Annotated in this window: 53 protein-coding genes and 2 pseudogenes (2 of these 55 running past the window's edge); 28 read left to right on the top strand and 27 right to left on the bottom strand. The window is 73.9% G+C overall.

What is annotated here, in order from left to right:
* The 5 genes from FHS22_RS26795 to FHS22_RS26775 all read right to left on the bottom strand — a co-directional run.
* Positions 1 to 870 carry the 5' portion of a saccharopine dehydrogenase family protein gene (locus FHS22_RS26795; RefSeq protein ID WP_184946014.1) on the bottom strand. It extends 312 nt beyond the left edge of the window, so the window shows 870 of its 1,182 coding nt (coding positions 1-870); it begins with the start codon at positions 868 to 870; the stop codon falls past the left edge of the window.
* A gap of 255 nt (positions 871 to 1,125) precedes the next feature.
* Positions 1,126 to 1,746: a dihydrofolate reductase family protein gene (locus FHS22_RS26790; protein WP_184946012.1), complete on the bottom strand. Its 621-nt coding sequence runs from the start codon at positions 1,744 to 1,746 to the stop codon at positions 1,126 to 1,128.
* On the bottom strand, positions 1,746 to 2,252 hold the full coding sequence (locus tag FHS22_RS26785) for an SRPBCC family protein (RefSeq protein ID WP_184946010.1): 507 nt from the start codon (positions 2,250 to 2,252) through the stop codon (positions 1,746 to 1,748). Before FHS22_RS26785 ends, FHS22_RS26790 begins: the two co-directional genes overlap by 1 nt.
* Positions 2,253 to 2,255: 3 nt before the next feature.
* A complete protein-coding gene (locus FHS22_RS26780; RefSeq protein ID WP_184946008.1) occupies positions 2,256 to 2,597 on the bottom strand; it encodes an ArsR/SmtB family transcription factor in 342 nt (113 codons plus the stop codon).
* 31 nt (positions 2,598 to 2,628) lie between these two features.
* Positions 2,629 to 3,009 carry a hypothetical protein gene (locus FHS22_RS26775; protein ID WP_260408309.1) on the bottom strand — a complete coding sequence of 127 codons (381 nt, stop codon included), beginning with the start codon at positions 3,007 to 3,009 and terminating at the stop codon, positions 2,629 to 2,631.
* 34 nt (positions 3,010 to 3,043) lie between these two features.
* On the opposite strand from FHS22_RS26775, the gene FHS22_RS26770 reads away from it, so the two are divergent.
* The 6 genes from FHS22_RS26770 to FHS22_RS26745 all read left to right on the top strand — a co-directional run bounded on the left by FHS22_RS26770 (position 3,044) and on the right by FHS22_RS26745 (position 8,773).
* Complete coding sequence (locus tag FHS22_RS26770; protein ID WP_184946006.1) at positions 3,044 to 3,652, top strand: hypothetical protein; 609 nt, start codon at positions 3,044 to 3,046, stop codon at positions 3,650 to 3,652.
* A 121-nt stretch (positions 3,653 to 3,773) separates the two neighbouring features.
* A complete protein-coding gene (locus FHS22_RS26765; RefSeq protein WP_221474149.1) occupies positions 3,774 to 4,283 on the top strand; it encodes a cation:proton antiporter regulatory subunit in 510 nt (169 codons plus the stop codon).
* A gap of 8 nt (positions 4,284 to 4,291) precedes the next feature.
* On the top strand, positions 4,292 to 5,452 hold the full coding sequence (locus tag FHS22_RS26760) for a cation:proton antiporter (RefSeq protein WP_184946004.1): 1,161 nt from the start codon (positions 4,292 to 4,294) through the stop codon (positions 5,450 to 5,452).
* A gap of 225 nt (positions 5,453 to 5,677) precedes the next feature.
* Entirely contained in the window at positions 5,678 to 7,279 is a 1,602-nt protein-coding gene (locus FHS22_RS26755) for a histidine kinase N-terminal 7TM domain-containing diguanylate cyclase (protein ID WP_184946003.1), read from the top strand.
* Positions 7,280 to 7,323: 44 nt separating this feature from the next.
* The gene (locus tag FHS22_RS26750; RefSeq protein ID WP_260408326.1) at positions 7,324 to 8,235 is read left to right on the top strand and encodes a serine hydrolase; all 912 of its coding nucleotides are present in this window, start codon (positions 7,324 to 7,326) and stop codon (positions 8,233 to 8,235) included.
* Positions 8,236 to 8,428: 193 nt separating this feature from the next.
* Complete coding sequence (locus FHS22_RS26745) at positions 8,429 to 8,773, top strand: anti-sigma factor antagonist (RefSeq protein ID WP_184946001.1); 345 nt, start codon at positions 8,429 to 8,431, stop codon at positions 8,771 to 8,773.
* A gap of 36 nt (positions 8,774 to 8,809) precedes the next feature.
* Here the strand turns inward: FHS22_RS26745 and FHS22_RS26740 are convergent, their stop codons facing one another.
* Positions 8,810 to 9,046 carry an HGxxPAAW family protein gene (locus FHS22_RS26740; RefSeq protein ID WP_184946000.1) on the bottom strand — a complete coding sequence of 79 codons (237 nt, stop codon included), beginning with the start codon at positions 9,044 to 9,046 and terminating at the stop codon, positions 8,810 to 8,812.
* Positions 9,047 to 9,428: 382 nt separating this feature from the next.
* On the opposite strand from FHS22_RS26740, the gene FHS22_RS26735 reads away from it, so the two are divergent.
* Together FHS22_RS26735 and FHS22_RS26730 are read left to right on the top strand one after the other, a co-directional pair.
* The gene (locus tag FHS22_RS26735) at positions 9,429 to 9,611 is read left to right on the top strand and encodes a hypothetical protein (RefSeq protein ID WP_184945999.1); all 183 of its coding nucleotides are present in this window, start codon (positions 9,429 to 9,431) and stop codon (positions 9,609 to 9,611) included.
* Between the two features lie 96 nt (positions 9,612 to 9,707).
* On the top strand, positions 9,708 to 9,911 hold the full coding sequence (locus FHS22_RS26730; RefSeq protein WP_184945998.1) for a DUF5302 domain-containing protein: 204 nt from the start codon (positions 9,708 to 9,710) through the stop codon (positions 9,909 to 9,911).
* Positions 9,912 to 9,967: 56 nt separating this feature from the next.
* Here the strand turns inward: FHS22_RS26730 and FHS22_RS26725 are convergent, their stop codons facing one another.
* Positions 9,968 to 10,894, bottom strand: coding sequence for an NAD(P)/FAD-dependent oxidoreductase (locus FHS22_RS26725; RefSeq protein WP_184945997.1), 927 nt, complete (start codon positions 10,892 to 10,894; stop codon positions 9,968 to 9,970).
* A gap of 124 nt (positions 10,895 to 11,018) precedes the next feature.
* Here FHS22_RS26725 and FHS22_RS26720 point away from each other — a divergent pair, with 124 nt between their 5' ends.
* From FHS22_RS26720 to FHS22_RS26665, 13 genes and pseudogenes are all read left to right on the top strand, one after another.
* Positions 11,019 to 12,647 carry an amidohydrolase family protein gene (locus FHS22_RS26720; protein ID WP_184945995.1) on the top strand — a complete coding sequence of 543 codons (1,629 nt, stop codon included), beginning with the start codon at positions 11,019 to 11,021 and terminating at the stop codon, positions 12,645 to 12,647.
* Between the two features lie 192 nt (positions 12,648 to 12,839).
* Positions 12,840 to 14,087: pseudogene (gene thrS / locus FHS22_RS26715) on the top strand (threonine--tRNA ligase); the annotation flags it as partial.
* Between the two features lie 81 nt (positions 14,088 to 14,168).
* Positions 14,169 to 14,930, top strand: a complete 762-nt coding sequence (locus FHS22_RS26710; RefSeq protein ID WP_184945991.1) for a DeoR/GlpR family DNA-binding transcription regulator — start codon at positions 14,169 to 14,171, stop codon at positions 14,928 to 14,930.
* Positions 14,927 to 15,877 (top strand): 1-phosphofructokinase, encoded by a 951-nt coding sequence (gene pfkB / locus FHS22_RS26705; RefSeq protein WP_184945989.1) that lies wholly within the window; start codon positions 14,927 to 14,929, stop codon positions 15,875 to 15,877. Before FHS22_RS26710 ends, pfkB begins: the two co-directional genes overlap by 4 nt.
* Positions 15,878 to 15,954: 77 nt before the next feature.
* Positions 15,955 to 17,100, top strand: coding sequence for a mannitol-specific PTS transporter subunit IIC (gene mtlA / locus FHS22_RS26700; RefSeq protein WP_221474148.1), 1,146 nt, complete (start codon positions 15,955 to 15,957; stop codon positions 17,098 to 17,100).
* Positions 17,101 to 17,103: 3 nt separating this feature from the next.
* Positions 17,104 to 17,424 (top strand): PTS sugar transporter subunit IIBC family protein, encoded by a 321-nt coding sequence (locus FHS22_RS37450; RefSeq protein ID WP_338047964.1) that lies wholly within the window; start codon positions 17,104 to 17,106, stop codon positions 17,422 to 17,424.
* A complete protein-coding gene (locus FHS22_RS26695; RefSeq protein ID WP_184945987.1) occupies positions 17,417 to 17,869 on the top strand; it encodes a PTS mannitol transporter subunit IIA in 453 nt (150 codons plus the stop codon). The genes FHS22_RS37450 and FHS22_RS26695 overlap by 8 nt, the downstream gene beginning before the upstream one ends.
* The gene (locus tag FHS22_RS26690; protein ID WP_184945985.1) at positions 17,866 to 18,900 is read left to right on the top strand and encodes a zinc-dependent dehydrogenase; all 1,035 of its coding nucleotides are present in this window, start codon (positions 17,866 to 17,868) and stop codon (positions 18,898 to 18,900) included. Before FHS22_RS26695 ends, FHS22_RS26690 begins: the two co-directional genes overlap by 4 nt.
* A gap of 69 nt (positions 18,901 to 18,969) precedes the next feature.
* Positions 18,970 to 19,254, top strand: coding sequence for an HPr family phosphocarrier protein (locus tag FHS22_RS26685; protein WP_184945983.1), 285 nt, complete (start codon positions 18,970 to 18,972; stop codon positions 19,252 to 19,254).
* Between the two features lie 103 nt (positions 19,255 to 19,357).
* A complete protein-coding gene (gene ptsP, locus FHS22_RS26680; protein ID WP_184946121.1) occupies positions 19,358 to 21,022 on the top strand; it encodes a phosphoenolpyruvate--protein phosphotransferase in 1,665 nt (554 codons plus the stop codon).
* Positions 21,023 to 21,191: 169 nt separating this feature from the next.
* Positions 21,192 to 22,073 (top strand): hypothetical protein, encoded by an 882-nt coding sequence (locus tag FHS22_RS26675; protein WP_184945981.1) that lies wholly within the window; start codon positions 21,192 to 21,194, stop codon positions 22,071 to 22,073.
* A complete protein-coding gene (locus tag FHS22_RS26670) occupies positions 22,070 to 23,251 on the top strand; it encodes a sensor histidine kinase (RefSeq protein WP_184945979.1) in 1,182 nt (393 codons plus the stop codon). Before FHS22_RS26675 ends, FHS22_RS26670 begins: the two co-directional genes overlap by 4 nt.
* Positions 23,248 to 23,922, top strand: a complete 675-nt coding sequence (locus tag FHS22_RS26665; RefSeq protein WP_184945977.1) for a response regulator — start codon at positions 23,248 to 23,250, stop codon at positions 23,920 to 23,922. Before FHS22_RS26670 ends, FHS22_RS26665 begins: the two co-directional genes overlap by 4 nt.
* A 272-nt stretch (positions 23,923 to 24,194) precedes the next feature.
* Here FHS22_RS26665 and FHS22_RS26660 read toward each other — a convergent pair whose 3' ends face one another.
* The 5 genes from FHS22_RS26660 to FHS22_RS26640 all read right to left on the bottom strand — a co-directional run bounded on the left by FHS22_RS26660 (position 24,195) and on the right by FHS22_RS26640 (position 29,047).
* A complete protein-coding gene (locus FHS22_RS26660) occupies positions 24,195 to 25,502 on the bottom strand; it encodes an ABC transporter substrate-binding protein (protein WP_338047962.1) in 1,308 nt (435 codons plus the stop codon).
* A gap of 2 nt (positions 25,503 to 25,504) precedes the next feature.
* A complete protein-coding gene (locus tag FHS22_RS26655) occupies positions 25,505 to 26,527 on the bottom strand; it encodes a branched-chain amino acid ABC transporter permease (protein ID WP_338047961.1) in 1,023 nt (340 codons plus the stop codon).
* 55 nt (positions 26,528 to 26,582) lie between these two features.
* On the bottom strand, positions 26,583 to 27,452 hold the full coding sequence (locus FHS22_RS26650) for a branched-chain amino acid ABC transporter permease (RefSeq protein WP_184945975.1): 870 nt from the start codon (positions 27,450 to 27,452) through the stop codon (positions 26,583 to 26,585).
* 6 nt (positions 27,453 to 27,458) lie between these two features.
* Positions 27,459 to 28,157 (bottom strand): ABC transporter ATP-binding protein, encoded by a 699-nt coding sequence (locus FHS22_RS26645; protein ID WP_184945973.1) that lies wholly within the window; start codon positions 28,155 to 28,157, stop codon positions 27,459 to 27,461.
* A 128-nt stretch (positions 28,158 to 28,285) separates the two neighbouring features.
* Entirely contained in the window at positions 28,286 to 29,047 is a 762-nt protein-coding gene (locus tag FHS22_RS26640) for an ABC transporter ATP-binding protein (protein ID WP_338047960.1), read from the bottom strand.
* Positions 29,048 to 29,250: 203 nt separating this feature from the next.
* Between FHS22_RS26640 and FHS22_RS26635 the strand changes: the two genes are divergently transcribed.
* Together FHS22_RS26635 and FHS22_RS26630 are read left to right on the top strand one after the other, a co-directional pair.
* Complete coding sequence (locus FHS22_RS26635; protein ID WP_184945969.1) at positions 29,251 to 32,196, top strand: helix-turn-helix transcriptional regulator; 2,946 nt, start codon at positions 29,251 to 29,253, stop codon at positions 32,194 to 32,196.
* A 195-nt stretch (positions 32,197 to 32,391) separates the two neighbouring features.
* Positions 32,392 to 33,309, top strand: coding sequence for an alpha/beta hydrolase family protein (locus FHS22_RS26630; RefSeq protein WP_377297064.1), 918 nt, complete (start codon positions 32,392 to 32,394; stop codon positions 33,307 to 33,309).
* Positions 33,310 to 33,368: 59 nt separating this feature from the next.
* Here the strand turns inward: FHS22_RS26630 and FHS22_RS26625 are convergent, their stop codons facing one another.
* The 3 genes from FHS22_RS26625 to FHS22_RS26615 all read right to left on the bottom strand — a co-directional run bounded on the left by FHS22_RS26625 (position 33,369) and on the right by FHS22_RS26615 (position 35,454).
* A complete protein-coding gene (locus tag FHS22_RS26625) occupies positions 33,369 to 34,433 on the bottom strand; it encodes a class I SAM-dependent methyltransferase (RefSeq protein WP_184945967.1) in 1,065 nt (354 codons plus the stop codon).
* Between the two features lie 52 nt (positions 34,434 to 34,485).
* Entirely contained in the window at positions 34,486 to 35,022 is a 537-nt protein-coding gene (locus FHS22_RS26620; RefSeq protein WP_184945965.1) for a GNAT family N-acetyltransferase, read from the bottom strand.
* Between the two features lie 189 nt (positions 35,023 to 35,211).
* The gene (locus FHS22_RS26615; RefSeq protein ID WP_184945963.1) at positions 35,212 to 35,454 is read right to left on the bottom strand and encodes a hypothetical protein; all 243 of its coding nucleotides are present in this window, start codon (positions 35,452 to 35,454) and stop codon (positions 35,212 to 35,214) included.
* A 64-nt stretch (positions 35,455 to 35,518) separates the two neighbouring features.
* Between FHS22_RS26615 and FHS22_RS26610 the strand changes: the two genes are divergently transcribed.
* A complete protein-coding gene (locus tag FHS22_RS26610) occupies positions 35,519 to 36,133 on the top strand; it encodes a DUF3152 domain-containing protein (RefSeq protein ID WP_260408308.1) in 615 nt (204 codons plus the stop codon).
* Positions 36,134 to 36,183: 50 nt separating this feature from the next.
* Here the strand turns inward: FHS22_RS26610 and FHS22_RS26605 are convergent, their stop codons facing one another.
* Positions 36,184 to 37,401, bottom strand: coding sequence for an AI-2E family transporter (locus FHS22_RS26605; protein WP_184945960.1), 1,218 nt, complete (start codon positions 37,399 to 37,401; stop codon positions 36,184 to 36,186).
* 266 nt (positions 37,402 to 37,667) lie between these two features.
* Between FHS22_RS26605 and FHS22_RS26600 the strand changes: the two are divergent.
* Positions 37,668 to 38,645: pseudogene (locus FHS22_RS26600) on the top strand (RNA polymerase sigma factor); the annotation flags it as partial.
* A gap of 59 nt (positions 38,646 to 38,704) precedes the next feature.
* On the opposite strand, the gene FHS22_RS26595 reads toward FHS22_RS26600, so the two are convergent.
* Positions 38,705 to 39,136, bottom strand: coding sequence for a GNAT family N-acetyltransferase (locus FHS22_RS26595; RefSeq protein WP_184945958.1), 432 nt, complete (start codon positions 39,134 to 39,136; stop codon positions 38,705 to 38,707).
* A 144-nt stretch (positions 39,137 to 39,280) separates the two neighbouring features.
* Between FHS22_RS26595 and FHS22_RS26590 the strand changes: the two genes are divergently transcribed.
* A complete protein-coding gene (locus FHS22_RS26590) occupies positions 39,281 to 39,724 on the top strand; it encodes a nitroreductase family deazaflavin-dependent oxidoreductase (RefSeq protein ID WP_221474147.1) in 444 nt (147 codons plus the stop codon).
* Between the two features lie 3 nt (positions 39,725 to 39,727).
* Here FHS22_RS26590 and FHS22_RS26585 read toward each other — a convergent pair whose 3' ends face one another.
* The 7 genes from FHS22_RS26585 to FHS22_RS26555 all read right to left on the bottom strand — a co-directional run bounded on the left by FHS22_RS26585 (position 39,728) and on the right by FHS22_RS26555 (position 49,796).
* Complete coding sequence (locus tag FHS22_RS26585; RefSeq protein WP_184945954.1) at positions 39,728 to 41,740, bottom strand: N-6 DNA methylase; 2,013 nt, start codon at positions 41,738 to 41,740, stop codon at positions 39,728 to 39,730.
* Positions 41,741 to 41,803: 63 nt separating this feature from the next.
* The gene (locus tag FHS22_RS26580) at positions 41,804 to 42,829 is read right to left on the bottom strand and encodes a hypothetical protein (protein ID WP_184945952.1); all 1,026 of its coding nucleotides are present in this window, start codon (positions 42,827 to 42,829) and stop codon (positions 41,804 to 41,806) included.
* Between the two features lie 52 nt (positions 42,830 to 42,881).
* Entirely contained in the window at positions 42,882 to 43,763 is an 882-nt protein-coding gene (locus FHS22_RS26575; protein ID WP_184945950.1) for a carbohydrate ABC transporter permease, read from the bottom strand.
* Positions 43,760 to 44,665, bottom strand: coding sequence for a carbohydrate ABC transporter permease (locus FHS22_RS26570; RefSeq protein WP_184945949.1), 906 nt, complete (start codon positions 44,663 to 44,665; stop codon positions 43,760 to 43,762). The genes FHS22_RS26575 and FHS22_RS26570 overlap by 4 nt, the downstream gene beginning before the upstream one ends.
* Before the next feature lie 86 nt (positions 44,666 to 44,751).
* A complete protein-coding gene (locus FHS22_RS26565) occupies positions 44,752 to 46,011 on the bottom strand; it encodes an extracellular solute-binding protein (RefSeq protein ID WP_338047958.1) in 1,260 nt (419 codons plus the stop codon).
* Positions 46,012 to 46,341: 330 nt separating this feature from the next.
* Entirely contained in the window at positions 46,342 to 48,078 is a 1,737-nt protein-coding gene (locus FHS22_RS26560; RefSeq protein ID WP_184945945.1) for an ATP-binding cassette domain-containing protein, read from the bottom strand.
* Positions 48,075 to 49,796: an ABC transporter ATP-binding protein gene (locus FHS22_RS26555; protein WP_184945943.1), complete on the bottom strand. Its 1,722-nt coding sequence runs from the start codon at positions 49,794 to 49,796 to the stop codon at positions 48,075 to 48,077. Before FHS22_RS26555 ends, FHS22_RS26560 begins: the two co-directional genes overlap by 4 nt.
* 243 nt (positions 49,797 to 50,039) lie before the next feature.
* Here FHS22_RS26555 and FHS22_RS26550 point away from each other — a divergent pair, with 243 nt between their 5' ends.
* A complete protein-coding gene (locus tag FHS22_RS26550; protein WP_184945941.1) occupies positions 50,040 to 51,578 on the top strand; it encodes an FAD-dependent oxidoreductase in 1,539 nt (512 codons plus the stop codon).
* Here the strand turns inward: FHS22_RS26550 and FHS22_RS26545 are convergent.
* A complete protein-coding gene (locus FHS22_RS26545; protein ID WP_184945939.1) occupies positions 51,474 to 52,877 on the bottom strand; it encodes a cytochrome P450 in 1,404 nt (467 codons plus the stop codon). The genes FHS22_RS26550 and FHS22_RS26545 overlap by 105 nt on opposite strands.
* Positions 52,878 to 52,993: 116 nt before the next feature.
* On the opposite strand from FHS22_RS26545, the gene FHS22_RS26540 reads away from it, so the two are divergent.
* A complete protein-coding gene (locus FHS22_RS26540) occupies positions 52,994 to 53,860 on the top strand; it encodes an alpha/beta fold hydrolase (protein ID WP_184945937.1) in 867 nt (288 codons plus the stop codon).
* 24 nt (positions 53,861 to 53,884) lie between these two features.
* On the opposite strand, the gene FHS22_RS26535 is transcribed toward FHS22_RS26540, so the two are convergent.
* Positions 53,885 to 54,334 carry a hypothetical protein gene (locus tag FHS22_RS26535; RefSeq protein ID WP_184945935.1) on the bottom strand — a complete coding sequence of 150 codons (450 nt, stop codon included), beginning with the start codon at positions 54,332 to 54,334 and terminating at the stop codon, positions 53,885 to 53,887.
* A 38-nt stretch (positions 54,335 to 54,372) separates the two neighbouring features.
* Positions 54,373 to 54,930 carry the final stretch of an NADH:flavin oxidoreductase gene (locus FHS22_RS26530; RefSeq protein WP_184945933.1) on the bottom strand. Its footprint extends 615 nt past the window's final position, so only the last 558 of its 1,173 coding nucleotides appear in the window; the start codon falls outside the window, past its right edge — the gene reads right to left on this strand; the stop codon is at positions 54,373 to 54,375.

Raw genomic sequence — 54,930 nt, 5'->3', positions numbered from 1 at the left:
GCGGTCCAGCAGCCACGACCTGGCCGGCGGCAGCTGGGCCAGGGCCGCCAGCGCCCCGGCTCCGGCGGCCAGGCCGAGGGCGGCGGGCAGCCGCCGGACCGCCACGTGGTGCCGGTAGGCGAAGTCCGGGCCGTAGCGCTCCAGCGCGCGGGCCGAGCGGCCCACGATCTGCGGATCGATCGTGGGCAGCGGCAGCGCCCACCCGCCCACGTGGCGGAACGTCCCGGGCATGCCCCGCGCCCTGCGCCCCGCCGGGCGCTCCTCGGCCCTGCGCCGGGCGAGCCCGGCCTGCGCGCTCTGCCGGGCGCGGGCCAGGACCGTGACGGCCGAGTGCACGGTCCCGCCCGACGGCCTGCCGCCCGCCCGGACGTACCCGTCGACGCGGATCGGCACGCCCTCGGGGAGCCGGGTGACGGTGAAGTAGACGCCCAGGTCGTGCGGGATCGAGTCGAACCCGCAGGCGTGCACGAGCTTGGCGCCGCTCTCCCGCGCCCGCGCGTGGTGCCGGGTGAACATGAGGTCGACGAACTCGGGCTCGCCGGTGATGTCGGCGTAGTGGGTGCCCGCCCGGGCGCAGGCGGCGACGAGCGGCTCGCCGTACGAGATATAGGGGCCCACGGTGGTGGCGGCCACCCGGGTCTGCCGGGCGAGGCCGGCCAGGGAGTCCGGATCGGTCACGTCGGCGTGCAGCAGGGGCAGGCCGGGCAGGCCGATCCGCTCCCTGACGGCCTCGAGCCCGCCCCGGTTCCGGCCGGCCAGCGCCCAGCGGGTGCCGGGGCCCGCGTTGCGGGCGAGGTACTCGGCGGTGAGCGCGCCGGTGAACCCGGTGGCGCCGAACAGCACGATGTCGTACGGACGGTCGTCAGGCATGGATGAGCGTCTCCCTCCTCGGAGGATCCTTGGTACACGCTCACCCGAATATAGTTCGGTAAACCACCGCCTCTCAGGCCGCCGCGGCGATGACGTGCGGCAGGTCGAGAGGTACTCCCAGCACCCTGCTATCCGAAGGGCGGCACCGGATCCTCCCGGCTCGCCATTCAGTAGGTGGGCTGGCCACCCCAGCGGGGGAGCCGTCTGCGTGCCGACCGCGCGGGCGTTCCTTCGCGTCCGCCGTCGATCGTGCGCCTACCGCTCCCGGACGGCGTAGGTCAGGTGCGTCACCCTCGGGGAGGACTCCGCGCGGACCGGCTCCAGCGCCACGCGGCCCGCGGCCACACCCTCGAACAGGCGGATTCCTGAGCCGAACAGCACGGGCGACAGCGCGATCGAGAACTCGTCGACCAGGCCGGCGTTCACGTACTCCAGGATCGTCGCGCCGCCGCCCGCGATGCGGACGTCCCGGTCGCCGGCGGCCTCGCGGGCCTGCTCTAGCGCGGACTCGATGCCGTCGTTGATGAAGTGGAAGACGGTCCCGCCCGGCCGCTCCCAGGGGTCACGCTTCTCGTGCGTCACGACGAACACCGGCGTGTGGAACGGCGCCTCCTCCGGCCACATCTGCTCGCCGGCGTCGAACATGCGCTTGCCCATCACGCTCGCGCCGGTGCGCTCGAACGTCTCCCGCACGATGTCGTTGTCGCGCCCCTCCTCACCGCCCCCGCCGAGCTTCAGGTTCTCCCGGAAGAACCGCTGCGGGAAGATCCACCGCTGCAGTTCCATCCACTGCCGCCCCATCAAATCCTCGGAGGACTCGGGTGCGATGAACCCGTCCAACGACATCGACACGCTGAAGAACACCTTCCCGGCCATCAGCCCTCCGCTCCCTTCCGAACGATTCCGGTGACATAGGCGGCCAGGTTGCTCAGGGTCTGCCGGCCGCCCTCGATCGCGTGGTACTTCTCGGCCGCCTCGTCGCGCAGTTCCCTGGTGGGAAACACCGTGCGCATCTCGATCCGGGTCGCCGTACCATCGGGCTCGAACGTCAGGACCGACTCGAAGGCGTTCGGGTCACCGCGGGACTCACCGTGGAGCAGCGCGATCCGCTCCGGCGGGGCGATCTCGGTCCAGAAGATCCACTCGGCGTAGTCCGTCCCGTCCGGTCCATGCATCACGAAGTCCCACTCCCCGCCGACACGGAACTCGAACGACTGCGTGGTGGTGGTGAACCCCTCTGGTCCCCACCATCGAGACAGATGCCGAACCTCGGTGAACGCCTCGAACACCAGCTCTCGTGGGGCGTCGATGACCCGGGAGATGACGATCTCGCGGTCGGCCGTCGCGGACTGCGCCGGCGCTTCCCGTCCCATTGCGCTCATCAACTACTCCTCCCGCCTTGCCTGCTTCAGGTCCTGCACGTATGCGTCCAACTGGTCGAAGCTCTCGTTCCAGAACCGCTCGAACCCGCCGGTCCACTCGTGGACCGGCCGCAGCCCGCGGGCGTCAAGGCTGTACAGGCGCTGCTTGCCCGCCCTCCGGTCCTGCACCAGCCCGACCTCCCGGAGCACCCGCAGGTGTTTGGACACCCCCGGCTGAGTCATCCCCAGCTCCCCGGCCAACTCGGTGACCGGCCGCTCACCCGCCCGCAGCAGCACCAGGATCTCCCGGCGCTGCGGCTCGGCGATCGCGTTGAAGACGTCGGACGTCGTCGCTGCTCGTGCCATGATCACCATCATATGCCCATATGGGTATGCGTCAAGCCGGAGGAATCAGGCGGGTCTTGTCGGGCGGCGATCGCGACCCTTTGCCGGCCTGACGGCGGGATGGTCGGCGGCCGGCTCGGATGCCGGGTGAAGAACCGGTCCGCGTCCTCCCTGCGAATTGCGGGACGCCGGTGTGCCCGCCCATGTTGGCGTGCAGCGCCCTCTCCGTGGAACCGAAGGCGCCGAACAGGTCCAGGGCAGCCTGCCGGTCGTCGCCTTCGTCGTCCCACTGCAGCAGGACGTGCAGCGGAACGGTGACCTGCCGGGCCTCCTCGAACATGGCGCGAGGCACGAAACTCCCGGCGGAGAAGCCGGCGGCCACAATGCGCGGCGCCCGCCGGGCCGTGAACCGTTCCGGGCTCCGGTACGTCATGGTCGTTGGCGGTCCCGGCAATCCAGGAGGTCTCATGCGCCGCGTTCTCGGTCTCGCCACAGGTCTGGCCCTCACCTCCACGGCCCTCGTCCCGGCCGCTCCGGCCGCGGCGGCCCCGCCCGGAGCCGCGTACTCCGCGGCCGCCTGCCGTACCGCCGCCGTGGAATGCGAGCGCGACCCGCTCATCGCCGTCGCCGTGAAGGTCCGGGCCACGCCCGCGGCCCGTCCCGGTGGCAAGGTCACCTACGTCGTCGACTACTCCCAGACCTGGACCCCGTCCTTCGCCCCCTACTGGGGCGCGTTCTGGGTCGGGGGCAGGTTCCCCGCGGGCGCGCGCGGCCCGGCCAGGGCGGTGCTCTACGACACGGCGGGCAAGCGCCTGGCCGTCCTGCCGTGCCACCGGTACGCCGACGGCACCTGGTGCGACGCCCACGGCCGGATGCCGCACCAGGGGCGGATCGCCATGGCCGCCCGCCTGCCCTCCGATGCGAAGGGGAAGGCCACGGCCAGGCTGGGCTTCAACAGTTTCGAGACGCTGAACGAGGCGGAGTACGCCCGGCACCACGGCAGGAAGAAGCTGCGGGAGAAGTTCTGCGAGTTCCGCTTCACCAGGACCGCCGTCACGCGGGTGAGCACCGGCTGACACCCCCGTGGGCCCTCGGGCCGGGGCGCCCGCGGCGGGTCCCGGCCCCGGCCGGAGCCGGTACGGCGCCGGGGCGAACGGGCAGGCACTCCGCTTGGTAGGTTCTGGGAGGAACACCCCCATGAACCATGAGCGGAGGATCGGCGCGGTGGAAGTCGAGCAGACGGTGCTGCCCGGGATAGGGCTGCGGCACGAGTTCACCACGCGGGCCGGGCGGCGGATCGGGATCGTCTCCCATCGCACCGGACGCCGCGACCTGGTCATCTACGATCTCCACGATCCCGACCAGGCCTGCGAGACGGTGAAGCTGAACGACGAGGAGGCCGACGCGCTGGTCGAGCTGCTCGGCGCCCCGCGCATCGTGCAGCGCCTCAACGCCCTGCACCGCGACGTGGAGGGGCTGGTCAGCCTGCAGCTGCCGATCCCGTCCGGCTCGCACTACGCCGGGCGCCCGATGGGCGACGCGCGGGTGCGCACCCGCACCGGCGCTTCCATCGTGGCCGTGGTCCGCTCCGGCCAGGTCGTCGCCAGCCCGGGGCCGGAGTTCACGCTCGCCGGCGACGACGTCGTGGTCGTGGTGGGCAGCCCGGAGAGCACCGCCGCCGTCGCCGACATCTTCTCCCACGGTTAGGCCCGCGGGTGCACCACACGGCAATTCTGTTCCTGGAGTTCGGCGCGGTCCTGCTCGGGCTCGGCATCCTCGGGGCGCTGGCGCTGCGCGCCGGCATCTCGCCCATCCCCCTCTACCTGATCGCCGGACTGGCCTTCGGCACCGGCGGCATCGTGCCCCTGGCCACCAGTGAGGAGTTCATCGCCACCGGCGCCGAGCTCGGCGTCATCCTGCTGCTGCTCACCCTCGGCCTGGAGTACAACGCCGACGAGCTGGTGACCAGCCTGAAGAGCAACGCCGCCGCCGGCCTGGTGGACCTGGTGCTCAACGCCGCGCCCGGCGCGATCTGCGCGCTGCTGCTCGGCTGGGGGCCGGTCGCCGCCGTCGCCATGGCCGGCGTCACCTACGCCACCTCCTCCGGCATCACCGCCAAGGTCCTGTCCGACCTGGGCTGGATCGGTAACCGCGAGACGCCGGTGGTGCTGTCGCTGCTGGTGTTCGAGGACCTGACCATGGCGGTCTACCTGCCGGTGCTGACCGCGATGCTGGCGGGGCTGAGCTTCGCCGGCGGGGCGCTCACCGTGGGCATCGCGCTGGCCACCGTCAGCGTGGTGCTGCTGGTGGCGCTGCGCTTCGGGCGGTTCATCGAGGCGTTCGTGTCCAGCCCCAACTCCGAGGTGCTGCTGCTGAAGGTGGTCGGACTGGCGCTGCTGGTCGCCGGGATCGCCCAGCATCTGCAGGTCTCGGCCGCGGTGGGCGCGTTCCTGGTCGGCATCGCCCTGTCGGGGGAGCTGGCCCACGAGGCGCAGGCGCTGCTGGCCCCGCTGCGCGACCTGTTCGCCGCGGTCTTCTTCGTCTTCTTCGGCCTGCAGACCGATCCGGCGAAGATCCTGCCCGTGGCCGGGCTGGCCGCGGCGCTCGCCCTGATCAGCATGGTCACCAAGCTGCTGACCGGTGTGTACGCGGCCCGGCGGGCGGGCATCGGCCGCGCGGGCCGGGCCCGCGCCGGCATCGCGCTCATCCCCCGCGGCGAGTTCAACATCGTGATCGCCGGACTGGCGGTGGCCGCCGGGGCCCACCCGGACCTGGGCCCGCTGGCCGCCGCCTACGTGCTGATCCTGGCCGCGTTCGGCCCGCTGGCGGCCCGCCTGGTCCAACCCTGGATCACGGCCATCGCCAAACGCGCCTGAGGGTCTCCGCCGTCGCCGGTCCGCCGCCCGCGGCGGCGCCTCGGTGCGGGTGCGGGGCCGCCGGAGGCCACCGCGGGACCGCGGACCGGCATCACGATGAGTGCCGGATCGCGCACATTCCGTCTCCTCGGGGCCGCGGATCCCTCAGGCGGGCCGTGATCGTGCCGATGCTGGTGCCACGACCCGGTTCACGCGACGGCACAGGAGAGAGGCGATGAAGAGGCGATGGAGAGCACGCTCTTGATCCTGCTCTTCCTCATGTCCACGGTCACGGCCTCCGCCGTGGCGGTGGTCGGGTGGCGGCGGCGGGGGGCGGCCCCGGCGGTCGGCGCGCTGGCGGCCGTCGCGGCGGCCATCGCCGCCTGGGCCGCCGTCGACGCGTTCCTGATCGCGGCCGGCGTCCCCGAGGGCTCCCGGCCGGCGCTGCTGGCCAAGCTCCTGCCGGTGTGCGCCGTCACGGCGGGCTTCTTCTGCCTCTCGCAGGCCGTACTCGACCGCACCTGGCGGCTGTCGCGCCGCACGGCCCGGTGGCTGGCGGTCGAGCCGGCGCTCATCGTGGCCGCGGTGGCGAGCGATCCCTGGCACCACCGGTTCTTCCCGCCCGCGGACCCGGCCGGTCCGCAGGCGGGCGCCGGCCCGCTGTTCTGGGCGCACACCGCCTACAGCTACACGCTGCTCGCCGTCGGCCTGGCGGCGCTGCTGCGGGCGTGGCTGCGGGGCCCGCGCTCCCAGCGCGAGCTGTACGGCCTCATCCTGCTCGGCACCGTCCCCCCGCTCCTGATCAGCGTCCTGAGCACGGTGGGGTTCACCCGGCCGCACCTGACCCCGCTCGGGTTCTGCGTCACCGTGATCGTGGGGTACCGGGCCCTGGTCCACCGCTCGCTGCCCGAGCTGGTCCCGGTGGAGCGCGCCCATCTCTTCGACATGATCAGCGACATGGTGCTGGCGATCGACTGCTCCGGCCGGATCCTGGACCTCAATCCGGCGGCCGAGCGCATGCTCAGGACGCTCGCGCCGGACCTGCCCGCCCGGTCGGCGGGGCTGCCGATCACCGGCATCCTGGGCGAGCTTCCGCTCGACGACGGCGTGGAGACCGATACCGCCGTGACCGACGCCCACGGGCACCCGGTGGAACTGAACGTGCGGGTCAGCGCGCTGCGCAACGACCGGGGCGAGCACGTGGGCTGGGCCCTGGTCACCCGGGACGTGACCACGCTCAACGCGCAGCGCCGGGAGCTGCAGGAGAGCAACGCGCAGCTGCGCGAGCAGGTGCGCACCATCGAGGCGCTCCGGGCGGACCTGGCCGAGCAGGCGGTGCGCGACACGCTGACCGGGCTGCACAACCGCCGTTTCCTGATGGAGTCGCTGGGGCGCGAGGTGAAGCTGGCGGCGGCGGAGGGGACGCCGCTGAGCGTCGCGCTGCTGGACATCGACCACTTCAAGCAGATCAACGACCGCTACGGGCACAGCGCGGGCGACCAGGTGCTGATGCGCTTCGCCAAGCTGCTGAGCGGCCGGGTGCGGCAGAACGACGTGCTGGCCCGCTACGGCGGCGAGGAATTCGTGGTCGTCCTCCCCGGCGCGACCGGGGAGCAGGCCCTGGCCCGGGTGGACGAGATGCGGCGGTGGGTGACGGCCGGGCGGGTACCGGCGGGAGGCCACACGCTGTCGGTGACGTTCAGCGCGGGGGTGGCGGCCCTGGCCGCCGGGCAGAATCCGGGGGAGCTGCTGCACGCGGCCGACGAGGCGCTGTACGAGGCCAAACGGTCCGGGCGCAACCGGGTGGAGCTGGCGCCGGAGCCCGATCCGTCCGCCGCGGCCGCCTGACGCCCTGCCCCCGGTGCGGCGGATCTGGTAGGCATGGGCGGGTGATGCGATTCCTCGCCGTCCCGGCCGCCGCCGTCCTCGCCCTGACCGCCGCCCCGGTGCCCGCCGCCGCGGCCGCCCCCGGCAAGCCGCGGGTCCCGCCCGGGACGGCCGCCGGATACGTGGTCTTCGACCGGCAGACGGGCAGGATCGTCGCGCACCGCTCCGCGCACCGGAGGTTCCGGTCCGCCTCCGTGGTGAAGATCCTGATCGCGATCGACTACCTGGAGTCGCACCCGGCCCCGTCCGAGCGCGACCGCGCCCTACTCAAGATCATGCTGCGGGTCAGCGACGACGACGCCGCGAGCACGTTCTGGAACCGGGGCGGCCAGGGGAGGATCATCACCCGGACGGCGCGGAGGCTGGGCCTGACCGACACGGCTCCCCCGCCCGCCGACAAGCCCGGCTTCTGGGGTTACACCTCGTTCAGCGCGCTGGACGTCACGCGGGCCTACCGCTACCTGGTCGACCGCGCGGACCCGGGGGTGAGCGGGCTCATCCTCGGCCACCTGCGCCGGGCCGGGCGGTGCGGCTCGGACGGCTTCGACCAGTTCTTCGGGATCCCGCGCGCGGTCCCCGGCCCGTGGGCGGTCAAACAGGGCTGGTCCGGGTACGGCTCCACACCCCCGGTCCGCTGCGTCCGTACGGCCTCCGCCCGGCCGGTCCCCGCCGCCTCCGCCCCGGGCCCGGCGGTGGACCCGGCGGTCGTCCCCGCGGCGGGTCCCGCGGCCTCCGCGGCGGGCGGGCCCGTCCCCGACCTGGGCCGCCCGGTGCTGCACACCACCGGCCTGGTCGGCCCCCGGGAGCGGTGGATCCTGGTCCTGCTCACCGCCCATCCCGCGGGGACCGGCTGGCAGCGCTCCACCGAGCGGACGACCCGGCTCGCCGGGGAGCTCTACCGCAGCGTGGCCTCCTGAGAAGGCTCCCGGCCCCGGTCCCGGTCCCGGGAAGGTGTCCGAACCGGCGCATGCCGTACGGGCGGGACGGGCATGCCGTAGGGGCGGGACGGCCGCCGTGCGCGATCGCTTCGGCCCCGGGGCGTCGACCGCCCGGCAGACCTGGTAGGACAGAGGCAGCCCGCCCTGCCACCCGCGGGCGGAGGAGTATGGGATGCCCTTTTTCACCGTCTCATCCGACGTGTACGGCACGACGCTCGTCGTCCACGCCAGCGGCGAGCTCGACTACGGCCATGCCCCCGTCTTCCGCAGCGAGATGACCAGGGTCTGGGAGGCCGGGACGCCGGCGACGGTCGTCATCGACCTCGCCGCGCTCACCTTCTGCGACTCCGCCGGGGTCGCGGAGCTGATCTGGAGTCTCCAGCGGAGCCGTGCCCTGGGCACGCGGCTGGTCCTCACCGGCGTGCACGGCACCCTGGAGCGGATTCTGGCCATCACCGGCCTCCGCCCCTCCTTCGAGGTCTCCCCCACGGTGGAGGAGGCCCTGGGGGAGGCCTGACCCCGGCGTCCCCGGCTTCCGGCCCGGGGGCGGCGCTCAGCCCTTGCGCTGGACCTTCTCGGCCCCCAGCACGCGCGGCGCGTCCACGATCACATCGGAGAAGATGTCGACCAGCAGGGCGATCACCCCTCCGACCGCGACGATGCCCGCGCCAGCCCAGACCAGCGGCCAGTTGGGGCCGAGGCACAGCGCCACGCCGCCCACCGTGAACCCCGCCAGGATGACGATCACCGCGAGCCAGGACTTGGGGCTTCCTGCGTGACTTCCAGCCATGACGTCTCCCTGTTCCTCTCAATATGGGTCAGCTGTCCGCGCCGTTCGCGGCGGCTCCCGGCGAGGACTCTGCGGTTCGGCGGGGTCCGCGCGCGGACGCACCACGATCGTAGGCGGTGGATGCCCCGCCCCGCGCCGCAGGTCCCCTCCTCGCGGACGCCGGCCGCGGCCGGGGGCGTCCGCGCCTCCGCTCCGTGCCGCCGGGTGCGGGCGGCGTCTCCGTGAAACGCGGGAGAACGTACCCGGATCGGGCACGGGCAATCCGCGGGCTCCGTGCGGCCGGGGCCTGGACGCCGCGAGGCTTCCAGGCGGGTGGGGAGATATGATAATAGGGCGCAGAACCACCCGTGTCCCCACACGCCTGACCGGCTCGAGGAGCTCCATGTTTCACGGCAAGTCCATCGAGGAGCGGATCGCCGAACGGCAGGCCCAGCGCCCTCCGCTGAAGGAGGGCAAGCACTTCGAGCACGGACCCGCGAAGTTCGTCTTCGTCTTCATCATCGTGTTCGTCGTCATCGGCCACATCGCGGGGCTGCTCTTCCTGATGTCCCTCGGCCTCCACTGATCCGCCCTCCCGCCGTCCGGAACCTGATTTCGGACATGAGAGGATGATGATCCGGTTGGCCGGAGTCGCACCACCCGTCCAGATCAGGAGGTCCGCATGTCTGACGTCACGCCGGAGCCCGAGAGCCCCGAGAGCTCTTCCGAGGACGAGTTGAAGCGCAAGTTCCGCGAGGCCCTGGAGCGCAAGAAGCTCGCCCAGACGGAGGCGAACGCCGGCGGCCGGGGGAAGGGCGCCTCGAAGATCCACGGCGCCCACGGCCCCGTCGGCGGCAAGCGCTCCTTCCGGCGCAAGAGCGGCTGAGGGACCGCCGCCCGCCGCACCGCCAGGAGCAGCGGGCGGCGGAGCCCGCGGCGCGGTCACCCTCCCGGAGGCGAGTCCCCGATGCCGCCCGCCGGCGCGGTCGGCCGCGCCGTGTCCTCGATGATCTGGAACGCGGCGGTGGACCCGGAGGCGGCCGCCTCGGCCGCGCTCTGCTCCTCCATGACGAGGTCGCCCGCGGCGTAGAGGCCCGGCACGCTGGTGCGGCAGCACCCGTCGACCTTGACGTAGCAGTCCTCGCGCACGGTCAGGCCCAGCCTCTCCACGAGGCCGGCGACCAGGGGGACGGGCCGCTGGCCGGGCTGCCAGAGCAGGGTCTGCCGGACGACGGCCCTGCCGTCCTCCAGCTCGACCGCGCGCAGGTCCCCGTCGGCATGGTGCAGCCTGCGGATCCTCCCCTCGACCACCTCCATGCCGTGCTCCCCCGCCGGCATCGGCCCGTCGGCGAAGACGACCACGTTGTCGCTCCAGGCGGCGAACCCGGCGGCGGCCGTCCGGGCGAACTCCAGGTCGGAGGTGACCACCCCCCAGGCCCGGTCGCGGTTCTCCCAGCCCATGCAGAACGGGCAGTGGATGACCGTCCTGCCCCAGCACTCGGCGAACCCCTCCACCTCCGGGTGGACGTCGATCATGCCGGGGGCGAGCAGCACCCGGCGGGCCCAGACCCGGGCCCCGTCCCCGGCGACCACGTCGAACCCGCCCGCCGCGGGAACCACATCGGCGACCTCGGTCTCGCGCAGCTCGGCCATGCCGTACCCTGCCAGGTCGGCCCAGGCGCGGCGGCGGTACTCGGCGGGGCTCACGCCGTCCAGGCCGACGATGCCGTGCATCCCGTGGGAGGCGTCGTTGCGCGGCGGTCCCGGCGCCTCCAGCACCACCACGCGGCGCAGGGATCGGCTGAGCGTCATCGCCGCCGTCAGCCCGGCCGGGCCGCCGCCGACGATCGCGACGTCATAGTGCTGCATGCCGGTCTCCCTGCCCGCCCGCGGACGACCGTCACCTTTTGAGCCAAGCTCACATTTCTCTTGACTCGTCATTTGACAGGGCGGATCATGAGGCACCTGTCCCCCCGTGCGCCCAGAGGTGCCCATGGCCGTCATCACCAGGCTCACCAGGTCCCTTGCCGTCCCGCTCGCCCTCATCGCGGCCCTGACCCTGGCGGGGACCGCCGCCACGGCCGCCCCCGCGCCTCCCGAGTCGGAGGTCGGCACCACCGGGGAGCCGCCGGGAAGCGCGGACCCGGTCCGCGGGTTCGTCGACGGGCACACCCACCTCATGTCCTACGAGGCGTTCGGCGGCATGCTGCTGTGCGGCAAGCCGTTCGACCCCGACGGCATCGAGCACGCCCTGACCGACTGCCCCGACCACTTCCCCAACGGCGAGGCCGCCTGGTTCGAGAACTTCACCCGGACCGGCTCCCCCGCCGGCACCCACGACCCGGTCGGCTGGCCGACCTTCCGCAGCTGGCCGGCGAACGACTCGCTCACCCACCAGCAGACCTACCACCGCTGGGTCGAGCGGGCCTGGCGCGGCGGCCTGCGCGTCCTGGTCAACCACCTGGTCGCCAACCGGCAGCTCTGCGCGATCTACCCGCTCCGGCGCAACGCCTGCGACGAGATGGACTCGCTCCGTCTCCAGGCGCGGCGCACCTTCGAGATGCAGGACTTCGTCGACGCCCGCTCCGGCGGCCCCGGCAAGGGATGGTTCCGGGTGGTACGGTCCCCGGCCGAGGCCCGGCAGGTGATCGCGGCGGGCAAGCTGGCGGTGGTCCTCGGCGTGGAGACCTCCGAGCCGTTCGGCTGCCGGCAGACCCTCGGCGTCCCGCACTGCACGCGGGCCCAGATCGACCGGGGACTGGACGAGATGCACGCGCTCGGCGTGCGCAGCATGTTCGTCTGCCACAAGTACGACAACGCGCTGTGCGGCGTGCGCTTCGACTCCGGCACCCAGGGCGTCATCGTCAACCTGGGCAACCTCCTGTCCACCGGCAGGTTCTGGAGCGCCAGGACCTGCACCGGGCCGGAACACGACAACACGATCGAGAAGGCCGGGGCGCTCCCGCCCGAGCTCGCCCGGCTGCTCCCTCCCGGCGGGCTGCCGCTGTATCCTCCCGCCCCGCACTGCAACACCCGGGGGCTGACGAGCCTGGGCGAGCACATGGTCCGGGGCATGATGCGGCGCGGGATGATCATCGAGATCGACCACATGAGCGTCAGGGCCGCCGACCGGACCCTGGACCTGCTGGAGGCCGAGGGGTACGCCGGGGTGGTCTCCTCGCACAGCTGGACCGACCCGGGCCACCTCCGCCGGATCTACGGGCTGGGCGGGATGGTCACCGCCTACGGCCACCAGGCCGAGCGGTTCGCCGCGACCTGGCGGGAGAGCCTTCCGCTGCGCCGCGAGCTCGGGCGGCCCGGGTACGGCTACGGCCTGGACGCCAACGGGCTGGGCTCGCTGCCCTCGGTCCGCTCCGGCGGCGGGGCGGGCCCGGTGACCTACCCGTTCACCTCCTTCGACGGCGCGGTCACACTCGACCGGCAGCGCACCGGCGAGCGGGTGTGGGACGTCAACGTCGACGGGGTCGCCCACTACGGCCTGGTCCCCGACTGGATCGAGGACATGCGGCTGGTCGCGGGCGACGAACTCGTCCAGGACATGGCCGCCGGGGCCGAGGCCTACCTGCGCACCTGGGAGGCCGCGGCGTCGCGCGCCCCCTGAGACGGCGCGGCCGGGGAAAGCGCTGGCGCCGCCCCCGGCCGGTCGGCTACCGTTTCGGCCATGAAGCGCGCCCATCTGACGACGACGCCGGAGACCGTCCCGGCGCGCTGACACCTGTCATGAAACGAAGCCCCGGGCGAGCGCCCGGGGCTTCGCCGTCGGTCGCCCGCCTCCGCCCGAAGCGAGGAGACCGCCATGCACGACCACCAGAGCCGGCACGAGCAGCACGACCGGCAGAGCCGGCACGACCACCGCCGCCTGGGCCGCGAGCTCGACCTGTTCGACACCGACCCGCTCATCGGCAAGGGCCTGCCGTTCTGGCTGCCCGCGGGCGCCGCCGTACGGCACGCCGTGGAGGAGTACGTCCACCGCGCCGAGCGGCGCGCCGGGTACCGGCACGTGCACTCCCCCGTCATGGGCAAACGCGAGCTGTACGAGCTCTCCGGGCACTGGGAGCACTACCGCGACGACATGTTCCCGCCGATGACCGTCGGCGGCGAGGAGTTCGTGCTCCGGCCGAGCCTGTGCCCGCACCACGCGATGATCTTCCGCTCCCGGCCGCGCAGCCACCGGGACCTGCCGCTGCGCCTGGCCGAGCTGGGAGGCATGCACCGCGCCGAGCTGTCGGGGGTGCTGGGCGGGCTGTCGCGGGTCCGCGCCGTCCATCTCAACGACGGCCACGTGTTCTGCGCCGCCGAGGACGCCGGCCGGGAGGTGGCGGCGGCGCTGGCGATGATCGAGGGGGCCCACCGGGCGCTGGGCGTCGCCGCCTCCGGGTACCGGCTCTCGCTGCGGGGCGACGGGGACAAGTACATCGACGACCCGGTCATGTGGGAGCGCGCCGAGGCGATCCTGCGCGACGCCCTGCAGGAGCGCGGCCTGCCGTACGAGGAGGCGGCCGGGGAGGGCGCCTTCTACGGGCCGAAGATCGACGTGCAGGTCACCGACCCGGCCGGGCGCGAGTCGACCCTCTCGACCGTGCAGGTGGACCTGTTCCAGCCGGGCCGGTTCGGGCTGGAGTACACCGGCCCGGACCAGCGCGCACACCGGCCGGTGATGGTGCACCGCAGCATGGTCGGGAGTCTGGAGCGGCTGGCGGCCCACCTGGTCGAGGTGTACGGCGGGGCGTTCCCGGCCTGGCTCGCCCCCGTCCAGGTGGTGGTGCTGCCGGTCTCCGAGGCCGAGCTCCCCGCGGCCGGTGACCTTTTGCGCTCGTGCGAGGAGGCCGGGCTGCGGGCGGAGCCGTCCGGGCCGGAGCGCGGCACCCTGGGGGCCCGGATCCGCGGCAACCGGCTGGTGCCGTACCAGGCGGTGATCGGGCCGAGGGAGGCGGCGGCCGGGCAGGTCTCGCTCCGCCTGCGCGACGGCTCCCGCCATGCGCCGCGCGCCGCCGCAGAGGTGGTCGCCCAGCTCAGGAGGGAGGCCGCCGTTCCGAACTGACCGTCCTGGACATCTTGTTTTCCCACACATACGGGTGTAAACAAAGGGGAAACAACATGGAAATGGCGGTGAATCACAATCATGTACGCCGAGGAGCGGCAGCAGGAGATCCTGCGGCGCGCGCGGGAGGCCGGGCGGGTCGACGTGGTGACGCTGGCGGAGGAGTTCGCCGTCACCACCGAGACCGTCCGCCGCGACCTCACCGCGCTCGAACGCGCGGGGGTGCTGCGGCGCGTGCACGGCGGCGCCATCCCGGTGGAGCGGCTGGGCTTCGAGCCCGCCCTGGCCGCCAGGGACGAGGTGATGACCCAGGAGAAGGAGCGCATCGCCAAGGCCGCCCTCGGCGAACTGCCGGACGACGGGGCGATCATCATCGACGCCGGGACGACGACCGCCCGGCTGGTCCAGGCGCTGCCCGCCGACCGGGAGCTGACGGTCATCGTCAACTCGCCGCCGCTGGCCACCGTGCTGGCGGTCCGGCCCAACCTGAGCGTGATCATGCTGGGCGGCCGGGTCCGCGGGCGGACGCTGGCCACCGTCGACGACTGGGCCCTGCGCCCGCTGGCCGGCCTGCACGTGGACGTGGCGTTCATGGCGGCCAACGGCTGCTCGGCCGTCAAGGGGCTCACCACGCCCGACCCGGCCGAGGCCGCGATCAAGCGGGCGATGATCGGCGCGGCCCAGCGCAGCGTGCTGCTCGCCGACCACACCAAGTTCGCCAACACCTACCTGGCCCGGTTCGCGGACCTGTCCGAGATCGACGTCGTGATCACCGACACCGGCCTGGACGCGGCGATCGCGGCCGACATCGCGGCGGCCGGGCCCGAGGTGGTGCGGGCATGATCGTCACCCTCACCCTCAACCCCAGCCTGGACCGGACGATCGAGGTCGGCTCCCTGACCCGCGGCGCGGTCATCCGCGCCGCCGCGGCCCACCTCGACCCCGGCGGCAAGGGGGTGAACGTCTCCCGCGCGCTGCTGGCCAACCAGGTGCCGTCCTGCGCGGTCGTGCCCTTCGGCGGCGACGAGGGCAGGCGGCTCATCGCCCTGCTGTCGGCCGAGGGCATCGACATGGTCACCGTCCCGGTGACCGGGCCGACCCGGTCCAACGTGGCGCTGGCCGAGTCCGACGGCACGGTGACGAAGGTCAACGAGCCGGGCACGGCCCTGTCCGCGGCCGAGCTGGACGCGGTGGCCGAGGCGGTGCTCGGCGCCGCGAGCTCGGCGGACTGGGTGGTCGCCTCGGGCAGCCTGCCCCCGCGGGTCCCGGCCGACCTCTACGCCCGGCTCTGCCGCCGCTTCGCCCGTGCCGGGATCCTCGTCGCCGTCGACACCAGCGGACCCGCCCTGACCGCGGCGCTGCCCGCCGGGCCCGCGCTGGTCAAACCGAACCGCGAGGAACTCGCCGAGGCGACCGGCATGGCGATCACCACACTCGGCGACGCGGTCGAGGCGGCGCGCAGGCTCCGGGCGATGGGCGCGCGCACGGTCCTGGCCAGCCTCGGCGCCGACGGCGCGGTCCTGGTCCAGGACGACGGGGTCTGGTACGGCGAGGGCCCGGTCGCCGAACCGCGCAGCACCGTCGGGGCCGGCGACGCCATGCTGGCCGGCTTCCTGGCCGCCGGGGCCTGCGGCCAGGAAGCCCTGGCCGAGGCACTGGCCTGGGCGAGCGCCGCGGTGGCGCTGCCCGGCAGCCGGATGCCCGGCCCCGCGGACATCGCCGCCGTCCGCCGCGACCGCATCCGCACCTCCACGGCCGATCCCGCCCTGCCGCTGCGGCCCGGGGGCTGACAGCGGCGCACCACCACCTCCCCGCACCCCCCTGACCGGCTTCACCCGGCCGGTCACCCCGGAAGGAGCACCATCGCATGACCACCGACTACACCCCGGCCGTCCAGGGAACCGGGGTGAGAGCCTCCATCCAGCGCTTCGGCGGGCACCTCGCCGGGATGATCATGCCGAACATCGGCGCCTTCATCGCCTGGGGCCTGATCACCGCGCTCTTCATCCCCACGGGCTGGCTGCCCAACGAGAGCTTCGCCGCCCTCGTCGGCCCGATGGTCACGGTCCTCCTCCCCGTGCTGATCGGCTACACCGGCGGGCGGATGGTCCACGGCCAGCGCGGCGCCGTGGTGGGAGCGGTCGCCACCATGGGCGTGGTCGTCGGCTCCGAGGTCCCGATGTTCCTCGGCGCCATGATCGTCGGTCCGCTCGCCGCCTACCTGCTCAAGCTGGTGGACGGCTTCACCGAGCAGCGCACCAGGGCCGGCTTCGAGATGCTGGTCGACAACTTCACCGCGGGCATCGTCGGCGGCGCCATGGCGCTGCTGGGCGTGTGGGGCATCGGCCCGGTGGTCCGGACGGTCACCGAGGCGGCGGGCGACGCGGTCGGCTGGCTGGTGGGCAACAACCTGCTCCCGCTCGCCTCGATCCTGATCGAACCGGCCAAGGTGCTGTTCCTCAACAACGCCATCAACCACGGCGTGCTCAGCCCGCTGGGCGTCGCCGAGGCCGCCGAGCAGGGCAAGTCCATCCTGTTCATGCTGGAGACCAACCCGGGCCCCGGCCTCGGGCTGCTGCTGGCCTTCATGTTCTTCGGCCCCCGGGCGCTGCGGCCCAGCACCCCGGCCGCGATGATCATCCACTTCCTCGGCGGCATCCACGAGATCTACTTCCCGTACGTCCTCATGAAGCCGCGCCTCATCCTCGCCGTCATCGCCGGCGGCGCGGCGGGGATCCTCACCTTCCTCCTCACCGGCGGGGGCCTGGTGGCCCCGCCCTCCCCCGGCAGCGTCTTCGCCTACCTGGCGGTGACGCCCAAGGGCGGCTGGTTCGCCTCCATCGCCGGAATCCTCATCGCCACCGCCGTCTCCTTCGCGGTCGCCGCGGTGCTCATGGGCTTCGGCCGGGGTGAGCGCGAGGCCACCGGGCAGGACGCCGGTGAGGACGCCGGGGAAGACACAGCCCAGGGGGCGGCCGAGCCCGCGACCCCGTCCACCAGCAAGGAGGCATGACCCGTGAGCGGCATCGAGAGCAAGGACATCCGCAAGATCGTCATAGCCTGCGACGCGGGCATGGGCAGCAGCGTCATGCTCGCCACCCAGGTCCGCAGGCAGCTCAAGGGCGAGGGGATCGAGGTGGTGCACACCCCGGTCAACTCCATCCCCGGCGACGCCGACGTGGTGCTCTGCCACGCCGGTCTGGCCGCCCGCGCCAGGGCCTCCATCTCCGCCAAGGCCCCGGACACCGTGCTGATCCCCTTCCAGGTCTTCATCGGCGACCCCGCGGTGACCCGGCTGATCGACACGATCAAGAAGGGCGGGACCGTCGATGCCTGAGACGGTCCCGCTCCCCCTCGACCCGCGAGCCGTACGGCTGGACGCCACGGCCGCCGGCCGCGACGACGCCATCCTGCAGTGCGGCCGGGCCCTGCTGGAGGTCGGCGCGGTCGAGGCCCCCTACCTCGACGCCATGCTGGAGCGGGAGCGCTCGATCTCGACCTACGTGGGCGAGGGGGTGGCGATCCCGCACGGCACGCTCGCCGCCAAGGACGTCGTCCGCCACGACGCGATCTGCGTGCTCCGCTTCCCGGAGGGCGTCGACTGGGACGGCGAGCGGGTGGCGGTCTGCGTCGGCATCGCCGCCCGCGGCGACGGCCACGTGCGGCTGCTGTCCGAGCTCGCCCAGATCCTGATGGACCCCGGCCGCGCCCGGGCCCTCCGCGAGGCCGCGGAGGTCGCCGAGGTGGTCCGGCTGCTGCAACCGATCGAGGAGGACCAGTGAAGGTCGCCCGTTTCCACGCCCCCGGCGACATCCGCGTCGAGGAGGCGCCCGAACCCGTGGCGGGCCCCGGCGAACTGCGGATCCGCGTGCGGAACTGCTCGACCTGCGGCACCGACGCCAAGATCCTCAAGCACGGCCACCACCACATCAGGCCGCCGCGCGTCATGGGGCACGAGATCGCCGGCGAGGTGGTCGACGGGACCGGGGCGTGGGCGCCGGGCGACCGGGTGCAGGTGATCGCCGCGATCCCCTGCGGGACGTGCGGAGAGTGCCGCCGGGGCCGGATGACGGTCTGCCCGAACCAGGAGTCGATGGGCTACCACTACGACGGCGGCTTCGCCGAGTACATGGTGGTGCCCGCGAAGGTCCTGGCCGTGGACGGCGTCAACCGCATCCCGGACGGGGTCGGCTTCGCCGAGGCCTCGGTGGCCGAGCCGCTCGCCTGCGTGCTCAACGGCCAGGAACTGGCCCGCGTCGGCGAGGGCGACGACGTCGTCATCATGGGCTCGGGCCCCATCGGCTGCCTGCACGTACGGCTGGCGCGCTCGCGCGGGGCGGGACGGGTGTTCCTCCTGGACGTCAACGCCGAGCGGCTGGAGACGGCCGCGGCGCTGGTCCGGCCGGACGCGGCCGTGCACGCCGAGGGCGGCGACTCCGCCGTGGAGCAGGTCCTCAAGCTGACCGAGGGCCGGGGCGCCGACGTGGTCGTCACCGCCGCGGCCTCCGGGGCGGCCCAGGAGCAGGCGCTGCTGATGGCCGCCCGGCAGGGGCGGATCAGTTTCTTCGGCGGCCTGCCCAAGGACGACCCGATCATCCGGTGCGACTCCAACCTGGTGCACTACCGGGAGCTGACCATCGTCGGGGCCAACGGGTCCAGCCCGGCGCACAACGCCCAGGCGCTGCGGCTGATCGCGGGCGGCGCGGTCCCGGTCGCCGACCTGATCACCCACCGGCTGCCGCTGCCCGAGGTCCTGGACGGGATCGGCATCGTCAGCCGCGGCGAGGCCATCAAGGTCACCGTCGAACCCTGACCCCCGGCCGGCGGCCCCGCCCCCGGCCTCCGAACCCCCTGACCCGCTCCCGGAGAGGAGACCCCGCAGATGCCGGAGAGGACAGTCGTCATCGCATCGCGCACGGGCCTGCACGCCCGTCCCGCCAAGCTCTTCGTGCAGGCCGCCGCGGCCCAGGAGGTGCCGGTGCGCATCCGCGTCGGCGACGGCAGGCCCGTCCCCGCCAACAGCATGCTCGCCGTACTGGCGCTCGGCGCCGTCCACGGGACGGAGGTCACCCTCGACGCGGAGGGGCCGGGCGCGGAGGCCGCGCTCGACTCCCTGGCCGGGCTCCTGGCCCGCGACCTCGACGCCGAGGAGGCCTCCGGTGGCTGAGACGGGCGGATCCCCGGCGAGCACGACCGGGCGTCCCGCGCCGGCATCGGCGCCGGAGCAGGGCACCGGCGCCGGAACGGGGCCGGGCACGGGAGCCGGGACGCTGCGCGGGCTGGGCGTCAGCCCGGGGCGGGCGGCCGGGCGGGTCTGCCGGATGGCGGGCCCGCCGCGCCTGCCGGACCCGCTCCCGGTCGCCGACCCGGCCCGGGAGGCCGGCCTGGCGCTGCGCGCGCTGGAGGCCGTCGCCGCCGAGCTGGCCGCACGCGCCGCGCGGGCGGAGCAGGCCTCGGACCCCGAGGCGGGCGCGATCCTGGACGCGCAGTCGTTCATGGCCGCCGATCCGGGGCTGCACCAGACGGTCGAGGAGAACATCGCGGCGGGGATGGACGCCGGGCACGCCGTCGACGCCGCGTGCACCCACCACAGGGAGGCGCTGCTGGCCGCGGGCGGCTACTTCGCCGAGCGCGCCGCCGACCTCGACGACATCCGCAACCGGGCCGTCGCCGCGGTGCTGGGACTGCCGGTGCCCGGTATCCCCGACCCGGGCCATCCGTTCGTCCTGGTCGCCGAGGACCTCGCCCCCGCCGACACGGTGAACCTGGACCCCGCGACCGTGCTCGCCCTCGTCACCGAGAAGGGCGGGCCGACCAGCCACACCGCCATCCTCGCCCGTTCCCGCGGCCTGCCCGCCGTGGTCGCCTGCCGGGGCGCCATGGAGATCGGCGACGGGACGTGGGTCTCGGCCGACGGCACGACCGGGAGGGTCGAGACCGGCATCGGCGAGGAGACCGCGGCGCGCGTCCAGCGGGAGGCCGCCGCCGAGCGCCGCCGCCTGGCGGCGGGCTCCGGTCCCGGCCGGACCTCCGACGGCCACCCGGTCGAGCTGCTGCTCAACATCGGTTCGGCCGCCGACCTGGGCGGCGGAGTGGAGGCCGAGGGGGTCGGGCTCTTCCGGACCGAGTTCCTCTTCCTCGGCCGCCGGGACGCCCCCGGGTTCGAGGAGCAGGTCGCCGCCTACGAGGCGGTGCTGCGGGCCTTCCCCGGCGGGAAGGTCGTGATCCGCACACTCGACGCCGGGACGGACAAACCGCTGCCCTTCCTCGATCTGCCCCAGGAGCCCAACCCCGCGCTGGGCGTGCGGGGGCTGCGGGTCGGCCGGGTACGGCCGGGCGTGCTCGACGTCCAGCTCGACGCGATCGCCGAGGCCGCCCGGGCGAGCGGCACGCGGCCGTGGGTGATGGCGCCGATGGTGACCACGGTGGCCGAGGCGGAGGCCTTCGCCGTACGGGCCCGCGAGCGGGGGATCACCCGCGTCGGGGCGATGATCGAGGTCCCGGCCGCCGCGCTCCGCGCGGACCGCCTGCTGCGGGGGCTCGACTTCCTCAGCATCGGCACCAACGACCTCAGCCAGTACGCCTTCGCCGCCGACCGCCAGCACGGCGAGCTCGCCGATCTGCTCGACCCGTGGCAGCCGGGCCTGCTCCGGCTGGTCGGCGAGTGCGCGCGGGCGGGCCGGGCGGCGGGCAAGCCCGTCGGGGTGTGCGGGGAGGCCGCGGCCGACCCCCTCCTGGCCGCGGTCCTGGCCGGCCTCGGCGTCACCAGCCTGTCCATGTCGGCGCCGGGCGTCGCCGCGGTGCGCGAGGAGCTCGCCCGGCGCTCCCTCGCCCGGTGCGAGGCGGACGCCCGCGCCGCCCTGGACGCCGACGACCCGGCGGTGGCACGGGACACGGTGGCACGGGAGACGGTGGCACGGGAGACGGTGGCATGAGGAGGACCGCGGTTCCGCGGATCGGTGCCCGGTTCCCGGCGCCCGGCGGGATACCGCCCTGACGGTATCGTCATCCCGTGACGGTAGACGCCTACCACGGGGACGGGAGCGCCACATCACCTCACCGGACCGATGCGGCGGGCCCCGCCCAGGAGCGACAGTCGTCTCCATGAAACGACGTCTGCGGATCTCAGCGTTCATGGCGATCCTCTCCGCATCCACGATCGCCGGCCCGGCGCGCGCCGAAGCCGCGCCGGCAGGCGCGGTCGACATCACGGTGACGCCCTCGGGGTTCACCGCACCGGCGAGCGTCCGCGCCGGCGCCCTCACCCTCAACGTGCGCTCGCAGGACCCGCAGGGCGCGTGGATCGGGCTGGTACGGCTGCGGCCGGGGGTCCCGCTCGACCTGTACCTGCGGCATCTCGCGCAGGCGATGGACGACGACCCGCGCACCTCGGTCGCCGGCGGCCGGGCGGTCGCCGAGGACGTCGTCATGCTGGGCGGAGCGGCCGCCGGGCACATCCCCGCGGCGGTGACCACGGTCGTCACGCCCGGCCGCTACCATCTGGTCGACTTCCGCGACGTCCGGGAGCCGGACTTCGCCCAGCGCGTCCGGCCGCTGCGGGTCGTCGGCTCCGCCGCCGGGTCGCGGACGCCGTCCCCGCCCGCGGTGATCACGGCGCCCGCGGTGATCACGGCGACGGACTCCGGCTTCGTGGCGCCCCGCCGGCTCACCTCGGGGGCACCGGTACTGGTGGTGAACCGGTCGAGCCAGTTCAACGAAGCCATGCTGATGCCGGTGCGTCCCGGCACGACGCCGGCCGATCTGGACGCGTTCTTCTCCGGGACCGGCGGCTACCCGTTCACCGCGGGACCGACCGGGGTGGTGCCGATGTCGCCGTCGCGTGCCGCGCTCCTGACCACCGCGCTGCCTCCAGGCGAGTACGCGCTGGTCACCTGGGTCCGGAACCTGCGCACCGGCCGGATGCTGGCGCAGGAGGGCATGCGCGAACCGGTGACCATCGCTCCCGCCGACACCCCGATCCCATGATGGAGGCCCGGTCGTCCCGAAGCGCGCCGGCACCCGTCCTGCGCGTTCCCGCCGCCGACGTCGCGATCGGCGTGGGCGTGGCCGTGCTCGTGCTGGCCGCCGGGGTGACCGGGCTCGGCCCGCTCGGCCCCGCCGGCTCGATGGACGCCGGCGCGGTCGTGCTGGCCGGTGCGATCGCGCCCGTGCTGAGCGTACGGCGCAGCGCACCGCTGCCGGTGCTGCTGGCCGCCAACGCGATCACCATGGCGTGGTACTTCCTCGGCTACCCCGGTCGCCTCGCCACGCTCGCGGCGTTGATCGGCTGCTACACGCTGGCGGCCGAGCGCGGGCGGTGGTGGGGCGCGGCGGGCTGGGCGATCACCGCCGCGGTGTCGGCGGTCGTGGTGCACACGGCCTTCGACGTCCGGTGGTTCGACGACCGGGCCGTCAACGCCCTGTCCCTGGAACTGGCCGCCGTCGCCCTCGGCGCGTCCGTGCACTATCACCGGGCGGCGACGGCCGGCGCCCGCGAGCGGGCCGAGCAGGCCGCCGAGACCCGCGCCGAGCAGGCCCGCGCACGCGCGGCCGAGCAGCGACTCGAGATCGCCCGCGAACTGCACGATGTCCTGGGCCACACCATGGCCGCGATCAGCGTGCAGGCCGGGGTGGCGGTACACGTGATGGACCGCCGTCCCGCCCAGGTGGCGCACACGCTGACCACCATCAAGACGATCAGCGACGAGGGCCTGGCCGAGGTGCAGATCCTGCTCGGGGCGCTGCGCGCCGACGAAGGGACGCCGTCGCACGGAGGTCTGACCCACATCGGCAGGCTGCTGGACGTCACCCGTGCGACCGGCACGCCGGTGGAGCTGACCGTCCGGGGCGAGCGCAGGCCGCTGCCTGCGCCGGTCGACCTCGCCGCGTTCCGGATCGTGCAGGAGTCGCTCACCAACGTGCGCAGGCACGCACGCGCCGCCTCCGTCCAGGTGAGGCTCGGCTACGGTGAGGAGATGCTGGAGATCGTGGTGCGCAACGACGGTGTCGCCGGCACCGGAGCGGCGGCACCGGCCGGAGGCAACGGAATCGGCGGCATGCGCGCACGGGCGGCCGCACTGGGCGGGACGCTGAGCGCGGCTCCCGGGCCGGACGGGGTGTTCGAGGTGCGGTGCCTGCTGCCGCTCGGCGGGAGTTCCCGATGACCCGGCCGATCCGCGTGCTCATCGCCGACGACCAGTCGCTCGTGCGGGCGGGGTTCCGGATGCTCATCGACTCCGAACCGGACATGAAGGTCGTCGGTGAGGCCTCAGACGGGGCGACCGCCGCGGACCTCGCCCGTGACACCCGGCCCGACGTGGTCCTCATGGACGTGCAGATGCCCGGTACCGACGGGCTGGAGGGCATCCGCCGGATCGCGGCGGACGCCGACCTGGAGTCCGTGCGGATCCTGATTCTCACCACCTTCGACGACGACGCCTACGCGGTCGAGGGAATCAACGCCGGTGCCAGCGGATTCCTGCTGAAGAACACCGATCCCGCTCAGCTGCTGCACGGGATCCGGCTGGTCGCCGGAGGAGGGGAGCTGCTCGCCTCCGGCCTGACGCGCAGGCTGATCGCCGGATTCGCCGTTCCGCCGCAGGCCGCCGCCGACGACACCGTGTTCGGCGTGCTCACCGCCCGCGAGCGGGAGGTGGTGGCGCTGGTCGCGCAGGGCCTGGACAACGAGCAGATCACTCAGCGGCTCTGCATCAGCATGGCCACCACCAAGACACACGTGAGCCGGGCACTGAGCAAACTCGGCGTGCGAGACCGCGCGCAGCTCGTCTCCGTCGCCTACCGGCACGGCCTGGTGCAGCCGCCTCGGACACGGTGACCCGGCAGCGAAGCGGACGGGTGTCCGCCGGATCGGAACCCGGTGTCAGAGGGCGGCGGTGCGGGGCGTGGGATTGCGGGGGAACTCCTCGCCGCTGAGCACCTGGACGCGGCTCGGATCCAGCCGGAGCGGGGTGAACGCCTCGGCGTGCGGAGCCGGGACGAAGGCCCGCAGTCGGTCACGGCGTCTCCCGGCACGGTCTGGTCCTGTCCGCAGACCATGTCAGACGCCTCCGACAGTTCTGATCGTCCTCCACCTGACCGGCCCGGGTGTCAGCCCGCGGAGGCCGTACGGACCGGGCCGAACACGGCGCGGGTGTCGACGACCTCGCCGAAGGACGTCCAGCGGCCCTCCTCGAACCTGGCCAGCATCATCGACTCGATCGGGAAGCCGTCGCCGGGACCGGTGGAGAGCGTGATCCCGGGGAGCAGGGTGTCGACGGGCACCTCGTCGAGACGGTGGACCGCCGCGCGCAGCCCCTCCCGGGTGGGGCACTCCATCCGCTGCAGCGCCTTCACGAAGGCCTGCGCGGCGGTCCAGCCGAACATGGCCTGCTGGCTGGCGGGGTCCGCCTCGGGGGCGTACCGCAGCAGGCTCTCGCGGTAGGCGCCGACCGCGGGGTCGTCCGCCCACTCCGGGTCGGCGGCGTTCTTCTGGTAGACGGCGCTCACGATCTCCCGTATCTTCCCGGCCTCCACGCTCGCCATCACGGCCGGGGAGACGGCCACGCTGTTGACGATGTGCACCGGGTTCCAGGAAGTGACCGCGGCGTCGACGGCGAACGCCTGCGCGGCGAACTTGGGTGTGGTGACGCTCAGCAGGACGTCGGCGCCCGAGGACGCGAGATTGGCCAGCTGCCCCTGGACGCCGGGATCGGTGACCTCGTAGCTCTGCTCGGCCACGATCCGCACCCCGCTGTCGCGGACCGCGTCGGCGAACCCGTCGCGCAGGTCCCTGCCGAAGTCGTCGTTCTGGTACAGCACCGCCACCGTGGCCTGCGGCGCGGTCTCCTTCAGGTGCTGGGCGTAGACCCGGGCCTCGGCCACGTAGCTGGGCTGGTAGCCGATGGTCCAGGGGTGCGCCGTGTCGGTCCCCCACCGGGAGGCGCCGGTCGCCACGAAGACCTGCGGCACCCGGCGGCGGGCGGCGTAGTCGCGCACCGCCGCGGTCGAGGGGGTGCCGACCGTCTGGAAGACCGCGAAGACCTCGTCCAGCTCCACCAGTCTGCGGACCTCCTCCACCGCGCGGGCGGGCTGGTAGCCGTCGTCGCGGACGACGAACTCGATCCGGCGGCCGTCCACCCCGCCCCCGGCGTTGACGTAGCCGAAGTAGGCCCGCACGCCCGCGGCGATCGCCCCGTAGGCGGAGGCGGGCCCGGACAGCGGGTACACCCCGCCCACCTTCACGGCGTCCCGGGTGATCCCGGTGCTCTGCTGCCCCGCGCAGGGGCCGGTCCGGACGACCCCGTCCTGCCCTGCCAGGCGGCACCCGCCCAGCGGGAGGACCAGGGCGAGCGCGGCGGCCGCCGCCAGGGCCCGCGCCCGGGTCCTCCGCGCGGCCTGCGCTCCCGTTCCCCGCACCGTCACTCCCTCCCGAGCCGGCGCGCCACCGCGCCGGCGGCCATGCGCAGCAGCCCGGCCAGGCCGGCGGGAGCCGCGCAGACGACGATGACGATCACCAGCCCCGCGACGAGGCCCGGGGCCGCGTCTCCCGCCCCCTGCGCGGCGGCGGGGACGAACGTCAGGAAGACCGCGCCCAGCAGCGGGCCGGCCGGCGAGTCCGGTCCGCCGACCACCGCCGCGGCGAGCAGCACGATCGAGAGCGTCACCGTGAAGGAGTCCGGGGAGACGAACCCGACCACCCACGCGTAGAGCGTTCCCGCCACGCCCGCGTACATCGCGCTCCAGGCGAACACGAGCGTCCGGTGGGCCGCGATCCGCACGCCCAGCACCTCGGCCGCGGCGGGGTTCTCCCGGATCGCCGCCAGGGCCCGCCCGGAACGTGAGGCGAGCAGGTTGCGCGCCGCCGCCAGCGCCGCGGCGGCCACGGCCAGCACCAGCAGGTAGAGCCACTGGTCGTCGGCGAGCCCGCTCCAGGGCGGGGCCGACGGCACGGACGCCGACAACCCCATCGAACCGCCGGTCACGGCGCCGAACCGCTTGATCACCGGCGGCACGACGACGGCGATCGCGAGCGTCACCACCGCCAGGTACGCCCCGCGCAGGCGCAGGGCGGGCAGGCCGAGGGCCAGCCCGAGCCCGAAGGAGAGCAGCGCCGAGAGCGGGAGGACGACCGGGTACGGCAGGCCCAGCGGACCGGTCGCCACCGCCGAGGTGTACGCGCCGACCGCGAGGAACGCCCCGTGCCCGAGGGAGATCTGCCCGCTCTGGCCGACCACGAGGTTCAGTCCGAGGAGGGCGATGCCGTACACCAGGATCATCGTCAGCTGGAAGACCCGGTACGGCGTCAGCAGGAACGGGGCGGCGCACGCGACCGCGGCCAGCGCCGCCAGGGTCACGCGCGGCCAGGGCCAGACCCGCCTGCGGTCCCCGGCCTCCCGCCCGACCGCCAGCCTGCGCCGGCCGGTCTGCTCGGCGATGTTCACCCCGCCCACCTCATCCGTCCCGTGCTCACCCGTCGCGCCCGCACCCGCAACGTGCTCACCGCTGCCCGGCCGTCTCCGCCGCGCGCCGGGGCAGCAGCAGGGCCGTGACGATGACCAGCAGCGGCACCGCCACCTTGAGGTCCGCGCCGACGAACTCCACGTAGGTCCCGGCCAGGGTCGCGGCGACGCCGAGTCCCAGCCCCGCGGCGACCGTCACCACCGGATCCCGGAAACCGCCCAGGACGGCGGCCGCCAGGGCGTACACCAGGACACCGCCCATCATGTTCGGCTCCAGGAAGAGGAGCGGGGCGACGAGCACTCCGGCGACGGCGCCGACGCCGGCGGCCAGCCCCCAGCCGAGGCCGAGCACCCTGCCGACCCGGATGCCGGCGAGCCGGGCCGAGACCGGGTCGGCCACGACCGCCCGCATGACCAGTCCGGCTCCGGTGTGCCTGAACAGCACGTGGAGCGCCAGCATCACGACGGCGACGACCCCGAGCACGCCCAGCGCGGAGAACCCGCTCTGCGCGCTGCCGAACCCGAGCGCGGTGGGGAACGGGTTGGGGAAGGAGCGGACGGCGAAGGACCAGACGAGGCCCGCGGCCGCGTTGACGAAGATCAGCAACCCTACGGTCACGGCCACGAGCGTCAGCTCCCCGCCGCCCTCGACCCGGCGGATGACCAGCCGCTCCACCAGCATGCCGCCGGCGACCGAGACGGCCAGCGTGACCGGGAAGGCGGCCCAGAACGGCATGCCCGCGTCGAGGAGCTGCCAGGCCACGTACGTCGAGAGCATGGCGAGCTCGCCCTGGGCGAAGTTGACGATCCCGGTGAAGCGGTGGACGAGCACCAGCGCCAGGGCGAGTCCCGCGTAGACAGCGCCCAGGCTCAGCCCCTGCACCACCTGGAGCAGCAGATCGGCCATCGCCGGTCACCTCCGCGGGCCGAGGTAGGCGGAGGTGACCCGGCGGCCGGGCCTGAGCCGCCCGGCCTCGCCGGCCAGGACCAGGCGGCCCGACTCCATGACGAGGGCACGGCCCGCGAACTCCAGCGCCAGCTGGGCGTTCTGCTCGACCACGATCATCGTGACCCCTTCGTGGAGGTTGACCGCGCGCAGCACGTCGAACAGCCGCCGGGTGGTGAGCGGTGCCAGGCCCCGGGACGGCTCGTCGAGCAGGAGCAGCCGGGGCCGCGACATCAGCGCGCGGCCGACCGCGAGCATCTGCTGCTCGCCCCCGCTCAGGCTGCCCGCGGGCTGGCTCAGGTGGGCCTGGAGCACCGGGAAGCGGGACAGGACACGCCGCAGCTGCCCGGCCACGTGCGACCGGGGAAGCAGATGCGCGCCGATCCGCAGGTTCTCCTCCACCGTGAGGGGGGCGAACGTGCCCCGCCCCTCCGGGACGTGCGCCACCCCCAGCCGGGCGATCTCCTCCGGGGCCCTGCCGAGGATCTCGGTTCCGCGCAGGCGTGCCGAGCCGCGGCCCCGCACCATGCCCGACAGGGCCCGCAGCAGGGTGGTCTTCCCCGCCCCGTTCGGACCGAGGACCGCGACCATCTCCCCCTCCCGCACCGCGAGGTCGATCCCGTGCAGGACCCGCGCGGGACCGTAGCCCGCACGCAACCCGCCCATCTGGAGGAAGGGGGGTCCGGCCGCCTGCGGGAAGGGCGGCGCGTCCGCCGCGGGCCCGCCGGCCGCTGGACCGTTCCCGCCCCGCGCGCCGCTCCCGGGCGGGGGCGCGGCGCGCCTGCGCGCCGCGCTCACGGGACGATCCCCAGGTAGGCGTCGATGACGGCGGGGTCGCGCCGCACGTCGGCGGGCGTCCCGTCGGCGATCTTCCTGCCGGAGTCGAGGCAGACGATCCGCTCGCACAGGTCCATGACGAACCCCATGTGGTGCTCGACCACGATGACCGCGACGCCGGACTCGAAGTGCACGTCCTGGATGACCCGGGAGAAGTCCGCCACCTCGTCCTGGGTCAGGCCGCCGACCGGCTCGTCGAGCAGGAGCAGGCGCGGCCGTACGGCGAGCGCGCGGGCGATCTCGATGCGTTTGAGCGTTCCGTGCGGGAGGTGTCCGGCCGGATGGTCGGCCAGCGGGAGCAGGCCCATGCGCTCCAGGATCCCGTCGGCGATCGTCCGGAGCCGCCGCTCCTCCTCCCGCATCCATCCGGGCCTGAGCACGGCCGCGCCGAACCCGGAGCGCCCGTGGCGGTGGGCGCCGATCATGACGTTCTCCCGCACCGAGAGACCGGGGAAGAGGCCGAGGTTCTGGAAGGTCCGGGCGATCCCGCGTCCGGCGACCTCGTCCGGGGGCAGCCCGGTCAGTTCCCTGGACTCGAAGCGCATCCGGCCGGCGGCCGGGGCGCGCCGCCGCGTCAGGCAGTCGAACAGGGTGGTCTTGCCCGCCCCGTTCGGCCCGATCAGGCCGACCAGTTCGCCGGGCCGGACCGTGAGGTCGACCCCGGAGAGCGCGGTGACGCCGCCGAACCGCACGGTCAGGCCGCTGATCTCGAGTGTCACCGTCTCTCCCTCGGAGTGCGCGGCCGGGTCCGGCCGGGTGGCGGGGATCAGGGAATTGTCCGGGTGCCGCGCCGCGCCGCGCATCGGTGAAATCACCAGTCCGCCGGCCGTCCGCGCGGGTACCGCGCCGGTGCCGCGCACCTGGCGGGAGCCGCCCGGCACCGGCTCTTCTCAGGCGTGACATCCGCGCGTAACACTGGGCCATGTTCTTCGCCTCTCCCGCCCCCGGGGCAACGGCGCTGCACGGCCGTGACACGGAGCTGGAAACGCTGCGCCGGCTGCTCGACGGCGCCCTCGGCGGGGCGGGCGGCGCGCTGCTCCTGCTGGGCGCCCCGGGAACGGGCAAGTCCGCGCTGCTCGACTTCGCGGCCGCCCTCGCCGCGGAGCTCGCCCCCGAGCCGGCCGCCGACGGCTTCGTCGTGCTGAGGACCCGCGGCGTCCCGGAGGAGGAGCGGCTGCCGTACGCCGGGCTGCACGCCCTGCTCCGCCCCGTCGCGGACCGGTTGCCGTCGCTGCCTCCGGCGCAGGCCGCGGTGCTCGTCGAGGCGCTGGAACTGGGGACGGCCGGCACCGGGCTGGCGCTGCCCGCCGCCGTGCTCAACCTGCTGCTGGCCGTGGGCCGCCCGGTCCTGGTCTGCGCCGACGACGTCCACCGCCTCGACGCGCCGAGCCGCGAGGCGCTGTTCTTCGCGGCCCGGCGGCTGAGCGGGGAGCCGGTCGCGCTGCTGCTGGCGACCGGCGAGGACGGCGGTCCCCCCGCCGGTCCACCCGGTGGACCCGCCGGCGCCTGCGACGCCCCGGGCGGCGTCCGCGGTGCTCCCGGCGGCATCCCCGGCGACATCCCCCGGCTGACCCTCGCGGGGCTCGACGAGGAGGCGGCCCGGCAGCTGATCGAGGATCTCGCGCCCCCGGAACTCACCGACGACCTGCGGGCCTCCCTGGCGCAGGTCGCCCGCGGCAACCCGCTCGCCCTGCGCGAGCTCACCGGTTCGCTGAGCCCCGAGCAGCTGAACGGGTCCGCCCCGCCGCCGGAGGCGCCGCCGCCCGGCGGGCGGCTGTGGCGCGCCTACGCCGACCGGCTCTCCCGGCTGCCCCGCGACACCGCGGACCTGCTCCTGCTGATCGCGGCCGACCCGGAACTGGACACCGCCGCGTTCCTGCGCGCCGCCGAACCGGGACACGCGCCCGCCGCACTGGAGACGGCCGAGCCGGGGCGCGTGCTCGCCGCGCTGGAGACGGCCGAGCGGGCGGGACTCCTCACTCGTCTGCCCGGGGACCGCTACGGGTTCCGGGAGCCGGTGATGCGGTCCGTGGTGTACGGCGAGGCCTCCCTCGCCCGGCGGCGCGCGGCGCACCTGCTGCTCGCGGGACTCCTGGACCAGGACGACCAGCGCCTGCGCCGGGCCTGGCACCGGGCGGCCGCGCTGGACGGCCCCGCCGAACGGCTGGCCGACGAGCTGGTGGAGGAGCTGGGCGAGGAGCCGGACGGCACGGCCGGCGGCCGGAGCTGCTTCCCCGAACCGTTCCGCGCCTTCGAGCGCGCCGCCGAGCTGACGGCACGCGGCGACGCCAGAGCGGCCCGCCTGGCCGCCGCCGCCCGCCACGCCTGGCACGCGGGTCTTCCCCAGCGCGCCCGCTGGCTGCTCGCCCGGCTGAACACCCTGACGGTCTCCGAGGAGGTGCGGGGCCGGGCCGAGCTGGTCCGGGGCAGCCTGGAACTGCGCAGCGGCAAGACCGCCAGCGCCTGCGACGAGCTGCTCGCGGCGGCCGAGTGGCTGCTCGACCGCGACCGGGAGCAGGCCGTGCGCGCGCTCATCCGGGCCAGCGAGGCGAGCTACCTGGCCGGCGACACCCACCGCTTCCTGGCCATCACCCGGCGCGCCGCGGCACTGCGGCGCCCGGACGATCCGCCGGCCACGCAGCTGATGTACGAGTACCTGGCGGGCATGGCCGCCACGTTCAGCGGACGGCACCGGGAGGCGGCGGCGCCGCTGCGCCGCGTGCTGGAGCTCGCCCCCTGCGTGGACAGCCCCTCCGTCCTGGTCTGGGCGTGCGTCTCCAGCCTGCTGCTGGGCGACGACGTCCAGGCCCTGAAGCTGTCCACCCGGGCCATCGAGACCGCGCGCGCCCAGGGCGCGGTCTCGACCGTCCCCCAGGTGCTGGAGTTCCTCGTCCAGGCGGAGCTGTGGATGGGACGCTACGCCTCCGTCGCGGCCAACGCCATGGAGGGCCTGCGGCTGGCCCAGGAGACCGGCCGGCTCAACAGCGCGGCCCAGCACCTGGGCTGGCTCGCCCTCACCGCCGCCGTGGAGGGCGACGAGGAGACCTGCCGGATCCGGGCCGGCAGCGCGATCGAGCTGGCCGACGCCCACGGCCTGGGCGTCGCCGGCGCGCTGGGCAACTGGGCGCTGGCCCACCTCGACGTCGCCGCGGGCCGCCACACCAGCGCGGCCGGCAGGCTGCGGGCGACCGCCCGGGCGGACGGGAGCGGCGGGCACCTGGTCGTCCGGGTCATGGCGACCCCCCACTTCGTCGAGGCGGCCGTACGCACCGGCGACCTCGGGCACGCCCGCGCGGCGCTGGCCGTGCTCGACCGGTGGGCGGGCAGCACGGGCAGCCCGGACCGGCTGGCGCTGGCCGCGCGCTGCCACGCGCTGTTGGCCGGGCCCGGCGAGGCCGAGGAGCGTTTCCGCGAGGCGCTCGAGCTGCACCGCCGGGGTTCGTGCACGTTCGAGACGGCCCGCACGCAGTTGCTCTTCGGCGGCGTGCTGCGCCGCAACCGGCGGCCCGGCGCGGCCAGGGAGCACCTGCACGGCGCGCTGGAGACCTTCGAGCGCCACGGCGCGCGGCTCTGGGCCGAACAGGCCCGCGGCGAGCTGCGCGCCTCGGGAGAGGCCCTCCCGTCCGGGACCCCGGGCCGCCCCCGGGGCGGCACCCGCGCCGCCGAGGCGGTGGAGGAGGCGCCCGCGGTCCGGGCGCTGACCGCTCAGCAGTTGCAGATCGCCCGGCTGGTCGCGGACGGGGCGACCAACCGGGAGGTGGCCGCCCGGCTCTACCTGAGCCCGCGGACCGTCGAGCACCACCTCAGGAACGTCTTCGCCCGGCTCGGCATCCGCTCCCGGGTCGAACTCGTCCGGATGCTGTCCTGACCGGCCCGGGTCAAGACCGGTGATTTCACCGATGCACTCCCGACGTGACAGCGAGAAAGTACCGATTGTCAACGATTCCGCAGGGACCACTGAGCATCGTTGCCGCAGGCCGCCGCATCGGCGGCCGAACGTGCCGGACGGCCGTCAGCGCGGACGCCCGTCGCGTGGTTCCCCCATGACAGGGAGTACGTCACCGTGCAGTCACACCCCCCGATCTCCGCCACCCGCCCGGTGCGGGCGCTCGCCAAGCTGGCCCTGGCCTCGACCCTCGTCAGCGGGGCCCTCGTCGGCGGCACCGGCGCGCTCGCGCACGCCGCCCAGGCCGCGGCCGGCTACGAGCGCGGCCCCAACCCCACCAGCTCCGCCCTCGAGGCCACCCGCGGCCCGTTCAGCGTCGCCAGCACCAACGTCTCCTCGCTCTCCGCCAGCGGGTTCGGCGGTGGGACGATCTACTACCCGACCGACACCAGCCAGGGGACCTTCGGCGGCGTCGTCATCGCCCCCGGATACACCGCGAGCAAGTCCAGCATGGCCTGGCTCGCCGAGCGGCTCGCCTCCCACGGCTTCGTGGTCTTCAACATCGACACCATCACCCGCTCCGACCAGCCCGACAGCCGCGGCCGGCAGATCCTGGCCGCCGCCGACCACCTGGCCGAGGAGAGCAGCAGCACGGTCCGGCGCCGGCTCGACGCCAGCCGCATCGGCGTCATGGGCCACTCCATGGGCGGCGGCGGCACCCTCGCCGCGGCCGACAGCCGCCCGTCCCTGAAGGCGGCGGTCCCGCTCACCCCGTGGCACCTCGACAAGAGCTGGGGGAACGTCCGGGTCCCGACGATGATCATCGGCGCCGAGAACGACACGATCGCCGCGGTGGGCTCGCACTCCGAGCCGTTCTACAACAGCCTGTCGGCCGCGCCGGAGAAGGCGTACCTGGAGCTCAACGGCGCCAGCCACTTCGCGCCGAACAGCGACAACGACACGATCGCCAAGTACGGCATCTCGTGGATGAAGCGCTTCGTCGACGAGGACACCCGCTACGACCAGTTCCTGTGCCCCGCCCCCGGGCGCAGCACGACCATCGAGGAGTACCGCTCCTCCTGCCCGCACTCGTAGGCGGCGCCTGACGGCGGCGGCCGCCCCTGCCGGGGGGCGGCCGCCGTCTCCGCGCATCCTCAGGCGTGCAGCCGGTAGAACCGCCAGAAGCCGAAGTCCTCGATCGGGAGGATCTCCACGTCCCGGAACCCGGCCTCGGCCGCGTAGCGGCGGAGCGTGTCCGGGCGCATCACGGTCCCGGTGCCGGCCGAGGGACGGTGCGCCATGCCGTCGGGCAGGCAGACGAGCAGGCTGAAGCCGTACAGCAGCCGCTCGACGTCGCCGGCCGGGGCGGTGAAGGCCTCGGCGGTGGCCTCGTCCATGACGACGGCCGTGCCGCCGGTCCTGAGCGCCCGCCGTACGGCGACCAGCGTCTCCACCGGCCGGGGCATGTCGTGCAGGCACTCGAAGGCGAAGACCGCGTCGTAGCCGCCCTCGCCGAGCAGGGTGGCGTCGCCGTGGCGGAAGGCGAGGCGCCCCTCGTCGCCGAGGCCCGCCTCCTTGGCGTTGCGTGCGGCCAGCTCGACGGAGGGCGCGTCGACGTCGACGCCCTCGACGGTCGCCTCCGGGTAGGCGCGGGCCAGGGCGATGGATGACCAGCCCCCGCCGCAGCCGACGTCGGCGATGCGCGCGCCGGGGCGGCGCAGCACCGCGTCGAGGTCGCCCACCCCGGCCAGGGCCGCCGGGAGCGCGCGCTCGTACCAGGGCCGGTTCATCTCGGCCTGGGACTCGCGCATGTCCGCCCCGAAGGCGGTCCAGCCGACGCCGCCGCCGTGCCGGTAGGCCTCCAGCAGGGCGGGCATCTGCGCGGCGGACGCGGTGAGCATGCGGGCCAGCGGGGCGAGGTAGGCGAGGCTGGACTCGTCGGTCAGCACCTCGGCCGTGCCCGGGGGGAGGGCGAAGCGGCCGTCGCCGCCGACGGCGAGGATGCCGCAGGCGGCCTGCTGCTCCAGCCACTCGCGGGCGTAGCGCTCGTGGCCGCCCGCGCGGGCCGCCAGTTCGGCGGGGGTGGCGGGGCCGTGGACGGCCAGCGCGCGGTACCAGCCCAGGCGGTCTCCGAGATGGACGGAGAAGATCTCCATCGCGCCGAGGGCGGACCGGAACAGCCGGTCGGCGAACTCCTCCGCGGTCGGGGGCGTGCTCATGGTCGTCTCTCCCTGTGTCGTGCGACTGCTCCGATGGTGGGGGGAGAAACTGTCAAAACGCTGCCACCAGACTGTCACAGCCGGTCGGGAGCCTCCCCTCGACCAGCCCGTCGCGGAGTCCGGCGACCGCCCCGGCGGAGCGGAGCAGGTTGAGCGCGCGCCGGTTCTGCCGGTGCACGGTGAAGACGAGCTCCCCGATCCCGCGCTCGGCGGCGTGCGCGACCAGGGCGTCCAGCAGCATCCGGCCGACGCCGCGCCCCTGGTAGTCGTCCACCACCGAGAACGCGACCTCGGCGGTGCGCCGCTGCCGTCCGCCCCCGAAAGCACGCGCCGGTTCCGCGGCGACCACGTACCGGCCGATGCCGACGGCGCGGTCCCCGGCGTGCGCGACCAGGGCGACGTGCCCGTCCTGGTCGGGGCCGGCGAGCACGCGCAGCATGAACCCCGGCAGTCGCGGCATGGGGGCCAGGAAGCGCAGGAAACGCGAGTGCGGCGACATCCCGGCGAAGACCTCCAGGACGGGACCTGTCTCGCCGTGGGCGAGCGGGCGGAGCCGTATCGGGGCGGGCGCCGGCGGTGCGGTGAACATGGAGCCTCCAAGGGTCGGTGCGATGCGGTGGATACCGGTACTGTCCGCGCCCACCCTGTCGGCACGCTGTTGCCCGGCTGTTGTCGTCCGGCTGTCGCGGCCGGCCGGCGCACGACGGAGGCGCCGGAAGTTACGGCTGGTGCCATAGGGGCAATAGGGTTTACGAGCTATGACCGGGAACGTAAACAATCATCGGCGTAAGCCCTTTATGTGGTTGCTCGTCTTCAGCGGCGCCTCGACGCTCCTGGTCGGCGGCAGCGCCTCGACGCCCCCGGTCCGCGGCACCACCACCGCGACCGCGTCCACCGCTCCCGCGCCCGCCTCGGTCCGGACCACGCCGGTCGCGTCCGCCTCGCCGGCGGATTCCCTGCCGGTGGATTCCCTGCCGGCGGTCACACCCTCGCCTGCGGTCACGCCCCGGCCGGCGGTCATGTCTCAAGCGCCTTCGCCGTCCCACGCCCCGGCGACGCCCCAGCCGATGACGGCGCCTCAGCCGATGGCGACGCCCACCCCGCCGCCGGAGCCGACCGCCGGGCCGCAGGGCACACGCCTGCTCGCCAACGGCCGCCTGCAGCCGGAGAGGGTGCGGGTACCCTCCTCCGCCGGCGGCCGCTACCGGGTCGCCCCAGGCGAGTCCCGGCCGCCCCGGGGCAAGGGGAAGGTCGTCCGCTACGTGGTCGAGGTCGAACGCGGCCTCCCGTTCGACCGGGAGGAGTTCGCCGAGGAGGTGCACCGGATCCTCAACGACCGGCGCGGCTGGGGCTTCCGCTTCCACCGGGTCTCACGCGGGCCGGTGCGGATCCGGGTCTCGCTGTCCAGCCCGGAGATGACGGACCGCCGGTGCCTTCCGCTGCGCACCTTCTCCGCGTTGTCCTGCTGGAACGGCGGGCGCGCGGTCATCAACGCGGTGCGCTGGAACGAGGGCGTGCCCGGTTATCGGGGCGACGTCGCCTCCTACCGCGAGTACGTGATCAACCACGAGGTCGGCCACGGCCTGGGCCACGGTCACGTCCCCTGCCCCGGCCCGGGCCGGCGCGCCCCCGTCATGCTCCAGCAGACCAAGTCCCTGTACGGCTGCCGCCCCAACCCCTGGCCCTTCCCCAGGCGCTGACCCGGCCCGCCCCGGCCGGGTGCGGGCGGCGCCGGGCGGAACAGCGCGTCCTATGCCGGCGCCGAACCGCTGTCCGGCCCGCCCGCACCCCGCTCCCCACCCGGTTCACCCGCATCCGGTTCACCCGTACCTGCTCCACCCGTACCTGCTCCACCCGTACCCGGCTCCCCCGCACCCGGCTCCCCCGCACCCGGCTCCCCCGCACCCGGCTCGCCGAGCTGCTCGCGCAGGTAGTTCCAGGACACGGCGACCAGCGCGGCCGCCGGCACCGCGAGCAGGCTGCCGACGATGCCCGCCAGGCTGCCGCCCAGCGTCACCGCGAGCAGGATCACCGCAGCGTGAAGACCCAGGCCTCGGCCCTGCACCATGGGCTGGAAGACGTTGCCCTCGAGCTGCTGCACCACGACGATGACGGCCAGCACGATGAGCGCGTCGGTCGGACCGTTGGACACCAGGGCGATGAGAACGGCCACGAATCCGGCGAAGAGGGCGCCGACGATCGGCACGAACGCCGACACGAACGTCAGCACGGCCAGCGGAAGCACCAGGGGCACACCGATGATCCACAGGCCGAGTCCGATGAGGACGGCGTCCAGCAGGCCGACGAAGGCCTGGGAGCGGACGAACGCCCCCAGGGTGTCCCAGCCGCGCAGGGCGACGGCCGGGACATCGGTCGCGAGCCGGCCGGGCAGCTGGCGGGTCAGCCAGGGCAGGAACCGGGGGCCGTCCTTCAGGAAGAAGAACATCAGGAAAAGGGCCAGCACCGCGGTGACGACGCCGTTGAGCACCGTGCCCACACCGGCGACGGTGGCGTTGACGATGCTGCCGACGCTGTCCTGGATGCGGGCGGCCGCCGTGTCGAGCGCCCGGGCGAGCTGGTCGTCGCCGATGTTCAACGGCGGGCCGGCGGCCCACTCCCGCATCTTCTGGATGCCGTCGACCACGCCGTCGGTGAGTTCGCCGGACTGGGACGCGACCGGCACGGCGATCAGCACCACGGTGCCGGCCGCCACGATGAGGAACAGCACGGTCACGACCGACGCGGCCAGCGCCGGGCGCCACCCGCGCCGGCGCAGGAAGCGGGTGGGCGGCCACGTCAGCGTGGTCAGCAGCAACGCGACGATCACCGGCCACGTCACCGACCACATCCGGCCCAGCGCCCACAGCGCCACGGCGACCACCAGCAGGACCAGGAGCAGCTCCAGGGAGACGCGTGCCGAGGCGCGCAGTGCCGTTCGGGTCTTCGTGGAGCTCAGCGTGGCAGGCATGAGATCACCTTAAGGTCCCGGTGAGCGGAGCCGCTCACCGCCGGCGGGCCGGCGGAGTCCGCGATCGCACCGGAGCCGGCACGTGCCGATGCGGCCACGGCCCGGAGCCCGTCCGGGCGGCCCCCGCCCGTGCCCTTCCCCGGGGGCGGCGTCCGAACTCCGGCGAGTGGACGCAGCACGCCGTCGCAGGACGTAGCGTGCTCGGTACAGAGGTGCTCTGCTTCTGCCCCCGGGAAGGTGTGCGCACCGTGACAACGACCACCCCCGACGCCCCCATCGTGGCCGTCGACCAGGATGACGACGAAACTCCCGGCCTGCCGGACTCTGTCGGCGCGACCGCCGACCCGGTCAAGGACTACCTCAAGCAGATCGGCAAGGTCCCTCTGCTCAACGCCGAGCAGGAGGTCGAGCTCGCCAAGCGCATCGAGGCCGGCCTGTTCGCCGAGGAGCAGCTCGGCACCGACGGCGAGAAGCCGCCGGTGGACGTCCGCGCCGAACTGGAGTGGATCGCCGAGGACGGCCGCCGTGCCAAGAACCACCTGCTGGAGGCCAACCTCCGCCTGGTGGTCTCGCTGGCCAAGCGCTACACCGGCCGCGGCATGCTCTTCCTGGACCTGATCCAGGAGGGCAACCTGGGCCTGATCCGCGGAGTGGAGAAGTTCGACTACACCAAGGGCTACAAGTTCTCCACCTACGCCACCTGGTGGATCCGGCAGGCGATCACCCGGGCCATGGCCGACCAGGCGCGGACCATCCGCCTCCCGGTCCACGTGGTCGAAGTGATCAACAAGCTGGCTCACGCCCAGCGGCAGATGCTGCAGGACCTCGGTCGCGAGCCCACTCCCGAGGAGCTGGCCCGCGAGCTCGACATGACCCCCGAGAAGGTCATCGAGATGCAGAGGTACGGCCGCGAGCCGATCTCCCTGCACACCCCGCTGGGCGAGGAGGGCGACAGCGAGTTCGGCGACCTCATCGAGGACTCCGAGGCGATCGCCCCCGCGGACGCGGTCGGCTTCACGCTCCTGCAGGAGCAGCTGCACTCCGTGCTGGACACGCTGTCCGAGCGCGAGGCGGGCGTGGTCTCCATGCGGTTCGGCCTCACCGACGGCCGGCCGAAGACCCTGGACGAGATCGGCAAGGTCTACGGGGTGACGCGCGAGCGCATCCGCCAGATCGAATCCAAGATCATGTCCAAGCTCCGCCACCCGTCCCGGGCCCGGGTCCTGCGCGACTACCTGGAGTGAGGCGTCCCCGCCGGACCGGCCAGAGGACCTTGGCGAAGCCCAGAGGACCTTGGCGAAGCTCAGAGGACCTTGGCGAAGCAGAACGTCGTGGGCACGTTCACGTACTTGCCGTAGGGCGGGATCGGCTCGTAGCCGGAGCTGCGGTACAGATTGATCGCCTCCGGCTGGAGGTGGCCCGTGGCCAGGCGGAGCACCGCGTGCCCCCGGGCCCGCGCCAGGTCCTCCAGCGCCTTCAGCAGCGAGCGCGCGACTCCCCGGCCGCGGTGGTCCGGCACGACGTACATCCGCTTGAGCTCGCCGGTCGCGGCGTCCACCGGCTGCACGGCTCCGCACCCCACGGCCCTGCCGCCGGTCACCGCGACGAGGAAGCCCGCCTCGGGATGCACTCCGGAGCGGCCCTCGGGACCGTACTTGGCGACCAGCTCCGCGAAGGCCGCGGCGACCAGGCCGGAGAGCGCCTCGTCGTCGGCGGGCCGTTCCTCGATCAGCATGGTGATCATTTTAGGGCGTCCCGGCACCGGCGCCGTCCCCGTGCCGGAGAACCCCTCCCCGTCCGGGGAGATTATCCCGCCGTCCGGCGCGCCTCCCGGCCGTCATGCGGCCTATGGTGGGAGATCATCTGAATGGGAGGTTCCATGGGACCACAGGAAGAGGACGAGATCCTGGACAGCCCGACAGGCTGGGTCGCCAGGCACATCCGCTCCTACGTCGAGTCCGACGGCGCCAGGGGCCACCTCTACCAGGGCGTGCCGACGCTGCTGCTGACCACCCGGGGACGGAAGACCGGGAAGCTGCGCCGTACCGCGCTGATCTACGGCGGGGACGGCGGCCGCCACCTTCTGGTGGCCTCCAACGGGGGCTCCGCCGAGCACCCGGCCTGGTACCTCAACCTGGTCGCCGACCCGGAGGTGCACGTCCAGGTCGGCGCGGAGCGGTTCGCGGCTCGGGCCCGAACCGCCACCGCGGAGGAGAAGGCGGAACTGTGGCCGATCATGGCGGAGCTCTTCCCCATGTACGACCGCTACCGGGCCAAGACGTCCCGGGACATCCCCCTCGTCATCCTCGAGCGGATCACCTGAGGCTCATCCCTGCGGGCCCGGCTGGAGCTCCCCGGCGGCCAGCCCTTCGAGCACGAGCCGCCCCAGCAGCTCGCCCGCCTCGTTCGCGCGGCGGAGCGCGCCCTCGAAGTGTTCCAGCCGCCGGAACACCTCGCCGTACCGCCGCTGCTCGGTGAGGGGAAGCCGGGGCACCTGCGCACGGCGCACGTCCAGCCGGGAGGCGCCCGACAGGGAGCCCGCCGACTGCCGGGCCGAGACCTTGAGGAACCCCGCGACGAAGTAGGGGTCGAAGAAGTCCGGGTCGGGGCGGACGAGGACCAGGTGGGGGCCGAGCGCGATCTCCCCCTCGACCACCCTGGCCGCCGGGGTCCGGCTCGTCACGGAGACGACGACGTCGCCCGGCCGGGCGACGACCAGGCCGGGTCCGTCACCGCCCCGGCCGGTCGGGCCCCGGCCGAGCAGCACGTCGCGGGCGGTCAGCAGCGCCAGCTCCCCCGCGGCGGTCTCCATCCGCATCGGGGTCTGCACGATCTGCAGGCGCCCGGCCCTCGCCAGCTCGCCGAGGGTGGCCATGGAGAACGGCTCGCGGGGCGACTCCGTCACCGCCGGAGCCAGCCGGGTCAGCTCGGCCGTCGCGCTCAGCAGGTCCTCGCGGGTCCTGCCGACGCCGCCGGGGCTGGCGGCCGGCCGGACCAGGTAGCGGGCGGGGGTGAGGTCGACCTCGTCGTCGAGCAGGTCGATGACCGGGACGGTACGGCTGCCGCCCGCCGTCTCGCCCTGCGGGTCCGCCACGAAGGAGTTCCAGGCCGAGACCACCGCCTCCCGCGACCCGGTGGCGTCGATCATCAGCACGTGCGAGGGGATCCGGTCGCCCGTCTCGGGCCGCCGCAGCAGCCACAGGTGGGGCGGCATCGCCGACTGGGGCGCCGCGCCGGAGGGCAGGGCCACCACGGCGCGCAGCGCGCCGGCCCGGATGAGCTGGGAGCGGACCCGCCGGCCCGACCTGCGGTTCGCGGCCGCGGGCGGCATGAGGACGACCACCTGCCCGCCGGGCCGGGCGTGGGCGAGGCAGTGCTGGACCCAGGCCAGCTCGGACTCCCCGCGCGGCGGCAGGCCGTACTGCCAGCGCGGGTCCCCGGCCAGTTCCTCGTATCCCCAGCCGCGTTCGCTGAACGGCGGGCTGCACAGCACCGCGTCGGCCTGCAGCCGGGGGAAGCCGTCGCCGGTCAGGGCGTCCCCCGGCCGGACCTCGGCGTCGATGCCGCGCACCGCCAGCCGGGCGCCCGCCAGCCGGGCCGCGGCCTCGTCGCGCTCCTGGCCCACCGCCCGGATCTTCCCCGAGTCGCTCCCCGCGGCGATCAGGAGCCCGCCGTGGCCGCATGAGGGGTCGAACACCTCGGTGGCCCGCGGCTCGACGAAGGCCGCCATGAGCCGGGCGACCTCCGGGGAGATCGCCTGGACCCGGCGCGAGTGCGCCTCGGTGTAGCGGGTGTAGAGGAACTCCACGGTCTCCTCCGGCCCGCGCGCCTCGGCGAGCGCGGCGGTGGCGCGGATCAGCGGGACGTCGCTCCTGCCCACCACCAGTTCGGGCAGGGCCTCGGCGATGGCGGAGTCCTCGCCTCTCAGGAGCGTTCCCAGCCTCCGGTGCGCGATGGCCGCCGCCAGCCTGCTGACGAGGGAGAGCAGGTGCAGGTCGTCGGCGGAGTTGCGGACCTGCTGCCAGAGGAGCTCGTCTTCGGGGAGTTCCTGGAGCTTTCCCTGGGCGCGCAGCCAGCTCTCGACCTCGGCGAGTGAGAACAGCGGGCTGGAGGCGGTGCCGCCGACGGGTTCGGGGAAGTCACCGAACCGCCGGCGCCAGTTGCTCACCGCGGCCCTGCCGACCCCCGCCAGCCTGGCGATGTCGCCCGCGGTCACCGTCGCGCCGTCCTCCGTGGTCACTCCCACCCTCCAGTCGAACCGACGGCTCTGGGCCGTGATCCTCACCGCGATGCCGTACCACCCCGAATACTGGCCGACGAAAGCAGTCCAGGCGTGCATCTTCGCACTCTCCGGAGCCTGTTTCACATTCGGCCTGTACCGGTTCAGACAACCCGGGCGGGATCAGGGGCGGTGGATCACCGTTCCGTTCAGCCGCCCGGGGAAAGCGAGCACGAGGTACTCGCTCCCGGGGCTCTCCAGGTCTTCCAGCCCGCGGTCGGGGAGGTCCCGGGCGTAGATCCTGATCCGGTAGTCGCCGGGGCCGGCCGCGCCCAGGTTCGCCGTTCCGGGGCCGCCCTCGGAGCCGACGACCTCGATCCGGTCCCCGGTGCTGCGCAGGCCCGCCTCGACGATCCGGCTCCAGCCCCGGGGCAGGAGCGGCGGCGTCTCGGCGAAGTCCATCGTCGTCACGCAGACGTAGTCGTTCTGGTCGTAGGCACGCACCCGCACCACGTGCTCGTAGGCCTCGATCAGACCGCCGACCGAGGGGATCTCCCTCCCCCACTCTCCGCCGACGTCGCCGACCGTGAACTCTCCCCCCTCGCCGGTGAAGGCCGCGACGGTGATCCGGCTGCGGGGACGCGGGCCGCGCCACCGGTCGGGACAGCGCGCGGCGACCCGGCCCCTGTGCTCCTTCTCCTCCCGCAGCAGCTCGGTCCCGGGCCTCAGCCGGTCGGGACCGTGCCGGGCGACCAGGTCGGGGCAGAGGTAGACCAGGGCGTCGAGCATCCCCGTGCGCCAGTAGGGGCCGTTGCCGGTTCTGTCCAGCTCCGCCTTGACGCGCGGGTCCTCGGTCCGCAGGTGCATCACCCCGCACAACCGCTTGCCGTGGGCGAGCACCTCGTCCTCGCGCACCGTGCCGAAGAGCGGCGGTATCCCGGGCTCCGCGGTCGCGTGGCAGAGGAAGGCCCGCTCCCGGTCCGCGAAGCGGGTCTCCGCGAAGCGCCGCCCGGAGACCACCCAGGGGCTGCACACCTCGAGCCGCTCGGCCTCCTCCCGCCCGTGGCCGCCCTCGGAGCCGTCTCCGGAGGCGCCGCCGAAGACGACCACCGTGCCGCCGGTCCCGGCGACGGCGAACAGCGCCGCGGCGGCCGCGAGGACCGCGGCCGCCGTGACCGCCCAGATCTGGAACCGGCGTGCCCGCCCCACCTCGACCATCCTCCGCCCGATCGGTCCGCATGATCGGGGCGAACCCTACCGGTTACTTGATCGAGCCCGCGGTCAGGCCGCCGACCACCTTCCTCTCGATGAGGGCGAACAGGATGATGACCGGGATGGTGGCGATCACCGAGCCCGCGAAGAGGTTCTGCCAGTCGACCTGGTACTGGCCGATGAAGGAGTTCAGCGCCACGGTCAGCGGCTGGTTGGACGGGGTCGTGGTGAGCGTCAGGGCGACCACGAACTCGTTCCACGCCGCGATGAAGGTGAAGATCAACGCGGTCACGACGCCGGGCATCGCCAAGGGGAGCGTGACCCTCAGCAGTGCGCCGAAGCGGCCGTTGCCGTCGATGAACGCGGCCTCCTCCAGTTCGCGCGGGATGGAGGAGAAGTAGGCGTGCAGGATCCAGACCGCGAAGGCCAGGTTGAAGCCTCCGTTGACCAGGATCAGCGACCAGACCGAGTCGACCAGGCCGAACTGGTAGAACTCGCGGTAGATGCCGACCAGCATGGCGGTGGGCTGGAACATCTGGGTGATCAGCACCAGGACCATGAACGCCGTGCGGCCCCGGAACTCGTGCCGTGCCGTGTAGTAGGCGGCGGGCAGGGCCACCAGCAGCACCAGGAGGGTCGAACCGGCCGCGACCTGCAGGGTGACGCCGAGGTTCTGGGCCAGCCCTCCGGTCCAGAAGTTCGCGAAGTTGGACCAGGCGAACGTCTGCGGCAGGTAGGTCGCCTCGCGCAGCTCCTCCTGGGGGCGCAGCGCGGTGAGGAGCATCACGAGGTAGGGGAAGAGGAAGACGAACGCGATCAGGTAGGCGCTCCCCGCGACGAGCGCGGTCCTGGCCGACGGGAGCCGCCGGGCCGGGGCGGGCGGGCGCACCGCCGCCGGGCGGACCTCGGGAGCGCTCTCCGTGAGAGTCATGAGACCTCCGTCTTCCACTTGCTGACCTTCAGGAAGATGACGGTCAGGACGATCACCATGCCGAAGTTCACGACGGACATGGCCGCGGACTCCCCGATGTCGGAGCCCTTGAGGATGTACATGAAGATGGTCGAGGTGGCGGTGGAGTAGCCGGGCTGGCCGTGGGTCATGGCCCAGATGATCGGGAAGCTGTTGAAGACGTTCATCACGTTGATGAGCGTCGCCACGACCAGGGCGGGCCGGAGCAGCGGCAGCGTGATCGACCAGTAGGTGCGGAGTCTGGAGGCGCCGTCGATCCTGGCGGCCTCGTAGACGTCGGCGGGGATCGCCGACAGGCCGGCCAGCAGCGCGTAGGTGGTGAAGGGCACCGAGACGAACACCGCGACGAAGATCAGCCACGGCATCGCGGTGGCCGCGTTGCCGAGCGGGTCGGCGTCGGCGCCGCCGAGGGCGTCCAGCAGGCCGAGGTCGCGCAGGATCATGTTGATCAGGCCGACCTCGGGGTCGAGCATCCACTTGAAGATGATCGCCGTCATCAGCACCGAGGCGGCCCACGGCGCGATCAGCGCCCAGCGGGCGACGCGGCGGCCGGGGAAGCGCTGGTCGAACAGCTGCGCCAGCCCCAGGGAGATCGCCACGGTGATGGCCACCACCGCGACCACCCAGACCAGGCTTCTGGCCATGACCCCGCCGAAGTCGGGTTCGGCCAGCAGCTTGGTGTAGTTGTCGGTCCCGTTCGCCCCCTGGACCACGCCGAACCGGCTGATCTTGAGGAACGACGACTGGATCATCACCACGACCGGCCAGACGACGACCACGCCGATCAGCACCACGGCGGGGCCGATCCAGGCCAGCGGGGCCAGCGCGCGCACCGCCCGGGCCGGGGCGGATGTCTGCTGCATGAGTCCTGCTTTCGAGATTGGCGCCGGGTACGGCGTGCGCCCTTCCTGCGCACGCCGTACCCGGCCGCCGGGAGTCGGGCCGAGGGTCAGTTCGCGGTCGCGACCTTCTGGATCGCGCCGAGGACCTCCTTCGGGTCACCGTCGACCGCGCCGCCGATGGTCTGCTTGATCTGGGTGTTCACCTCGGACCACTTCGGGTCCTGGAAGGGGTAGAACGTCGCGTTGGGCAGGGCGTCCAGGAACGGCTTGAGCTTCTCGTCCGAGGAGAGCTTCTCGATGCCGGACTTGGTCACCGGGAGCAGCTTGTAGGTGTCGCTGATCTTCTGGGCCGCGGTGCCGCCGTAGAAGAAGTCGAAGAACTTCTTGATCTCCTCCTTGCGGCCGTTCTTGTTGAACGCCATGATCCAGTCCTCGACGCCGAGAGTGGTGTCGAGCGGGCCGGTCTTGCCCGGGATGGGGGCGACGCCGAAGTTGCTCAGGCCGCCCTTCTCGAAGATCGGGATCGACATGGGGCCGCCGTTGACCATGCCGACCTTGCCCGCGGCGAAGTCGGCCCAGACGTCCTTGCGGTTCTTGGTGCCGGGGTTGGGGGTGGTCAGGCCGGCCGAGACCAGGCCCTTGAGGTAGGTGAAGGCCTCGACGTTGGCCGGGGAGTCGATCGTCCAGTTGCCGGAGGCGTCCTTGTAGCCTCCGCCGTTGCCCATGAACCACAGGAACGACTCGGCCTGGGCCTCCTCGTTGCCCAGCGGCAGGCCGAACGGCTGGCTGACCCCGGCGGCCTTGAGCTTCTCCGCCGCGGCCTTGACCTCGTCCCAGGTCTTGGGCGCCTCGGCGATGCCGGCCTTGTCGAACAGGTCCTTGTTGTAGAACAGGGCGCGGGCCGAGGAGACGAACGGGATGCCGTAGCCGGTGCCGTCGACCTTGCCGAAGTCGGCGAACTTCTCCAGCATGTCGGAGGCGGTGGCCGGCGAGAGGACCTCGTCGCTCTTGTAGAGCAGGCCGTCCTTGACGAAGCCGGAGTAGTCGCCGGTCTGCAGGATGTCGGGCACCTGCCCGTTCTGCACCATGGTGGCGACCTGCTTGTCGATGTCGTTCCAGTTGATGACCTGGACGTCGACCTTGATGCCGGGGTTGGCCGCCTCGAACTCGCCGATGACGCCCTTCCAGAACTTGTCGCCGCTGTTGTCGGCGGTGGGACCGTCGCCGTAGTCGGCGGCGACGAGCTTGAGCGTCACCTCGCCGCCCTCCGCCGTGTCCCCGCCGGAGGGGCTCTGCGAGCCGCATGCGGTCAGGACCAGGGCGGCGGACAGCCCGAGCGTGACGGCGCCGACGAGTCTCTTGTTCACGTGACTACCACCTTGATCGTCATACGGGCCATCCTGGTCCGTACCAGTTGGGGGGCGCCGAGAGCACCTCGGCCGCACGGTATTCCTGCGATCCAGCCGGTCAGAACCTTCCATCGAGAGACTCCGGCCGTCTGTGATGCGGACCACGCTAAGCACCGGAAACCGATTGGTCCATACCGGCTGATATCAGTTTCACAACGCCGATCCGCTGGTCTATACCAGCCGAGCGATCCGATGTTGTGGTGATGTGTTTAGTATTGCTCTTATAGACGGGAAATCAATCACATATGAGCAACAGTGTTCCCGGAGGGCCACTCCGGGAACACCGGTTCATGCATCGGCCGGACGCTCCGGCGCCGGCGCGACCGGCGGACCGAGCGACCACAACCGCCGCATCTCGGGGCAGGTCTCCAGGAGCTCGTCCAGCGTTCCCCGGCCGGCCACCCGGCCCCGGTCGAGGACGACGACCTGGTCGGCCCGGGCCAGCACGGACGGCCGGTGGGAGACGACCAGCAGCGTGCAGGCGCCGGTGATCCGCTCCCACAGCCGCCGCTCCGTCTCCACGTCCAGGGCCGAGGACACGTCGTCCACCACGAGCAGGTCCGGCGAGCGGACCAGCGCCCGCGCGGCGGCCACCCGCTGCGCCTGGCCGCCGGAGAGCCGCGCCCCGCGGGGGCCGACGACGGTGTCCAGACCCTCGGGCATCCCGGCCAGGTCGAGGTCGAACGCCGCCAGCCCCACCGCCCGCTCCAGCCGGTCGCCGGACCGGCCGAGCAACAGGTTCTCGCGGAGGGTGGCGGAGAACAGCCGCGGCACCTGCCCGGCGTAGGCGACCCGGCCGGGCACCATGAACCCGCCGGGGTCGGCCACCCGCCCGCCGTTCCAGAGGATCGTCCCGGCCACCAGCGGCTCCAGCCCGAGCAGGGCCCGCAGCAACGTGGTCTTGCCGGCGCCGACCGCGCCGGTGACCACCGTGAACGATCCCCGCCTGATCTCCAGGTCCACTCCGTGCAGACCGTGCCCGGCGGTGAGTCCCCGCGCCTGCAGCACCTCCAGCGGATCTCCGTGGGCCGGTCCGGCCGCGGCGGGGTACTCCCGGTGGAACCAGACGCCGGTGTCGCGGGCCGGATCCTCGCCCGGCCCCGTCATCCGGGTGAGCCGCTCGACGGAGACGCCCGCCTGGGGCATCCGCGCCAGGATCGCGCCGACGGTCCTCGGCAGCGCGGTGAGCCAGCCGGCGTAGGAGGTGAACAGCGCCAGATCGCCCACCGTGAAGTCGCCCCGGCGCATGGCCGGGGCGGACAGCAGCAGGACCAGGCCGATGCTGATCTCGACGGTGGCACCGGTCGCGGCGCCCAGCAGGTCGGTCGCGAGCCGGTCCTTCACCGCCGCGTCGCGGCGCAGGCGGTTGTGCCGGCGCAGCCGCTCCAGCACCGCCTCCTCCGCTCCCGCGGTCTTGATCGTCAGTATGCCGCCGAAGACCTCTCCGAGGTGGCCGGCGACGGCCGCGCCCAGCGCGCCGGCCCGCCGGTGCAACCGCCCGATCAGCCGGTTCACCAGCCTGCTCAGCACGCCGATCGCGATCGTCGGCAGCACCAGGACCAGTGTGACGACCGGGTCCACGGACGCCAGGACCGCCAGCGCCGCGGTGCTGAAGAGCGCGGCCCCGGCCAGCGGAACGGACTCGTCCACGAACCCCACCACCTCGCTCACGTCGTCGCGGAGCCGGGCCAGCGCCTCGCCGGAGGAGTACGGCACCCGCCCCCGGCCGATCAGGACCGAGCGCAGCACGTTGGCCCGGAGCAGGGTCGCCGCCGCGCTCCACCAGTAGTCGCCGTAGGTCCAGGCGACGACGGTCGTCAGGCCGCGGACCAGCTCCACCCCGACGAAGGCCGCGCACAGCAGCAGCGGCACCCGGTGGGCGGCGAGGTGGTCGAACACCTGCTGCAGGATCAGGCCGCCGCCGAGCGGCAGGACGCTGACCGGCAGCCAGAGCAGGCCGCCAACGAGGTAGCGGCGCAGGTCGAAGCGGGCCAGCGCGATGGCCGCCCTGGTGACGGGCTTCACCGGCGCGCCTCCGCGAGCATCCGCGCGAACCGGCCGGCCGGGTCGGCGAGGAGGTCCCGCCGCCTGCCGTACTCGACGATCTCGCCGCCGGAGACGACGGCGATCCGGTCCACGCGGGACAGCGAGGCGAGCCGGTGGGCGATGAGCACGCCGGTCCTGCCGGACAGCAGCCGGGCGACGCTGCGGTCGACGCGGCGTTCGGTGGCCGGGTCGAGCCGGCCGGCGGCCTCGTCGAGCACCACGAGCCCGGGGTCGGCCAGGAGGACCCGGGCGAAGGCCAGCAACTGCGCCTCCCCCGCCGAGACGGTGCCGAGCCGGGCGTCGAGGTCCCAGCCGGCGAGCCCGACCTCGGCCAGGACCTCCCTCAGGCGGTCGTCGCCGGGATACGGCCGGAACAGGGTGAGGTTGTCCCGGACGTCGGCGTCGAACAGCCGCACGTCCTGGTTGACCACGCCGATCCTGCTGCGGAGCGACGCGGGATCCGCCTCGCGCAGGTCCAGTCCGCCGACCCGGACGGCGCCGGACGCCGGATCGTACAGGCGCGCCACCAGGCGGGCGATGGTGGTCTTCCCGCTCCCGCTCGGGCCCACCAGGCCGAGCGTCTCGCCCGGCGCCAGGCTGAGCGTGATGTCCCTGAGCACCGGTTCGCCGCCGTGCTCACCGCCGTAGGCGAAGCCGACGGCGTCCAGCTCCAGGGCGAGCGGTCCGGTCGCGGGCAGGCTCCGGGCCGCGGCGGGCACCGGCAGCGCGGACCGCTCGCCCAGCAGGTCACCGATGCGCTCCAGGCCGGCGAGGGCCGCCTGGTAGCGGCGGAGCTGGTCGATCAGCCGCTCGAACGGCGTGCGGACCATGAGCATGTACTGCAGCAGCAGGACCGCGGTGCCCGCGCCGAGCGCGCCGGACAGGGCCGGGATGAGCACCGTGCCCGCCGCGAACGCCGCTCCCGTGGCGGCCAGGATGCCGCTGCCCACCGCGTCCCCGCGCCTTTCGGCCCGCCACAGCGCGGCGGAGGCCTGGTAGAAGCGGCGGACGGCGTGCTCGCCCGCGCCGTTGGCGCGCAGGTCCTCCGCCCCGGCCAGCCGCTCCTCCAGGTAGCCGAACAGCGCGGCGGAGGCCGCCCGCGCCCGTGTGGCCGAGGGTACGGCGAGACGCTGCGCGCAGATCATGCCGAGGCCGACCACCGCGCAGTAGGCCAGCAGCACCCCGCCGATGCCCGGGTCGACGGTGAACACCACCGCGACCGCCCCGCACAGCAGCAGCGCGCCGCCCACCACGTCCAGCAGGAAGGCCACGGCGAAGTCGGTGAGGGCGGCCACGTCGCCGTCCACCCGCTCGATCATCTCTCCGGGCGTGTGCCCGCCGTGGAAGGCCATGTCCAGGCCGAGCGTGTGCCCGGCCAGCCGTTCGCGCAGCCGGTTGCTCCCGTCCCAGGCCGCCCTGCCGGCCAGCCAGGCGGTGAGCATCCGGGCGGCCTGCCCGGCGACGGCCAGGCCGAGGTAGCCCAGCGCGACGGGGGTGAGCCGGTCGAGGCTCGCCCCGGCCGCCGCGTCGTCGACGAACCGGCGGGTGAACGGCGGAGCCGCGAGCGGCAGGGCCGTCGCGGCCGCGACGGCCAGGGCCAGGAGCGCGGCGGGGCCGGGCCCCGGCAGGAAGGAGAGGAGAACGCGCCTACCGGAGGCCGCCCTCCCCGAGGTCGATGAGGTCGATGAGGTCGACAAGCGTCATGTCCTTTGCGTGCGTGACGGGGATGGTGCGGGTGGACATGAACGCGTGCCTCATTTCGCCTCCTCTGCCGGCGGTTCTGCTGATCACGAGTAGAACAGGCGGCCCGCCCGCCGGACAACCGGTTATCCGCCGGCCCGCCCCGGCACCGGCCGGGCCGGCGTCCGCCCGCCGGTCTCCCGGCCGCCCCGGCGGGGGCCGCCGGGTGAGATGCCGCGCCGTCCGGGCAGGGGCAGTCCATGACGACGCACTCTTTCTGGATCGACTCCGCGGCGGGCCGGCCGTACCCGCAGCTCACCGGGGACATCGAAGTCGACGTGGCCGTGGTCGGCGCCGGGATCGCCGGGCTGAGCGCGGCGTGGGAGCTCACCAGGGCGGGACGGTCGGTGGCGGTGCTGGAGGCCGGACGGGTGGCGGCGGGGGTCACCGGGCACACCACGGCCAAGCTCTCGGCCCAGCACACCATGATCTACGCGAAGCTCGCCAAATCAGCCGGGACCGAGGCGGCCCGGCTCTACGCCCGCTCCCAGCGGGAGGCGGTCGAGCACGTGGCGCTGACCGCCGCCGAGCTCGGGATCGACTGCGAGCTGGAGCGGGTCCCCGCGTTCACCTACGCCGAGTCGGCCGAGTCGGTGGAGGAGCTCCGCGCCGAGGCGCAGGCCGCGGCGGAGGCGGGGCTGCCGGCCTCGTTCACGACCGGCTCGCCGCTGCCCTTCCCGGTCGCCGGGGCGGTCAGGGTGGACGACCAGGCCCAGTTCCACCCGCGCAAGTACCTCCTCGGCCTCGCCGAGGCGATGACCTCCCGCGGCGCGCTCGTCTTCGAGGACAGCCGCGTCGTGGCACTCGACGAGGGCGAGCCGTGCCGGCTGCGGACCTCCGGCGGGCCGGCGGTCACGGCCCGGGACGTCGTCGTCGCGACCCACTATCCGGTCTTCGACCGGGCCCTGTTGTTCACCCGGATGGAGCCCCGGCGCGAGCTGGTGGTCGCCGCGGACATCCCCGCAGGGCGCGACCCCGGCGGCATGTTCATCACCACCGAGCAGAACACCCGCTCGGTCCGCACGGCGCCGTACGGCGAGGGCCGGCGGCTGCTGATCGTCACCGGCGAGCAGTTCAAGCCCGGCTCCGGCGGGGTGTGCGAGCGCTTCGACCGGCTGGCCGCGTGGACCGCCGAGCGGTTCGGCGCGACCGGCGTCGCCTACCGCTGGGCGGCGCAGGACAACGACACCACCGACGGCCTGCCCTTCATCGGCCCGCTGCACCCCGGGGCCCGGCACGCCTACGTCGCCACCGGCTTCGGCGGCTGGGGCATGAGCAACGGCGTCATGGCGGGCCTGCTGATCGCCGAACTGATCGCGGGGCGGGAGCGGCCCTGGGCCCGGCTGTACGATCCGCGGCGGATGCACCCGCTCCGGGAGGCGGGGCCGGCCCTGAAGATGCAGGCCGCCGTCGCGGCCCACTTCGTCGCCGACCGGCTGGGCGCGGGACCGGCCGACGAGGTGGAGCGGCTCGGCCGCGGCCAGGGCGCGGTCCTCAAGGTCGGCGGGAAGCGCTGCGCGGTCTACCGCGACGAGGACGGCCGGGTGCACGCCGTCTCGGCGGTCTGCACCCACCTGGGGTGCGTGGTGGGCTTCAACGACGCCGAGCGCACCTGGGAGTGCCCCTGCCACGGCTCACGGTTCGGCGTGGACGGCTCGGTCCTGCAGGGACCGGCCACCGAGCCCCTCGACCGCTTCGAGCTGCCGGACGGCGAACCGCAGCGTGAAGTGGTCCAGTGAGTAGGGCAGGTCCCGGCCGGGCGCGAGCGCCGTGGGCGGCTCCACCCGGAAGCGGCCCTGCGCGAGCAGCGCGGCGAGGGCTCCGGTGGTGACGTCCAGGACCAGGTTCCGTCCCGCGCACTGCGCAGGGCCGCGGCTGAAGGGGACGATCGACCAGCGGTCGTCCGCGGCGCCGTCCAGCCAGATGCGCGGGGTGAACCGGTTGGCCGACGGGCCGGTCTCCTCGTCCCGGTTGACGAACGCGCTGAAGACCAGGAAGGGGGTCTGCCCCGGCACCGTCCCGCCGCCCCAGTGGGTGGCGGTCGTGCTGTCGCGCAGGATCGCCAGGGTGGTCGGCCAGAGCCGGAGCGACTCCTGGACGCAGGCGGCCAGGAACGGCCGCGCGGCCGCGGTGCCCGTTCCGCCTCCGGCACCGTCCCGTCCCCCGCCGGGGGCTCCGGCCGATTCGGCGCGGGCGCGCTCCTCGTGCTCGGGGTGGGTCGCCAGCAGGGCCAGGGCGCGGAAGACAGCGATCCCGGCGGCGTCGAAGGCGAACAGCCAGTGCGGCACCTGGCCCTCCGGGCGGGTCCGGTCCGAGGCCGGGGTGCGGGCCGCGAGGGCGGCCAGGCTGCCCGGTTCGGCCCGGTCGAGATGGGCGCGGAGTCGGGAGGTGAACCGCCGGTACGTCCCGCGCCGCCTCGGGCGGGCGTAGGCCCAGTTGGCGTCGGCCCGCAACCGGTTGAGCAGGTCGGTGAGCACGGTGTCGTCGCGGGCGCCGTCGCCCAGGACGATCCGCCGGACGGCGCGCCACCAGGCGGGGGCGAACCGCTCCCAGGTCAGCTCCGGCGCCCGCGCCGGCGGGCCGAGCTCCTGCCGGATCACGGCCTGGAAGGCTCCCGAGAACCGGTGCGCGTCCTGCCCGGTCTCCAGCACGGCCTCGTTGAAGCGCCGCCGGTCCTCGCGCAGCCGCCCGTGGGAGACCAGCACCGCGTCCGGCTCGAAGTGTCCGAGCGCGCTCCGCTTCTCCCGGTTGTCGGCGGCGAACGGCTCGGGGGTGCCGGCCAGGATCCGCTGTACGTCCTCGGGGTCCAGGACGAGGAGCATCGGCCGGAGCGGGATCGGCACCAGCAGCGGCCCGCCGCCGTACTTGGCGCGCATTCGGTGCAGCAGCCGTACGGCCCGGCGGTCGGTGTCCAGGGCCTGCGCCAGGGCGGTCATGCGGGGCCGCCGCACGATGACGCCCTGGGCCACCACGGGGGCCAGGACCGTCGCCCCCAGCCGCAGGCCGTCCATCGCCGAGACCCGAGCGATGCGTCCCATATCTTCCCCTATATCGCATTAAGTGATCGGTGCGGGATCCGTACCCGGGAGCACCGGGCCCACACAACGGGGCGCACCCCTTGACCGGGGTCCCACCGGACCCGATTATTGACAGAATGTCCAATAAAATTCCCCAGGGAACCGCGACCGCGCGGATGATCGAGGGCGACGGCGTCGGGCTGGCCGTCTACGAGCGGGGCGACCCGGCGCGGCCGACCGTGGTCCTGGTGCACGGATATCCGGACGACCACCGGATCTGGGACGGGGTGGCGGAGCGGCTGGCCGGGCGGTTCCACGTGGTGGCCTACGACGTCCGGGGCGCGGGGGCCTCCGGACGGCCGCCCGGGCGGGAGCCGTACGGCCTCGCCCGCCTGGTGGCCGACCTGCGCGCGGTGGCCGACGCGGTGAGCCCCGGCGAACCGGTGCACCTGGTGGGGCATGACTGGGGGTCGATCCAGGGCTGGGAGGCCGTGTGCACGACGCCCGCGCGGTTCGCCTCCTACACCTCGGTCTCCGGGCCCTGCCTGGACCACGTGGGCCACTGGATGCGCCAGGCGGGCCCGCTGCGGGCCGTACGGCAACTGCTGTCTTCGTGGTACATCGGGCTCTTCCGGCTGCCTCTCCTGCCGGAGCTGACCTGGCACTCCGGGCTCGGCGGGCTGCTGCTCTCCCTGTCCGAGCGGCACCGCCCCTCCTCCCGGGCCGACGCGGTCGCGGGCCTGGGGCTCTACCGGGCCAACATCCGCCCGCGCCTGCGCCGCCCGCGGGAACGGCGCACCGGGGTGCCGGTGCAGATCGTGGTCCCGCTCCGGGACGCCTATGTGACGCCGGAGGCCGCCGAGGCCGCCCTGCGGTGGGCGCCGCACGCCCGGGTCCGCCGGGTCCGGGCCCGGCACTGGATGCCGGCGACGCATCCCGCGCTCACCGCCCGGCTGGTGGCCGAGCACGTCGAGCACGCCGTCGCGGGCGAGCGGGCCGCCTGACGCCCGGGCCGGGGAGACCCGGCGTCAGCGGGGCCGCGGCCTGCTGTTCCACCGGGAGGAGCGGAACAGGTCGCGGCGCTGCAGGAGGTAGGCGAGCTTGGCCGCCGCGGTGCGGACGGCCTCCTCGTGGCGGGGGCGCCTGGCAGGAGAGGCCGCGCTCCAGTGTTCGAGCACGCGGGCCATCTCGTCGGCGACCTCGCCGATCACGCGGTAGCGGGTGCTGAAGGCGTAGAGGTCGCCGTGGACCTCCTCGACCAGCTCCTCGTCGACCCGGCGGGTCAGCGGCTTGATCTTCTGGAGGATTCCGGTCTCCATCGCCGGCGTCACCGGGGCCCGGCGGGCGTCGCCCTCCGGGACCATGATCAGCGCTCGGACCCGGGCCAGGGCCAGCGCACGCTCCGGCTGGGGGGTCGAGGCGTGTCCGGCGAGGTCCAGCAGGCGGCGCAGGGTCTCCTGCGTCTTGTCGTCGAACATCGCAAAACCCGTCCCCGTCGCGTGGTGTCCGGTAGATGTTATTCGACCAGGACGCAGTGGGTTCTGCGGTAGGTGGTCGGCATGCACCGGTTGCAGTGCACGCAGGCCGAGACCGCGGCCCTGTCCCTTCGGATCCGCTCGGGCAGGCCGGGCTCCATGAGCAGGGCCCGGCCCATGGCCGCGAACTCGAACCCCTCACGCATGGCCAGGTCCATGCTCTCGGCGCCGGTGATCCCGCCGAGCAGGACCAGCGGCGTCCGCAGGGCGGCGCGGAAGGCCCGGGCGTCGTCGAGGAGGTAGGCGTCCCGGTAGGGGTAGGCGCGTATGAGCCGGCCTCCCACCAGGCGCACGCCCAGCCGTTGCGGCTGCGGGAAGACCGCGGCGAACTCCTTCACCGGCGCCCCGCCCCGGAACAGGTACATCGGGTTGAGCAGCGAGCTGCCGGCGGTCAGCTCGACGGCATCGAGGCTGCCGTCCTCCTCCAGCCAGGCCGCGACCTGCAGGCTCTCCTCCGGCACGAGGCCGCCGCGGACGCCGTCGTCCATGTTGAGCTTGGCGAGGATCGCGATCCGGCCGCCGACGGCGTCCCGCACGGC

This window comes from Thiemannella venezuelensis (assembly GCF_014203605.1).
Taxonomy (GTDB): Bacteria; Actinomycetota; Actinomycetes; order Streptosporangiales; family Streptosporangiaceae; genus Planomonospora_A; species Planomonospora_A venezuelensis.
This window is presented reverse-complemented; position numbering and strand designations above follow the sequence as displayed.

What these genes read in the sequence shown, in the direction of transcription:
- FHS22_RS26790 (WP_184946012.1), bottom strand. Translation starts at nt 1,746, where the DNA reads ATGGCCGGGAAGGTGTTCTTCAGCGTGTCGATGTCGTTGGACGGGTTC.
- FHS22_RS26785 (WP_184946010.1), bottom strand. Translation starts at nt 2,252, where the DNA reads ATGAGCGCAATGGGACGGGAAGCGCCGGCGCAGTCCGCGACGGCCGAC.
- FHS22_RS26780 (WP_184946008.1), bottom strand. Translation starts at nt 2,597, where the DNA reads ATGGCACGAGCAGCGACGACGTCCGACGTCTTCAACGCGATCGCCGAG.
- FHS22_RS26775 (WP_260408309.1), bottom strand. Translation starts at nt 3,009, where the DNA reads ATGACGTACCGGAGCCCGGAACGGTTCACGGCCCGGCGGGCGCCGCGC.
- FHS22_RS26770 (WP_184946006.1), top strand. Translation starts at nt 3,044, where the DNA reads ATGCGCCGCGTTCTCGGTCTCGCCACAGGTCTGGCCCTCACCTCCACG.
- FHS22_RS26765 (WP_221474149.1), top strand. Translation starts at nt 3,774, where the DNA reads ATGAACCATGAGCGGAGGATCGGCGCGGTGGAAGTCGAGCAGACGGTG.
- FHS22_RS26755 (WP_184946003.1), top strand. Translation starts at nt 5,678, where the DNA reads ATGGAGAGCACGCTCTTGATCCTGCTCTTCCTCATGTCCACGGTCACG.
- FHS22_RS26750 (WP_260408326.1), top strand. Translation starts at nt 7,324, where the DNA reads ATGCGATTCCTCGCCGTCCCGGCCGCCGCCGTCCTCGCCCTGACCGCC.
- FHS22_RS26745 (WP_184946001.1), top strand. Translation starts at nt 8,429, where the DNA reads ATGCCCTTTTTCACCGTCTCATCCGACGTGTACGGCACGACGCTCGTC.
- FHS22_RS26740 (WP_184946000.1), bottom strand. Translation starts at nt 9,046, where the DNA reads ATGGCTGGAAGTCACGCAGGAAGCCCCAAGTCCTGGCTCGCGGTGATC.
- FHS22_RS26735 (WP_184945999.1), top strand. Translation starts at nt 9,429, where the DNA reads ATGTTTCACGGCAAGTCCATCGAGGAGCGGATCGCCGAACGGCAGGCC.
- FHS22_RS26730 (WP_184945998.1), top strand. Translation starts at nt 9,708, where the DNA reads ATGTCTGACGTCACGCCGGAGCCCGAGAGCCCCGAGAGCTCTTCCGAG.
- FHS22_RS26725 (WP_184945997.1), bottom strand. Translation starts at nt 10,894, where the DNA reads ATGCAGCACTATGACGTCGCGATCGTCGGCGGCGGCCCGGCCGGGCTG.
- FHS22_RS26720 (WP_184945995.1), top strand. Translation starts at nt 11,019, where the DNA reads ATGGCCGTCATCACCAGGCTCACCAGGTCCCTTGCCGTCCCGCTCGCC.
- FHS22_RS26710 (WP_184945991.1), top strand. Translation starts at nt 14,169, where the DNA reads ATGTACGCCGAGGAGCGGCAGCAGGAGATCCTGCGGCGCGCGCGGGAG.
- pfkB (WP_184945989.1), top strand. Translation starts at nt 14,927, where the DNA reads ATGATCGTCACCCTCACCCTCAACCCCAGCCTGGACCGGACGATCGAG.
- mtlA (WP_221474148.1), top strand. Translation starts at nt 15,955, where the DNA reads ATGACCACCGACTACACCCCGGCCGTCCAGGGAACCGGGGTGAGAGCC.
- FHS22_RS26695 (WP_184945987.1), top strand. Translation starts at nt 17,417, where the DNA reads ATGCCTGAGACGGTCCCGCTCCCCCTCGACCCGCGAGCCGTACGGCTG.
- FHS22_RS26685 (WP_184945983.1), top strand. Translation starts at nt 18,970, where the DNA reads ATGCCGGAGAGGACAGTCGTCATCGCATCGCGCACGGGCCTGCACGCC.
- FHS22_RS26675 (WP_184945981.1), top strand. Translation starts at nt 21,192, where the DNA reads ATGAAACGACGTCTGCGGATCTCAGCGTTCATGGCGATCCTCTCCGCA.
- FHS22_RS26670 (WP_184945979.1), top strand. Translation starts at nt 22,070, where the DNA reads ATGATGGAGGCCCGGTCGTCCCGAAGCGCGCCGGCACCCGTCCTGCGC.
- FHS22_RS26665 (WP_184945977.1), top strand. Translation starts at nt 23,248, where the DNA reads ATGACCCGGCCGATCCGCGTGCTCATCGCCGACGACCAGTCGCTCGTG.
- FHS22_RS26650 (WP_184945975.1), bottom strand. Translation starts at nt 27,452, where the DNA reads ATGGCCGATCTGCTGCTCCAGGTGGTGCAGGGGCTGAGCCTGGGCGCT.
- FHS22_RS26645 (WP_184945973.1), bottom strand. Translation starts at nt 28,157, where the DNA reads ATGGGCGGGTTGCGTGCGGGCTACGGTCCCGCGCGGGTCCTGCACGGG.
- FHS22_RS26635 (WP_184945969.1), top strand. Translation starts at nt 29,251, where the DNA reads ATGTTCTTCGCCTCTCCCGCCCCCGGGGCAACGGCGCTGCACGGCCGT.
- FHS22_RS26625 (WP_184945967.1), bottom strand. Translation starts at nt 34,433, where the DNA reads ATGAGCACGCCCCCGACCGCGGAGGAGTTCGCCGACCGGCTGTTCCGG.
- FHS22_RS26620 (WP_184945965.1), bottom strand. Translation starts at nt 35,022, where the DNA reads ATGTTCACCGCACCGCCGGCGCCCGCCCCGATACGGCTCCGCCCGCTC.
- FHS22_RS26615 (WP_184945963.1), bottom strand. Translation starts at nt 35,454, where the DNA reads ATGACCGCCGGCCGGGGCGTGACCGCAGGCGAGGGTGTGACCGCCGGC.
- FHS22_RS26610 (WP_260408308.1), top strand. Translation starts at nt 35,519, where the DNA reads ATGGCGACGCCCACCCCGCCGCCGGAGCCGACCGCCGGGCCGCAGGGC.
- FHS22_RS26605 (WP_184945960.1), bottom strand. Translation starts at nt 37,401, where the DNA reads ATGCCTGCCACGCTGAGCTCCACGAAGACCCGAACGGCACTGCGCGCC.
- FHS22_RS26595 (WP_184945958.1), bottom strand. Translation starts at nt 39,136, where the DNA reads ATGCTGATCGAGGAACGGCCCGCCGACGACGAGGCGCTCTCCGGCCTG.
- FHS22_RS26590 (WP_221474147.1), top strand. Translation starts at nt 39,281, where the DNA reads ATGGGACCACAGGAAGAGGACGAGATCCTGGACAGCCCGACAGGCTGG.
- FHS22_RS26585 (WP_184945954.1), bottom strand. Translation starts at nt 41,740, where the DNA reads ATGCACGCCTGGACTGCTTTCGTCGGCCAGTATTCGGGGTGGTACGGC.
- FHS22_RS26575 (WP_184945950.1), bottom strand. Translation starts at nt 43,763, where the DNA reads ATGACTCTCACGGAGAGCGCTCCCGAGGTCCGCCCGGCGGCGGTGCGC.
- FHS22_RS26570 (WP_184945949.1), bottom strand. Translation starts at nt 44,665, where the DNA reads ATGCAGCAGACATCCGCCCCGGCCCGGGCGGTGCGCGCGCTGGCCCCG.
- FHS22_RS26550 (WP_184945941.1), top strand. Translation starts at nt 50,040, where the DNA reads ATGACGACGCACTCTTTCTGGATCGACTCCGCGGCGGGCCGGCCGTAC.
- FHS22_RS26545 (WP_184945939.1), bottom strand. Translation starts at nt 52,877, where the DNA reads ATGGGACGCATCGCTCGGGTCTCGGCGATGGACGGCCTGCGGCTGGGG.
- FHS22_RS26540 (WP_184945937.1), top strand. Translation starts at nt 52,994, where the DNA reads ATGTCCAATAAAATTCCCCAGGGAACCGCGACCGCGCGGATGATCGAG.
- FHS22_RS26535 (WP_184945935.1), bottom strand. Translation starts at nt 54,334, where the DNA reads ATGTTCGACGACAAGACGCAGGAGACCCTGCGCCGCCTGCTGGACCTC.